At 73.6% G+C, this 54,255-nt stretch carries 60 protein-coding genes and 1 tRNA gene (1 of these 61 only partly in view); 27 read left to right on the top strand and 34 right to left on the bottom strand.

The window, feature by feature from the left end; genetic code table 11:
* Window positions 1-178, top strand: the final stretch of a protein-coding gene (locus amrb99_RS32140) for an SDR family NAD(P)-dependent oxidoreductase (RefSeq protein WP_190863172.1). It extends 578 nt beyond the left edge of the window; only the last 178 of its 756 coding nucleotides appear in the window; its start codon lies off the left edge, out of view; it ends in the stop codon at window positions 176-178.
* A gap of 164 nt (window positions 179-342) precedes the next feature.
* Here the strand turns inward: amrb99_RS32140 and amrb99_RS32135 are convergent, their stop codons facing one another.
* Complete coding sequence (locus amrb99_RS32135) at window positions 343-534, bottom strand: DUF1059 domain-containing protein (protein WP_190863170.1); 192 nt, start codon at window positions 532-534, stop codon at window positions 343-345.
* Window positions 535-672: 138 nt separating this feature from the next.
* Here amrb99_RS32135 and amrb99_RS32130 point away from each other — a divergent pair, with 138 nt between their 5' ends.
* On the top strand, window positions 673-1,443 hold the full coding sequence (locus amrb99_RS32130; protein ID WP_190863168.1) for a helix-turn-helix transcriptional regulator: 771 nt from the start codon (window positions 673-675) through the stop codon (window positions 1,441-1,443).
* 97 nt (window positions 1,444-1,540) lie between these two features.
* On the top strand, window positions 1,541-1,852 hold the full coding sequence (locus tag amrb99_RS32125) for a type II toxin-antitoxin system VapB family antitoxin (protein ID WP_151542554.1): 312 nt from the start codon (window positions 1,541-1,543) through the stop codon (window positions 1,850-1,852).
* 29 nt (window positions 1,853-1,881) lie between these two features.
* Here the strand turns inward: amrb99_RS32125 and amrb99_RS32120 are convergent, their stop codons facing one another.
* The 7 genes from amrb99_RS32120 to upp form a co-directional block, all read right to left on the bottom strand.
* The gene (locus amrb99_RS32120; protein WP_190863166.1) at window positions 1,882-3,171 is read right to left on the bottom strand and encodes an MFS transporter; all 1,290 of its coding nucleotides are present in this window, start codon (window positions 3,169-3,171) and stop codon (window positions 1,882-1,884) included.
* Window positions 3,172-3,301: 130 nt separating this feature from the next.
* Complete coding sequence (locus amrb99_RS32115; protein WP_190863164.1) at window positions 3,302-4,075, bottom strand: FCD domain-containing protein; 774 nt, start codon at window positions 4,073-4,075, stop codon at window positions 3,302-3,304.
* 141 nt (window positions 4,076-4,216) lie between these two features.
* Window positions 4,217-5,683: a helix-turn-helix transcriptional regulator gene (locus tag amrb99_RS32110; RefSeq protein ID WP_190863161.1), complete on the bottom strand. Its 1,467-nt coding sequence runs from the start codon at window positions 5,681-5,683 to the stop codon at window positions 4,217-4,219.
* A gap of 185 nt (window positions 5,684-5,868) precedes the next feature.
* The gene (locus amrb99_RS32105) at window positions 5,869-6,399 is read right to left on the bottom strand and encodes an HAD domain-containing protein (protein WP_190863159.1); all 531 of its coding nucleotides are present in this window, start codon (window positions 6,397-6,399) and stop codon (window positions 5,869-5,871) included.
* Between the two features lie 51 nt (window positions 6,400-6,450).
* The gene (locus tag amrb99_RS32100; protein WP_151540952.1) at window positions 6,451-6,981 is read right to left on the bottom strand and encodes a PH domain-containing protein; all 531 of its coding nucleotides are present in this window, start codon (window positions 6,979-6,981) and stop codon (window positions 6,451-6,453) included.
* A 148-nt stretch (window positions 6,982-7,129) separates the two neighbouring features.
* Window positions 7,130-7,390: a hypothetical protein gene (locus tag amrb99_RS32095; RefSeq protein ID WP_190863158.1), complete on the bottom strand. Its 261-nt coding sequence runs from the start codon at window positions 7,388-7,390 to the stop codon at window positions 7,130-7,132.
* A gap of 223 nt (window positions 7,391-7,613) precedes the next feature.
* Entirely contained in the window at window positions 7,614-8,252 is a 639-nt protein-coding gene (upp, locus tag amrb99_RS32090; RefSeq protein WP_190863156.1) for a uracil phosphoribosyltransferase, read from the bottom strand.
* A gap of 85 nt (window positions 8,253-8,337) precedes the next feature.
* On the opposite strand from upp, the gene amrb99_RS32085 reads away from it, so the two are divergent.
* Both amrb99_RS32085 and amrb99_RS32080 read left to right on the top strand, forming a co-directional pair.
* A complete protein-coding gene (locus tag amrb99_RS32085) occupies window positions 8,338-8,709 on the top strand; it encodes a hypothetical protein (protein WP_190863228.1) in 372 nt (123 codons plus the stop codon).
* Window positions 8,710-8,905: 196 nt separating this feature from the next.
* Window positions 8,906-9,391, top strand: coding sequence for a tRNA adenosine deaminase-associated protein (locus amrb99_RS32080; protein WP_190863154.1), 486 nt, complete (start codon window positions 8,906-8,908; stop codon window positions 9,389-9,391).
* A 4-nt stretch (window positions 9,392-9,395) separates the two neighbouring features.
* On the opposite strand, the gene amrb99_RS32075 is transcribed toward amrb99_RS32080, so the two are convergent.
* Window positions 9,396-10,694: an alkaline phosphatase family protein gene (locus amrb99_RS32075; protein WP_190863152.1), complete on the bottom strand. Its 1,299-nt coding sequence runs from the start codon at window positions 10,692-10,694 to the stop codon at window positions 9,396-9,398.
* A gap of 143 nt (window positions 10,695-10,837) precedes the next feature.
* Here amrb99_RS32075 and amrb99_RS32070 point away from each other — a divergent pair, with 143 nt between their 5' ends.
* The 3 genes from amrb99_RS32070 (at window position 10,838) to amrb99_RS32060 (ending at window position 11,878) form a co-directional block, all read left to right on the top strand.
* The gene (locus amrb99_RS32070) at window positions 10,838-11,293 is read left to right on the top strand and encodes a tRNA adenosine deaminase-associated protein (protein ID WP_347256945.1); all 456 of its coding nucleotides are present in this window, start codon (window positions 10,838-10,840) and stop codon (window positions 11,291-11,293) included.
* 49 nt (window positions 11,294-11,342) lie between these two features.
* Window positions 11,343-11,780 (top strand): tRNA adenosine(34) deaminase TadA, encoded by a 438-nt coding sequence (tadA, locus tag amrb99_RS32065; RefSeq protein ID WP_190863217.1) that lies wholly within the window; start codon window positions 11,343-11,345, stop codon window positions 11,778-11,780.
* Between the two features lie 10 nt (window positions 11,781-11,790).
* A tRNA-Ser gene (locus tag amrb99_RS32060) sits at window positions 11,791-11,878 on the top strand.
* Window positions 11,879-11,958: 80 nt separating this feature from the next.
* On the opposite strand, the gene amrb99_RS32055 is transcribed toward amrb99_RS32060, so the two are convergent.
* The 4 genes from amrb99_RS32055 to amrb99_RS32040 all read right to left on the bottom strand — a co-directional run bounded on the left by amrb99_RS32055 (window position 11,959) and on the right by amrb99_RS32040 (window position 15,935).
* The gene (locus amrb99_RS32055) at window positions 11,959-13,635 is read right to left on the bottom strand and encodes a serine/threonine-protein kinase (RefSeq protein ID WP_190863148.1); all 1,677 of its coding nucleotides are present in this window, start codon (window positions 13,633-13,635) and stop codon (window positions 11,959-11,961) included.
* 122 nt (window positions 13,636-13,757) lie between these two features.
* Complete coding sequence (locus amrb99_RS32050; protein WP_190863146.1) at window positions 13,758-14,639, bottom strand: DMT family transporter; 882 nt, start codon at window positions 14,637-14,639, stop codon at window positions 13,758-13,760.
* Window positions 14,639-15,304 (bottom strand): phenylalanine--tRNA ligase beta subunit-related protein, encoded by a 666-nt coding sequence (locus tag amrb99_RS32045; protein ID WP_190863143.1) that lies wholly within the window; start codon window positions 15,302-15,304, stop codon window positions 14,639-14,641. Before amrb99_RS32045 ends, amrb99_RS32050 begins: the two co-directional genes overlap by 1 nt.
* A gap of 166 nt (window positions 15,305-15,470) precedes the next feature.
* The gene (locus tag amrb99_RS32040) at window positions 15,471-15,935 is read right to left on the bottom strand and encodes a MarR family transcriptional regulator (protein WP_190863140.1); all 465 of its coding nucleotides are present in this window, start codon (window positions 15,933-15,935) and stop codon (window positions 15,471-15,473) included.
* An 86-nt stretch (window positions 15,936-16,021) separates the two neighbouring features.
* On the opposite strand from amrb99_RS32040, the gene amrb99_RS32035 reads away from it, so the two are divergent.
* A complete protein-coding gene (locus amrb99_RS32035) occupies window positions 16,022-17,224 on the top strand; it encodes an alpha/beta hydrolase (protein WP_190863137.1) in 1,203 nt (400 codons plus the stop codon).
* A gap of 152 nt (window positions 17,225-17,376) precedes the next feature.
* Window positions 17,377-17,829, top strand: a complete 453-nt coding sequence (locus amrb99_RS32030) for a DUF1801 domain-containing protein (protein WP_190863135.1) — start codon at window positions 17,377-17,379, stop codon at window positions 17,827-17,829.
* 114 nt (window positions 17,830-17,943) lie between these two features.
* Here amrb99_RS32030 and amrb99_RS32025 read toward each other — a convergent pair whose 3' ends face one another.
* Window positions 17,944-20,736 carry a LuxR C-terminal-related transcriptional regulator gene (locus amrb99_RS32025; RefSeq protein ID WP_347256944.1) on the bottom strand — a complete coding sequence of 931 codons (2,793 nt, stop codon included), beginning with the start codon at window positions 20,734-20,736 and terminating at the stop codon, window positions 17,944-17,946.
* Window positions 20,737-20,872: 136 nt separating this feature from the next.
* Here amrb99_RS32025 and amrb99_RS32020 point away from each other — a divergent pair, with 136 nt between their 5' ends.
* Entirely contained in the window at window positions 20,873-21,355 is a 483-nt protein-coding gene (locus amrb99_RS32020; protein ID WP_190863131.1) for a pyridoxamine 5'-phosphate oxidase family protein, read from the top strand.
* A gap of 109 nt (window positions 21,356-21,464) precedes the next feature.
* A complete protein-coding gene (locus amrb99_RS32015; protein WP_190863129.1) occupies window positions 21,465-22,049 on the top strand; it encodes an XRE family transcriptional regulator in 585 nt (194 codons plus the stop codon).
* A gap of 28 nt (window positions 22,050-22,077) precedes the next feature.
* Here the strand turns inward: amrb99_RS32015 and dnaN are convergent, their stop codons facing one another.
* From dnaN to amrb99_RS31995, 4 genes are all read right to left on the bottom strand, one after another.
* A complete protein-coding gene (gene dnaN, locus amrb99_RS32010) occupies window positions 22,078-23,229 on the bottom strand; it encodes a DNA polymerase III subunit beta (protein WP_190863215.1) in 1,152 nt (383 codons plus the stop codon).
* A gap of 128 nt (window positions 23,230-23,357) precedes the next feature.
* Entirely contained in the window at window positions 23,358-23,867 is a 510-nt protein-coding gene (locus amrb99_RS32005; RefSeq protein WP_190863128.1) for a methylated-DNA--[protein]-cysteine S-methyltransferase, read from the bottom strand.
* Window positions 23,868-23,882: 15 nt separating this feature from the next.
* Complete coding sequence (locus tag amrb99_RS32000) at window positions 23,883-25,355, bottom strand: DNA-3-methyladenine glycosylase 2 family protein (RefSeq protein ID WP_190863126.1); 1,473 nt, start codon at window positions 25,353-25,355, stop codon at window positions 23,883-23,885.
* A gap of 50 nt (window positions 25,356-25,405) precedes the next feature.
* Window positions 25,406-26,377 carry a multidrug resistance efflux transporter family protein gene (locus amrb99_RS31995; RefSeq protein WP_206700182.1) on the bottom strand — a complete coding sequence of 324 codons (972 nt, stop codon included), beginning with the start codon at window positions 26,375-26,377 and terminating at the stop codon, window positions 25,406-25,408.
* 220 nt (window positions 26,378-26,597) lie between these two features.
* Between amrb99_RS31995 and amrb99_RS31990 the strand changes: the two genes are divergently transcribed.
* A complete protein-coding gene (locus amrb99_RS31990; protein ID WP_190863124.1) occupies window positions 26,598-26,960 on the top strand; it encodes a nuclear transport factor 2 family protein in 363 nt (120 codons plus the stop codon).
* A gap of 60 nt (window positions 26,961-27,020) precedes the next feature.
* On the opposite strand, the gene amrb99_RS31985 is transcribed toward amrb99_RS31990, so the two are convergent.
* Together amrb99_RS31985 and amrb99_RS31980 are read right to left on the bottom strand one after the other, a co-directional pair.
* Window positions 27,021-27,782, bottom strand: a complete 762-nt coding sequence (locus tag amrb99_RS31985) for an SDR family oxidoreductase (protein WP_190863122.1) — start codon at window positions 27,780-27,782, stop codon at window positions 27,021-27,023.
* Window positions 27,783-27,821: 39 nt separating this feature from the next.
* A complete protein-coding gene (locus amrb99_RS31980; protein WP_190863120.1) occupies window positions 27,822-29,228 on the bottom strand; it encodes an MFS transporter in 1,407 nt (468 codons plus the stop codon).
* Between the two features lie 92 nt (window positions 29,229-29,320).
* Between amrb99_RS31980 and amrb99_RS31975 the strand changes: the two genes are divergently transcribed.
* Entirely contained in the window at window positions 29,321-30,211 is an 891-nt protein-coding gene (locus amrb99_RS31975; protein ID WP_190863118.1) for a helix-turn-helix transcriptional regulator, read from the top strand.
* 44 nt (window positions 30,212-30,255) lie between these two features.
* Here amrb99_RS31975 and amrb99_RS31970 read toward each other — a convergent pair whose 3' ends face one another.
* Window positions 30,256-30,627, bottom strand: a complete 372-nt coding sequence (locus amrb99_RS31970; protein ID WP_190863116.1) for a YrdB family protein — start codon at window positions 30,625-30,627, stop codon at window positions 30,256-30,258.
* A gap of 47 nt (window positions 30,628-30,674) precedes the next feature.
* On the opposite strand from amrb99_RS31970, the gene amrb99_RS31965 reads away from it, so the two are divergent.
* Window positions 30,675-31,814: a methyltransferase gene (locus tag amrb99_RS31965; RefSeq protein WP_190863113.1), complete on the top strand. Its 1,140-nt coding sequence runs from the start codon at window positions 30,675-30,677 to the stop codon at window positions 31,812-31,814.
* Between the two features lie 10 nt (window positions 31,815-31,824).
* Here amrb99_RS31965 and amrb99_RS31960 read toward each other — a convergent pair whose 3' ends face one another.
* On the bottom strand, window positions 31,825-32,679 hold the full coding sequence (locus tag amrb99_RS31960; protein ID WP_190863111.1) for a helix-turn-helix transcriptional regulator: 855 nt from the start codon (window positions 32,677-32,679) through the stop codon (window positions 31,825-31,827).
* A 164-nt stretch (window positions 32,680-32,843) separates the two neighbouring features.
* Here amrb99_RS31960 and amrb99_RS31955 point away from each other — a divergent pair, with 164 nt between their 5' ends.
* On the top strand, window positions 32,844-33,620 hold the full coding sequence (locus amrb99_RS31955) for an alpha/beta hydrolase (RefSeq protein WP_190863109.1): 777 nt from the start codon (window positions 32,844-32,846) through the stop codon (window positions 33,618-33,620).
* Window positions 33,621-33,712: 92 nt separating this feature from the next.
* Window positions 33,713-34,501: an SDR family NAD(P)-dependent oxidoreductase gene (locus tag amrb99_RS31950; protein WP_190863107.1), complete on the top strand. Its 789-nt coding sequence runs from the start codon at window positions 33,713-33,715 to the stop codon at window positions 34,499-34,501.
* Between the two features lie 5 nt (window positions 34,502-34,506).
* Here amrb99_RS31950 and amrb99_RS31945 read toward each other — a convergent pair whose 3' ends face one another.
* Window positions 34,507-34,896 (bottom strand): nuclear transport factor 2 family protein, encoded by a 390-nt coding sequence (locus tag amrb99_RS31945; protein WP_190863105.1) that lies wholly within the window; start codon window positions 34,894-34,896, stop codon window positions 34,507-34,509.
* An 89-nt stretch (window positions 34,897-34,985) separates the two neighbouring features.
* Between amrb99_RS31945 and amrb99_RS31940 the strand changes: the two genes are divergently transcribed.
* Together amrb99_RS31940 and amrb99_RS31935 are read left to right on the top strand one after the other, a co-directional pair.
* A complete protein-coding gene (locus amrb99_RS31940; protein WP_190863103.1) occupies window positions 34,986-35,444 on the top strand; it encodes a MarR family transcriptional regulator in 459 nt (152 codons plus the stop codon).
* Window positions 35,441-35,947, top strand: coding sequence for a GNAT family protein (locus tag amrb99_RS31935; protein WP_347256943.1), 507 nt, complete (start codon window positions 35,441-35,443; stop codon window positions 35,945-35,947). The genes amrb99_RS31940 and amrb99_RS31935 overlap by 4 nt, the downstream gene beginning before the upstream one ends.
* Window positions 35,948-35,953: 6 nt before the next feature.
* Here amrb99_RS31935 and amrb99_RS31930 read toward each other — a convergent pair whose 3' ends face one another.
* Window positions 35,954-37,450: an alpha/beta fold hydrolase gene (locus tag amrb99_RS31930; protein ID WP_190863100.1), complete on the bottom strand. Its 1,497-nt coding sequence runs from the start codon at window positions 37,448-37,450 to the stop codon at window positions 35,954-35,956.
* An 89-nt stretch (window positions 37,451-37,539) separates the two neighbouring features.
* Here amrb99_RS31930 and amrb99_RS31925 point away from each other — a divergent pair, with 89 nt between their 5' ends.
* Window positions 37,540-37,809 carry a hypothetical protein gene (locus amrb99_RS31925; RefSeq protein ID WP_190863098.1) on the top strand — a complete coding sequence of 90 codons (270 nt, stop codon included), beginning with the start codon at window positions 37,540-37,542 and terminating at the stop codon, window positions 37,807-37,809.
* A gap of 64 nt (window positions 37,810-37,873) precedes the next feature.
* Here the strand turns inward: amrb99_RS31925 and dnaB are convergent, their stop codons facing one another.
* Window positions 37,874-40,417, bottom strand: coding sequence for a replicative DNA helicase (gene dnaB / locus amrb99_RS31920; protein ID WP_190863096.1), 2,544 nt, complete (start codon window positions 40,415-40,417; stop codon window positions 37,874-37,876).
* A gap of 335 nt (window positions 40,418-40,752) precedes the next feature.
* On the opposite strand from dnaB, the gene amrb99_RS31915 reads away from it, so the two are divergent.
* Both amrb99_RS31915 and amrb99_RS31910 read left to right on the top strand, forming a co-directional pair.
* Window positions 40,753-42,072, top strand: a complete 1,320-nt coding sequence (locus amrb99_RS31915; protein ID WP_190863094.1) for an MATE family efflux transporter — start codon at window positions 40,753-40,755, stop codon at window positions 42,070-42,072.
* 74 nt (window positions 42,073-42,146) lie between these two features.
* Window positions 42,147-42,335 carry a hypothetical protein gene (locus amrb99_RS31910; protein WP_190863092.1) on the top strand — a complete coding sequence of 63 codons (189 nt, stop codon included), beginning with the start codon at window positions 42,147-42,149 and terminating at the stop codon, window positions 42,333-42,335.
* Between the two features lie 30 nt (window positions 42,336-42,365).
* Here the strand turns inward: amrb99_RS31910 and amrb99_RS31905 are convergent, their stop codons facing one another.
* The 6 genes from amrb99_RS31905 to amrb99_RS31880 all read right to left on the bottom strand — a co-directional run bounded on the left by amrb99_RS31905 (window position 42,366) and on the right by amrb99_RS31880 (window position 45,765).
* Window positions 42,366-43,355: a peptidoglycan recognition family protein gene (locus amrb99_RS31905; RefSeq protein ID WP_241756123.1), complete on the bottom strand. Its 990-nt coding sequence runs from the start codon at window positions 43,353-43,355 to the stop codon at window positions 42,366-42,368.
* Between the two features lie 339 nt (window positions 43,356-43,694).
* Window positions 43,695-44,141 carry a 50S ribosomal protein L9 gene (gene rplI / locus amrb99_RS31900; protein ID WP_173097679.1) on the bottom strand — a complete coding sequence of 149 codons (447 nt, stop codon included), beginning with the start codon at window positions 44,139-44,141 and terminating at the stop codon, window positions 43,695-43,697.
* 17 nt (window positions 44,142-44,158) lie between these two features.
* Window positions 44,159-44,395, bottom strand: coding sequence for a 30S ribosomal protein S18 (gene rpsR, locus amrb99_RS31895; protein WP_019631633.1), 237 nt, complete (start codon window positions 44,393-44,395; stop codon window positions 44,159-44,161).
* A gap of 88 nt (window positions 44,396-44,483) precedes the next feature.
* On the bottom strand, window positions 44,484-45,056 hold the full coding sequence (locus amrb99_RS31890) for a single-stranded DNA-binding protein (protein ID WP_190863089.1): 573 nt from the start codon (window positions 45,054-45,056) through the stop codon (window positions 44,484-44,486).
* Between the two features lie 37 nt (window positions 45,057-45,093).
* Complete coding sequence (gene rpsF, locus amrb99_RS31885) at window positions 45,094-45,384, bottom strand: 30S ribosomal protein S6 (protein ID WP_151540987.1); 291 nt, start codon at window positions 45,382-45,384, stop codon at window positions 45,094-45,096.
* Window positions 45,385-45,600: 216 nt separating this feature from the next.
* Window positions 45,601-45,765 carry a hypothetical protein gene (locus amrb99_RS31880; RefSeq protein ID WP_190863087.1) on the bottom strand — a complete coding sequence of 55 codons (165 nt, stop codon included), beginning with the start codon at window positions 45,763-45,765 and terminating at the stop codon, window positions 45,601-45,603.
* A 258-nt stretch (window positions 45,766-46,023) separates the two neighbouring features.
* Between amrb99_RS31880 and amrb99_RS31875 the strand changes: the two genes are divergently transcribed.
* The 3 genes from amrb99_RS31875 to amrb99_RS31865 all read left to right on the top strand — a co-directional run bounded on the left by amrb99_RS31875 (window position 46,024) and on the right by amrb99_RS31865 (window position 47,845).
* Window positions 46,024-46,332 carry a hypothetical protein gene (locus amrb99_RS31875; protein WP_190863085.1) on the top strand — a complete coding sequence of 103 codons (309 nt, stop codon included), beginning with the start codon at window positions 46,024-46,026 and terminating at the stop codon, window positions 46,330-46,332.
* A gap of 107 nt (window positions 46,333-46,439) precedes the next feature.
* A complete protein-coding gene (locus tag amrb99_RS31870) occupies window positions 46,440-47,207 on the top strand; it encodes a deoxyribonuclease IV (protein ID WP_190863083.1) in 768 nt (255 codons plus the stop codon).
* A 254-nt stretch (window positions 47,208-47,461) separates the two neighbouring features.
* Window positions 47,462-47,845, top strand: a complete 384-nt coding sequence (locus amrb99_RS31865; protein ID WP_190863081.1) for a DUF4190 domain-containing protein — start codon at window positions 47,462-47,464, stop codon at window positions 47,843-47,845.
* 27 nt (window positions 47,846-47,872) lie between these two features.
* Here amrb99_RS31865 and amrb99_RS51585 read toward each other — a convergent pair whose 3' ends face one another.
* The gene (locus amrb99_RS51585) at window positions 47,873-48,346 is read right to left on the bottom strand and encodes a barstar family protein (RefSeq protein ID WP_190863077.1); all 474 of its coding nucleotides are present in this window, start codon (window positions 48,344-48,346) and stop codon (window positions 47,873-47,875) included.
* Window positions 48,347-48,641: 295 nt separating this feature from the next.
* Between amrb99_RS51585 and amrb99_RS31855 the strand changes: the two genes are divergently transcribed.
* A complete protein-coding gene (locus amrb99_RS31855; RefSeq protein WP_190863074.1) occupies window positions 48,642-49,145 on the top strand; it encodes a hypothetical protein in 504 nt (167 codons plus the stop codon).
* Between the two features lie 94 nt (window positions 49,146-49,239).
* Entirely contained in the window at window positions 49,240-50,178 is a 939-nt protein-coding gene (locus amrb99_RS31850; protein ID WP_190863071.1) for a MerR family transcriptional regulator, read from the top strand.
* Between the two features lie 62 nt (window positions 50,179-50,240).
* Here the strand turns inward: amrb99_RS31850 and amrb99_RS31845 are convergent, their stop codons facing one another.
* Together amrb99_RS31845 and amrb99_RS31840 are read right to left on the bottom strand one after the other, a co-directional pair.
* On the bottom strand, window positions 50,241-51,683 hold the full coding sequence (locus tag amrb99_RS31845; protein WP_241756122.1) for a glycosyltransferase 87 family protein: 1,443 nt from the start codon (window positions 51,681-51,683) through the stop codon (window positions 50,241-50,243).
* 178 nt (window positions 51,684-51,861) lie between these two features.
* Window positions 51,862-54,255: transglycosylase domain-containing protein (locus tag amrb99_RS31840; protein WP_194737371.1), on the bottom strand; the 2,394-nt coding region annotated here is incomplete at its 5' end.

Raw genomic sequence — 54,255 nt, 5'->3', positions numbered from 1 at the left:
GTGGGCGGAGGCGCGGCCGGAGCAGTACGCGCAGTCGGCCGCCAAGGTGCCGCTGGGCCGGTTCGGGGACCCGGCGCTGGACGTCGCGCCGATCGTCGCGTTCCTCGCCGGTGACGACGCGCGGTACATGACCGGGCAGACGGTCATGGCCGACGGCGGCGCGATCAAGCTCCGCTGACGGCCATCCGCCGAGCCCCCCGCCGACGCCCCGGCCGCCCACGCCAAGCGGCCCACGCCAGGCCGTCCGCACCGCACCCGGTAGCGCCGCACCCAGAAGCGCCGCACCCGGACGCGGACGTGGCCGGGACGGGGTCCGTCCCGGCCACATCGGATGCCGTCTGATCAGGCGTGCTGCGGCACCTCGTCCTTCAGCCCCTGGCGGATCTCCTCGCGCAGTTCGGGGCTGTCCTCGTGCCCGTGAACGGACGCCGCGTGCTCGGCGGCCGCCCGTACCACCTCCTGCTCCTCGCCGGCGATGGTGAGCGTGCAGTTCATCTCGCTGGGGTAGTCCCTGCAGTCGGCTACCTTGCGCATGTCGGTTCCTCCCCTCACTGCCAGTCTCGGTCGGCGCGCGCCCGCCGGCGAATACGGGAAATCCCGTATGCGCGGTCTGGCGACAGGCCGCGAATGGCCGCCTTGTCCCCGTCTGACCAGGGAATTTACAGTGGAGGGATGACCGGCTCCGGGGAGGTCGGGCTGCGGCGGACGCTGGCGGTCGCCGACCTCCTGATCGACGCCGAGGACGAGCGGACGCTGCTCCCGGCGCTGCTGCCGCTGCTGCTCAGCGTGCTGCCGGGCGACAGCCTCGTGTGGTCGGTGCGCCCGGACGGCGCCGGGGGGCCGCTCACGGTCCCGGACGGGCTGCTGAGCCGCGACGCGCTGGCGGCGTTCGCGCGGCACAAGGCCGCCGATCCGCTGGTCGCGCACACGACGTCCGGGCCCGGCACGCCCCTCCTGCGCTCCGACCTGCAGTCGCGCGCCGAATACCACGCGCTCGCCGCCTACGCGGAGGTGTACCGGCCGCTCGGCGCCGAGCACCAGCTCGCGATGTCGTTCCCCGCCGGCTGGTCGGGGGACGAGCCGCGCAGCGTGTGCCTGGCGGTCAACCGGCGGCGCGGCGACTTCGGCGACGACGACCGGGCGGTCGCCGAGCTGCTGCGGCCCCGGCTCGCCCGGGCGATGCGGCGGCTCGCGCCGCCCGCGCGGGAGCGGGTGACCCGGCGGGAGGCCGCGGTCCTGGACCTGCTGGCCAGGGGCCTCACCGACCGGCAGATCGCGCGGCGGCTGGCGATCAGCCCGCGGACGGTCGAGAAGCACCTGGAGCACGCCTACCCGAAGCTGGGCGTGCACGGCCGGGTGGACGCGGCGACCACCTGGCTGTCCTCCGGCGGCGCCCGCCGGGGGCCGTCCGGGCCCCGTCCCGGGCCGCCGGACGCCCTGTGACGGCAGTTACTCACGGGGCCTCTGAGCTGCGGTGTAACTGGTTTACCAATCGGTGGAATGCGGTGACCGGGCCAGTCGGGGCACGTAGACTCGGGGCGTGATCTTCAAGGCGGTGGGCGAGGGAAGGCCCTATCCCGAGCACGGATTGTCGTCCCGGGACTGGGCCAAGATCCCCCCTCGCCAGGTCCGCCTGGACCAGCTCGTGAGCACCAAGCGGGAGCTGGACCTGCAGTCGCTGCTCGCGAAGGACTCCACGTTCTACGGCGACCTGTTCCCCCATGTCGTCCAGTGGAAGGGCGAACTCTACCTGGAGGACGGCCTGCACCGGGCGCTCCGGGCGGCGCTGCACCAGCGGCTCGTCCTGCACGCGCGCGTCCTGGACCTGGACGCCGTCGACATGACCGGCTGACCCGGTAACCGCCCCCGGGGCGGACCGCGTCAGCGGGTGCGGGCGGGTTCGGCGGCGGGCAGGCCCTTCGGCTCGACGAGACGGCCGTCCAGGACGTCCGAGCGCGGGGCCGGGCGGACGAAGCCGGGCCGGGCGGCGAGCATCCCGAAGACCAGTTCCGGCGCCACGAGGACGAGCAGCAGCGTCAGCGGGGCGTGCCAGCCGCCCGTCGCGCTGTGCAGGACGCCCATGGCGAGCGGGCCGAACCCGGCGAGCAGGTAGCCGCCGGTCTGCGCCATGCCGGACAGGCGCGCCGCGACGGACGGGCTCGGCGAGCGCAGGCTGAGCAGGGTGTAGGCGAGCGGGAACGCGCTGCCGGTGCCGATGCCGAGCACGACGGTCCACGCCCAGCCGGCGGCGGGCGCGAAGATCAGGCCGCCGATCCCGACGACCATGGTGAGCACGACGCCCGCGACGACGGCGCGCTGGTCGCGCAGCCGGGCGGCGAGCACGGGGACCACGAAGCCGAGCGGGATGCCGACGATCATCATCGTGGAGACCATCATCCCGGCGGTGGCGGGCGCGAACCCGGCGTCCTTCATGATCTCCGGCAGCCAGGACATCAGCACGTAGAACATCAGCGACGCCAGGCCCATGAACACCGCGACGAACCAGGCGGCGGGCGAGCGCAGCAGCGACCCCTCCCGCGCCGCAGGGCCGGCAGCGGGCGCAGAGGGCGCGGCGGGCCGGTCGGGGGAGCGGCGGCCGCGGAGCGCGAGCGGCCCCCAGGCGAGCGCCGCGACCAGCGACGGGACGGCCCAGACGGCGAGCGCGAGGCGCCAGCCGCCCGCGTCGTTCAGCGGGACGGCGAGCCCGGCGGCGACGGCGCCGCTGGCGGCCATCAGCATCATCGCGAGGCCGGTGAGGGACCCGACGCGGTTCGGGAACGCGCGCTTGATGACGGCGGGCATGAGGACGTTCCCCATCGCGATCCCCGCACCCGCTAGGACCGTTCCAACGAACAGCGGCAGCGGCGCCGCGACGACCCGCAGCAGGATCCCGGCCGTGATCAGCACGAGGGAGCCGGCGATGGCGGTCTCGGTGCCGAGCCGGCGCGCGGCGACGGGCGCCAGGGACGCGAAGACGCCGAGGCAGAGGACGGGCAGCGTGGTGAGGACGCCGACCTCGACCCCGGACAGGCCGAACGCGTCGCGCAGGTCGCCGAGCACCGGGGAGATCCCGGTGATGGCGGCCCGCAGGTTGATCGTCAGCAGCACCAGGCCGACGAGCGACCAGGCGGTCAGGGCACGGGGGACGGGGGTCGTTGCCGAGGTGTTCATGTCGCCTTCGTCATGCGCCGATGGGCGCGTCGAACCGGTCGGGGGACGGCGTGACGGGCGCGGGAGCCGGTCACGCCGGTGATCGTTGATGGGACGCGGCGAACCGCGTGATGCCGGACGCGCTCCGCCGCTAGGGCTCGCGCTCCTCCGGGGCCTCCGGGACCTTCGGCGCCTTGGGTGCCTTGGGCGCCTTGGGCGCCTTGGGCGCCTGCGCGGCCGGGGGCGCGGCTTTCCACGGGCCGGTGGAGGCGAGGATCTGGTCCAGGCAGGCATGGGTGGCCTGGGCGGCGGCGGCCGCGTCGCCCGCCTCCACCGCCGCGGCGATGGGGCCGTGCGGGACGTCCGCGTGCTCCAGGAGGGTGCCCGCCGCGCCGATGCTGGCCCTCAGGGCGGTGCTGAAGTCCCGGTAGAGGTCGGTGAGGACCTGGTTGTGGGTCGCCTCCACGACGGCGGTGTGGAACGCCAGGTCGGCCTCCACGAACGCGGCGTGCTCGCCCGCGGCCCACGCCGCGTCCCGGCGGCCGAGGGCGTCGGCGATGGCGGCGACGTCGGCGTCGGTGCGGCGCGCGGCGGCGAGCCGGGCGGCCTCGACCTCCAGGCCGCGCCGCACCTCCAGGATCTCGACGAGCTCGGCCGTCTCGAGGCGCCGCCGGACGGCGCTGGACAGCTCGCTCGTGGCCCGCACGTAGGTGCCGTCGCCCTGGCGGCTGTCGAGCAGTCCCGCGTGGGTGAGGGCCCGGACGGCCTCGCGGACGGTGTTGCGGCCGACGCCGAGGGTCTCCGACAGCACCGGCTCCGGCGGGATCTTCCCGCCGACCGGCCAGGAACCGCCGGTGATCTCGCCCCTGAGCTGCTCGATCACCTGGTCGACGAGCGACGACCGGCGGGCGGTGCGCAGCGTCACGGTCCCTCCTCGAGCCAGGGTGCGCCGACATCCGGTCAGCCAGTCATCCCATGTTTCCGTCACCATGGTACGACAGCCGCGCCGCCGCGTTTATTCCGGGGCGCCGCCCGGGTCCTCCGTGCCGGTCACACGCGCCGCAGGTCAGACCCGTCCGAGGTCGTGGTTCGCCTCCTGCGAGGGGGCGGCGTGCAGGCCCGCGGCCTCCAGCGCCTGCCGGTACGCCGCGGCGGCCGACTCGCTGTCCTGGACGAGCTCGAACAGCTCGCCCAGCTCCCGCAGCAGGTGCGCGGCGGGACGCCCGGCCGGCAGCGTCCTGAGCTGCTCGGACGCGGCGCGCAGCACGACCTGGGCCGCGGCGCGGTCGCCCTGCGCGACCCTCGCCCGCGCCAGGACGAGGCGGGCCAGGACGGTCTTCTGTGTGCGCGCGGCGAGGTCGTTGCCGGGATGCGGCGTGAGGGTGTTCGCCTTCTCGGGCGGCGCCAGAGCCATCCCCGTGTCCAGGAACTGCTCCAGCTCGGCGATGGCCTCGTCCAGTTCCCCCACGAGGACCAGCGCGCGCGCCTTGGCGATGGTGCTCTCGGTGGCCTCGGCCCCTTCGAGCGCGTCCGTTCCCCGCAGGAGCTCCAAAGCCTCCTGCGCGGCCTGGCGGGAGCCCTCGGCGCGCGGCTTCTCGATGCCCGGCACGCCCTCGCCCGGCGACACGACGTCCGCCCCAGCCGAGGGCGCCGGCTCTGAGAACGGCATGACGCCCCTCAGCAGCGCCTTCGCGGCGGCGAGGTCGAGACGCGCCTGCGCCTGCACGGGCGTCGCGTCGGTGCGGGCGGCCAGCGCCTGGTCGGCGAAGTACAGGGAATCGCCGATCGTCCCCTCCTCCAGCGCGCGCATGCTGGCGCGCTGGTAGTGGACGCTCGTGGACTCGTCGTCCTTGGAACCCTCCGGATACAGGAGCCGCCTACCGAGCTCGTGCGCGCGCGCCGGGTCGGAACGGTCGACATAGGCCAGCAGCAGGATCCTGCCCGCCTCGGTGTACTCCTGCCCCGCGGTGAGCCCGAGCTTGCCGAGCCGGTCCATCGCCCGCTCACCGAGCGCGATCGCCTGTCCGAGGTCGCCGACCGTGTGGTAGCAGCGCGCCAGCGCGATCACCGGCGGCAGCCAGCTCGCCCGCCCCGGGTCGCGTTCGGCCTGCTCGCGCAGCTCCTCGAACAGCGCGATCGCCTGGTCGGCGCGGCCCAGCTCCTCCAGGGCGCGGGCGCGGCCCCACCGGGCGCGGGATGTCAGGTCCGGATCGTCGCTGCGCGCGATCACCTCGTCGAAGCCCGACTCGGCGGTGCCCGGGTCGCCCCCCAGCAGCGCGAGGTGCGCATGGCGCTCCCGCACCTCCAGGTGCGCGCGCTGCTCCGGCTCGACGCCCTCGGCGAGGTACTCCGGCGTGCAGCCGAGCCGCTCGGCCAGCATGCGCAGGACCGTCGGCGTCGGAGTCCGCTTACCGGACTCGATCAATGAGATGTAGCTGTCGGAAAGGTCGTGACCGGCGAGCTGTGCCTGCGACAGGCGTCTGGTGAGCCGCAGGTTGCGGACACGTTCGCCGACATTGCCTGGACCCGGCATGTGGACTCACTTAGCGGAAGTAATCAGGCGGCTGGGGTGCCGACATGATTGCACATTGCGGGTTAACGCACATCGAGAGTAATGAAGCGGGACCCCCCGGACGGTCGCGGCACCTGTCGCCTCCGACGTTATCCGACGATCCCCGCAAGATCGCTGATTCCGCCGAGATTGCTCCACCACCCCCATTACGTCGGACCCTGGAGCGCCCGCAGCCACTCCTCCAGAAGGCGGTAATCGCCATCTCCCAACCCCGCGCGCGCGTCGACGCGATGCAGCAACGCCCGGCCCGGATGATGGACGGCCACCCAGGCACGGTCGGCATCGGAGATCTCGTCGTCGACCCAGGCGAACGCCCGTCCGGCCGCCCAGCCGACGAGGGTCCGCGTCTTCCAGTGCAGGCCGGCCCGCTCGTCCAACTCGTCCGCCTCGGACGGGTCCGGCCAGTCGACCACCGCCAGCTCCGGCAAACCCAGCCGGGGGGCTATGCATTCGTTGGCGTCGGACGTCCAGGTCGTCGCCCAGACCACCTCGCACGGCAGGGCCGCCAGGCGCGGGCCGTGCGCGAGATCGAGCCTTGACAGAAGCGGATGCGCGGCGGTTTCCCGCGTTTCTGGACGATCCGTCTCATACGTCGGGTACGGCCGCTGCGAACCGAACGGAATGAGCGGACCGTCGACGTCGAGGAACAGCAGCGGACGCCGCACCGAACCGGTCATGACCGGACCGTAGCGCCCGGAATCGGGCGGCGGCGGGAGGTGCGCCCGGGGTCAGTCGTCGGCGGTGGCGTTCTTGTTCGGGAAGATCATTTCGCAGACCTCGAGGTAGAGCTGCTCCGGATACGGCAGGTACGGGACGTTCGACAGCGCCTGCTCCTGGCCCGCGGACTCCAGGACGAACTCGCCGTAGCCGAGCATCCGGCCCGCGATCGTCCGCTTGAAGCTCATGTCAGTGACCTTCGCCAGCGGCATCATCGCGACCTTGCGGGTGATCAGGCCGGTGGTCAGCAGCATCCGCTGGTTCGTGATCACGAAGTAGTCGACCGACCATTCGGCGACCCGCCAGACGAACCAGGCGAGCAGGATCAGCCACGCCCACCAGATCCAGCTGATCACCGTGCCCGCCTGGCTGGCGACGGTGTTGCTCAGCACGCCCGCGACGATCAGCCCGCCGAGGACGAGCCCGACCGGGACCATCAGCACGGCCGGATGCCGGCGCACCGTGATCACCTGGTTCTCGTGCGGGAGGAGGTACTTGTTCACCGAGGCCGGGGCCGAGTCCCCCGGGGTCACCAGCCTCATCGCGGCCTCGGGCCGGAGCGGTGCCCATCGGGCGGGGCCGCCGCGGCCCTCGTCATGTGCTTGCTTGCGGGCACGGCTGCCTCCCGGAGCGTCGACCCACGGACCCCGGTTCAGTTTCGCACAGCCGCAACCCCCGGCAAAGCAAGGGCTATGGCGCGTTGTCGAGAGAAGATCGGCGCGCCCGGCGGCGCTTCTCGGCGGCGACCGTGGCGAGCACCTCCAGGTGCCGGCGCGCGATCCGCTCCACGAGGTCCGGGGAGGCTCCCCCGCACACCTCGTCCGCGCCGTGCCGCGCGGCGGACACGCACCGTTCCACGGTGTCGGACTGGTGGACTCCTTCGAACTCCTCGGTGAGCCGCTCGCCGATCGCGGCGTAGCGCGGCAGGTCGCCATCCCCTTGGTGAGTCATCGCGACTCCCTAGCCTCGCTCGCGCCGCCCGGTCCGTAACGGTCCCCTGTGCCGGGGCGGCGGAGGGGAACGCGCACTGACGTTCCGTAGCGCGTTCGTACCCCTTGCCACCAGGAACGAACATCCGGAACGCGGTGCACACTCGGATCGCTCTCCGCTGGCACCGCCGCTCCGCTAGGGGCGGCGGTCAGAACGCCGGTGGGGATCGCCTCCCGTGCTCCGGTCAGACGACGCCGTAGAGGCGGTCGCCGGCGTCGCCGAGGCCCGGCATGATGAAGCCCTGCTCGTTCAGGTGCGAGTCGATCGCGGCGGTGACGACGCGGATCGGCGCGGACGTCCCGGCGAACGCGTCCTCGAGGTACTTGAGGCCCTCGGGCGCGGCGAGCAGGCAGATCGCGGTGACGTCGTCGGCGCCGCGGTCGAACAGCAGCTTGATCGCGGCGGCGAGGGTGCCGCCGGTGGCGAGCATCGGGTCCAGGACGTAGCACTGCCGGCCGGACAGGTCGTCGGGCAGCCGGGTGGCGTACGTCTGGGCCTGCAGGGTGCCCTCGTCCCGGATCATGCCGAGGAAGCCGACCTCGGCCGTCGGCAGCAGCCGGGTCATGCCGTCCAGCATGCCGAGCCCGGCGCGCAGGATCGGCACCACGAGCGGCTTGGGGCTGGCCAGCTGGACGCCGTCGGTCTCCACCAGCGGGGTGGGCACGGTGACCGGGGCGACCCGGACGTCGCGGGTGGCCTCGTAGGCCAGCAGCGTGACGAGCTCGTCCGCCAGGCGGCGGAACGTGGGGGAGTCGGTGCGGACGTCCCGCAGCGTGGTGAGCTTGTGCGCGACGAGCGGATGGTCGACGGCGAGGGTCTGCATGCGCACACCGTAGCCCAAGGCCCGCGCGCGGCGGCCGGGCCGGCAATCTTGGATAGGACGCCATTGAGCTGGGCACCATGGCGTTATGAGCAGCGACAGCGAGCGGCGGCGGGAGCGCGCGGGCGAGCCCGCGCCCGATCCGCCCGGGCCGGGATCCGGCCCCGCGGAGAGCGCGCCGCCGGCTCCCGACTCCCTTGTCCCCCCGCCCGAACCCGTGCCGTTCCCCGTCGACGCCTCCGACGTCGACGAGGCGGTGAGGGATGTCACAGCGGGCCGCGAGCCCGGTGGCGAGGGCGACATCTCGCCCGAGCAGGTGCGCGAGCGGCTGCGCCGCCGGGCGATCTTCCTGCGGGAGCTGGCGGAGGCGCGGGAACTGCGCCGGCGCGTGACGCCGCACAGGTCACGGCGCGCCCGGATCCACGCGGCGCTGAGGCGCCGCACGTTCCGCATCAACTGAGCGGCGGGCCCGGAGGGGCCGCCCCCTTCGCGGGGGACCGGCAGGGATCGAGTAGGTTCGTCCCCTTGGGTACCGGAAAGCGGAGCCGACTCCCCGCTTCACCCGGCGGTGCGCCGCCGAGTTTGGCGGTGGGGCACGCGAGCACGCGCCGCATCTGCGACCATGCCCAGGCAGGAACGGCGCCGGTGGGGTGGAAATGACGGATGTGGACGCGACGGACTTCGCCGTCGTGGTGTACCGCGAGGACGACCGCTGGGAGGCCGAGATCCTCCCGGTGGCGCTGACCGAGGATCTCGCCGGGCTGATCCATGCCCTGCGGCAGCAGCCGAGCCTGGGCGGGACGATCGGGCTGGTGTCGGTGGGAGACGACTTCTTCGTGGCGATCCGCCTGCTCGGCGACGAGGTGATGGTGTTCCTGTCGGACGTCACGGCGTCGGTGGACTGGCCGCTCGCCGGCCAGGTCCTGGAGTACCTGGACATCCCGATCCCGGAGGACGAGGAGCTCGACCAGGTGCTGCCGGTCGGCGACATGTCGATCTTCGCGGACCTGGGGCTGGACGAGATGGAGCTCGGCGCGATCTCCGGCGACCTGGAGCTCTACCCGGACGAGATGCTGCTCAGCATCGCGGGCCGCGTCGGCTTCGCCCCCGCCTTCGAGCGCGCCCTCGACGCGGTGTCCTGACCCGTCACCTGAACCCGTGGGTGAGGGCGTAGGCGTTGAGCTGGGCCCAGTCGTCGCCGGCGTGGGTGTGCTGCGGGTCGATGCAGCCGAGGGTGAGCGGGCGCGGGACGTCGTAGTGCGGCGCCTTCAGCCGGGGCGCGCTCTCGAAGTCGAGCACCTCGGCGATGTTGCGGGCGGCGGCGTCCCGCACGGACAGCGGTTCGAGGCCCCAGCGCCACTCGATCGCCTTCAGCACGGACGTGTGGTCGTAGACCTCGTGGGCGATGGCGCCGCGCCGGGCGCGCGGTGAGATCAGCAGGCAGGGGACGCGGAAGCCGCGCAGGCCGGTGCCGAGGTCGGGACGCGGGTCCGGGCCGGCCGGCGGCGGGACGTGGTCGAAGAACCCGCCCCACTCGTCGTAGTTGATCACCAGCAGGGTGCGGGCCCAGTTCGGCGAGTCGATGATCGCCGTGTAGACCTTGTTGAGGAAGCTCTGGCCGAACCGGATGTCGGCGAGCGGGTGCTCGTCCTCCGACATTCCGGGCAGCGCCTCGCCGACGAAGCCCGGCTCGACGAAGCTGACGGCGGGGAGCCTGCCGTGCTTGGCGTCGTCGTAGAAGTAGTTGATGTGGCGGCTGATGTCGAGGTGCTTCAGGCCCCACAGCGCGGTGAACGGCACGTCGCTGAAGTAGTAGTGCGCGGGGATCTTCTTCTCCTTCAGCCGGTCCCAGACCGTGGTGAGCTCGGAGAAGGTGAAGGTGTTGGAGATCCGGTCGGTCTGCCCGGCGTGCTGGAAGATCCGGTTGGGGAACGTGGACGACATGATGGCGGCGAAGTAGCGGTCGCAGAGCGTCCAGTCGAGGGCGGCGCGGCCGTGGAAGCCGAGGTCGGGTCCCTTGAAGTAGCCGATGGAGAAGACGTCGTTCTCGCCGGCGCGGAGCCACCCGTCGCAGGCGCCGCCGTTGTACTCGGTGCGGCCGCCCTCGTAGGAGTGGTCGGGGTCGTTGAAGCCGCACCCGTAGGGGACCGTCAGGTGGTGGGTGTCGTGCGCGTCGCCCTGCGCGTCGGTGAACGTGAGCCCGGCCTGCTTGCCGTCGGCGCCGGGGACCCAGCCCATGTAGTGGTCGAAGGACCGGTTCTCCATCATGACGACGACGATGTGGTCGATGCCGGAGTCGCCGGGGTCGGGGAGCGGGGAGACGGGCGCCCGGACGGTCGCCGCCGCGTCGGCCGCCGTCCCGGCCGCACCGCTCGCCGCGATGAGCGCGGCGGCCCCGGCCGTTCCCGCCAGGAACCCGCGCCTCGTCAGTTCGTCCTTGCCCATGGTGCTCCTCCCGCCGCCCGGCCGGTGAGAAGTATCACGATCATTGGGGCACCAGGGGAAGAACCGGAGTGGACCACCATGGGACAAAACCCGAAATATCCTCATGACCGAAAGCGCGCGAGGGGTGTGACCGGAGCAACCCCGTGGGTCACAATGAGCAGGTGCCGTACTTCGCCGCCGTGTTCGCGCAGAGCCCGCAGGGCTGGGTCGGGACCGAGGCCGTGCTCGCCGAGGCCGAGCACGTCGACGACGTCGCCGACCTGATGCGGGAGGCCGCCGTCGAGTCCTACGGCGACCCGGTCGTCCTGCTGGTCGAGCAGGACGACGACTGGTTCGCGGTCGTCCGGCTGGACGGGGACGACGAGCCCCGCGCGTACGTGTCGACCGTCCGCGAGGACGGGCTCGCCGCCCTCTTCCACCAGCTCGTCGGGGAGGTCCCGGACGGCGACGCCGGCGGCGACCCGGCGCTGCTGGAGGACCTCGGGATCGCCCCGGAGCAGCTCAGCGACCTGGGCGAGCGGGCCCTGCCCGGGGACGCGCTGCTGGCCGTCGCCGAGCGCGCCGGGTTCGGCGAGGAGTTCGACCGCCTCCGTGACTGACCCCGTGACCGGCCCCGCCGCCGAACCGGACGAGGAGTTCGGCGCGGCGATGCGCCGGGCGCTGGACGAGGCGCGCGCCGCCGCCGCCGACGGCGAGATCCCGGTCGGCGCCGTGGTTCTGGACGGCTCCGGCACGGTGATCGGGACCGGCCGCAACGACCGGGAGCGGAGCGCCGACCCGACCGGGCACGCGGAGATCGTCGCGATGCGGGCCGCCGCGAGGGCGCGCGGCGAGTGGCGGCTGTCCGGCTGCACGCTCGTGGTGACGCTGGAGCCGTGCACGATGTGCGCCGGCGCGTCCGTCCAGGCGCGGGTGGACCGGGTCGTCTACGGGGCGGTCGACCCGAAGGCGGGCGCCGTCGGGTCGCTGTGGGACGTCGTCCGGGACCGCCGCCTCAACCACCGGCCCGAGGTGTTCGCGGGCGTGCTGGCCGCGGAGTGCGGCGCGCTGCTCTCCGAGTTCTTCGTACGCCGCAGAGTCCGGTAGGCTTCCCCGCGGTGGTGTCGCCTAGTGGACGAGGGCGCACGCCTCGAAAGCGTGTGAAGTGCAAGCTTCCGTGGGTTCGAATCCCACCACCACCGCCACCCGGCCATGACCTGGCCAGCACGAGGGGCGGGACCTGTGGTCCCGCCCCTCGTGCTTTGTCGTCCGCCGCCCGCCCCGATCAGCGCGCGGGCAGCTTGAGCAGTGCCGTTGCGAGCCGGCCGGCGTAAGCGGCCTCGTTCTTCGCGGCGACCTCCGACTGCTCGCCGTCACTGATGCTGATGTCGGCCGTGAGATTGTCGACGCGGAACATCAACTGCGGCGCATCGAAGGGGTTCGAGGCGTCGATGTAGTGCCCCTCGTCCCCTATTCCGGAGACGGGGTCGCCACTACCCGCGCTCATCACGGCCGCGTGCGCGTTGGCGGTTCCCGACTCCCCGTCCTTCTCGCCGTACCGCTTGAACTCGACGGTGATGCTCCCCCGGTCGGCGAAGTCCTTGGGCAGGACCGACCAGGTGCACTGCACCGAGTCCTTGGTGCCCGGCGGACTCTTCGTCGGAGAGACCTCCGCGCCCTGGACGCTGGGTGCCGGGAGACGGTCGCAGGCGGGGGGCGCGGAGAACCTCCCCTCGTTCACCCGGGTCCCCGTGGCGTTCTGCAGCAGGAACCAGCCGCCCGCGACCACGGCGAGGATCGCGGCCGTCGCCAGGAGCCAGGCCCTCAGGGACATCGGCGAACCCTGGTCCACGGCGACCGTCGGAGGCGCCGGGGCGGCCGGTGCCTCCGTGACCGGCCTCGTCCGGAGGCCAGGGGGCGGAGGTGAAGGCGGGGGCAGCACCGCCCCGGGCGCCGCCCCCGACCCCGGAGGCGGAACCTGGCCCGGAGGCGGGGCCTGGCCCGGGGGCGGGATCTGGCCCGGGGGCGGGATCTGCGCCGGAGGCGGGATCTGCGCCGGAGGCGGAACCTGGCCTGGAGACTGGGCCTGGCCCGGAGGCGGGGCCTGTGCCGGGATCGGCGGTCGCGCCTCCGGCCGGGACGCGGGAACGGCACGGAGCCGCTCGGCGACGGCCAAGGCGTCCGGGGGCCGGTCCTGCGGATCCTTGGCCAGCAGCGCGTGCACGAGATCGTCGAGCTCTCCGGGCACGTCCGGACGCACCTCGCGCGGCCTGGGCGGATCGCTGAGGACGATCTCGCGGATCAGCGCGTGCAGGCTGTCCCCGTTGAACGGCGTCCGGCCGGTGAGCAGCGCGAACAGCACCCCGCCCAGCGCGTACAGATCCGTCTGCGGCGTCGGCTCGTGCGCCTTCTCGAACTGCTCGGGCGCCATGTACGCGGGCGTCCCGAGGATCGCGCTGCCGGTCAGTTCCGTGACCTGGTCGGCGTACCGGGCGATGCCGAAGTCCATGACGGTCACCCGGTCACCGGGGTGGGCCATCACGTTGGCGGGCTTGACGTCGCGGTGCACCACCCCGCGCTGGTGAGCCGCGTGCAGCGCGTCGGCGATCCCCTCCGTCAGCCGCATCGCCCGGTCGACCGGCAGGCCCTGCGGGTGGCGCTTCAGCACCGCGGACAGGTCCTCACCGTCGAGGAGCTCCATCACCAGGAACAGCAGGTGCTCGTCCTCGCCCGCGTCATGGACGACGACGATCCCCGGGTGGCGGAGCCGGGCCATGATCTCCGCCTCCCGGCGGAACCGGTCGGCCAGCCGGGCGTCCGTCCCCGCCGGCGACGTGAGGATCTTGACCGCGACCGGCCGGCCGAGCCGCTCGTCCAGGCCGCGCCATACCTCGCCCATCCCGCCGCGTCCCAGGAGGGCGTCGAGCCGGTACCTGTCCGCCAGTCTCAGCCCGGTGCGCACTGCCCCTCCCCTGGCCGTCCCGCGAGCATCCGATCATGGATACACCGCCGGACGCCCCCTTTTCCAGAGATCGACCGGACCGCCGGGCCGACGGTGCGGCGGCTGCTCTCGCGCGGGCGGCGTCAGCCGACGGTGACGAGCGCCACCCCCGCCACCGCGATCGCCATCCCGACGCGCTGCACGGCGCGGAGCCGCTCGCTGTAGGCGATCCTCGCCAGCATCACCGTGATGGCCGGGTAGAGCGACGTCAGGACGGTGACGAGGCTCAGCAGACCGTCCTGGACGGCCAGGTAGTACAGGGCGTTGGCGCCGGAGTCGAGGATGCCGGACAGCAGCGCGAGGCCGATCAGCGCCCGGCCGCTCACCCACGGGCCCCGGTCGCCGCCGCGCGTCCGCAGGGCGATCAGCAGCGCCGTGGACACGACGGTCAGTGTGCCGACGCGGGCGGTGGCGATCGGCCAGAGCCCGGCGCCGTCCCCGGCCGCCTTCAGCACGATGAAGAAGACGCCGAAGCAGGACCCGGACACCAGCGCCATCAGCGGGCCGCTGTCCAGCGGCCGGCGGACGAGCGAGGCGGTCCCGGACGGCTCGGCCTCCCCGCCCTTCTCCATGCTGACCAGGGCGATCGCGAGCAGGCACAGCAGGACGCCGAGCAGGGCGGTCTCGTCCAACCGCTCGCCGCGCAGGACGCCGGCGCCGACCGGCAGGACCGCGGAGGCCAGCGCGGACACCGGGGCGACGACGTTCATCGGGCCGCGGGCGAGCGCGCGGTAGAAGGTGATGAGGCCGACGCCGCCGGTGAGCCCGCCGAGGAAGCCCCAGGCCATCGGGCCGGGCGCGGGCGCGCCGCCGGCCAGCAGCGCGGCCGCGACGGCGACGCACAGGCCCATCGGGGCGGACAGCGTCAGGGTCTTCAGCGCGGTGGACCGGCGCGAGACGGCGCCGCCGAGGAAGTCGGCGACGCCGAACGCGACGGCGGTGACGAGGGCGAGGGCGGTGACCATCACGCCCCGCCGACGAGCCGGCTCTCGATCCGGACGTCCGGGGAGATCTCGCGGAGCCGGGCGGCGAGGTCGTCGCCGGCGGCGTGCAGCCGCTCCAGCGGGTAGGGCGCGAGGCGCTCCAGCAGGAACAGGCCGTTCTTGGTGGTCTCGGTGAGCCGGGTCCGGACGCACTGCCGCCAGTTCCAGCGCCGGCAGGTGACGCCCGCGTCGTCGCGCCAGACGACCTCGCCGGCGTCCGGGTGCTCCACGGCGGGCTCACCGGCGGCGATCACGTCGAACGGCTCGTCGCCGGTGGCCCTGACCAGCCGGGCGGGGCCCTGGTAGGCGTCGAGGTCCTCGCCGCCGATCGGCAGGGCGTGGGCGACGCTGACGGCGTTGTAGGCGTCGACGACCTTGTTGATCGCGGGGAGCGCGTCGGCGCGGCGCAGCAGGGCGTCCACGGACGGGCGGGTCCGCTTCGGCTTCGCGCCGAACGCCCGGTACGCCTCGTGCCACGCCTCGACGTGCGGGTCCGCGGCGTCGGCGCGCTCGCCCGCCTCGCGCAGCCAGCCCTCGGAGACCGCGTCGCTCGGCCCGTTGTGCAGCCCCTCGGCGGTCATGACGAGCACGGCGAAGTCGGGACGGAGCTCCCGCACGGCCTCGTCCACGGTGATCCGCTCCAGCATCCCGGTGCTCCCCTTCTGACGGTCATTTAAGTGAACTCGGAAGTTCATCATACCGACCGAGGGGGCGTCCCGGGAAAGCCGTTATCTCCAACACGCGGAAGCGGCCGGTTGTTCTCGCCGGTTGTTCTCCCTGCGGGCCGGCATCCGCCCGGTCAGTCGGGGAGGGTCACTCGGGGCCGGGCGCGCCGGGCCGATCGTCCGGCTCGGGGAGCGCGCGGACCAGGTCGAGCAGGCGCCACAGGTCCGGCAGGACGCCGTCGAGGCCGGTCTCGGCGAGCGCGGCGGCCGCCCGCTCCAAGTAGGGCCGCCGGGCGGCGACGATGCGCTCGACGAGGTCCCGGCCGTCCGGGGTGAGGGTGAGGTCGGTCCGGCGGCCGTCGCGGGGCGAGGGGCGGCGGTCGATCCAGCCGGCCGCGGCGAGGCGGTCGGCGAGGCGGCTCGGATGGCCGGGGTCGGCGGCCATCCGGGCGCCGAGGTCGGCGATGGAGACCGGCTGCTCGTCGCCGATGATCAGCAGCGCCTCGGCCTGGACGGCGGTGACGCCGAGGGGCCGCAGCAGGTGGTTGAACCGCCGCTCGACCTCGCGTTGCGCGGTCTTCAGGGCCATGAGCAGTTCGAGTACGGGCTCCACGGGGGGAGTCTATTGCGTTATGTGTCATGACATGCATATGCTCGGCGCCGGGCAGATATGTGTCATGACATAGAAATGGGGCCGCGATGCGCAGGATCAGGTTCTCCCGGACGCCCGCGTTCGACTTCGAGGCGCTGCGCGGGCTGTGGGCCGCGGCCTACGACGGCGGCGAGTTCGGCGAGGTCGCCGCCGTCATGGCACGCGTCCGCCGGGGCGGGTTCGAGTCGTGGTATCGGGAGTGGTCCGCGATGGCGGAACGGGTGGCGGCACGAGGACGCGCGTACGGCGAGCCCGTGTCCCGGGGCACCTCGCTGCTCAGGGCCGCCAACTACATGCGGCAGGCCGAGTTCTTCCTGGACCCGGCGGACCCGCGCCGCACCGCGACCGCGGCGGCCTGCCGCGACCTGTTCGACGCCGGGCTCGACGCCCTCGGCACGGACATCACCCGCACCCGCATCCCCTACGAAGGCGCCGACCTGGAGGCGCTCTTCATGCGCCCTGCGGACTCGGACGCCCGCACGGTGCTGGTCGTGCAGGGCGGTTTCGACTCCACGCTGGAGGAGCTGTACTTCATGCTCGGCGCCGCGGCCGTGCGGCGCGGCCACTGCGTGCTGATGTTCACCGGCCCCGGCCAGGGGTCAGCGCTGCGCGAGCACGGCATGCCGTTCATCGCCGAGTGGGAGCGTCCCACCCGGGCGGTGCTCGACTGGCTGTCCGGCCTCGTCGAACCGCGGCTCCTGGTCGGCGCCGGCATCAGCTTCGGCGGCCACCTCCTCGCCAGGGCCGCCGCCTTCGAACCGCGCTACGACGGCATCGTCCTGTACGACTACTTCCCCGGCATGCTCACCGCGTTCCTGCACAGCGTGCCCCGCCCGGCGCGCGGCGCGTTCCAGCGCATGCCGTGGTGGATGCGGCGCGCCGTCCCCCTGTACGGCCGGTTCGACGCGCAGGCCCGCTGGGGGATCGGCAACGCGCTCTGGACGTTCGGCGCCGGAACCCTGCCCGGCCTGATCGACGCGATGCGCCCCTTCGACGACGGCGCCTGGGCCGGCGAGATCACCGCGGACGCCCTCGTCCTGCTGGCCGAGCGCGAGCACTTCTACGATCCCGCGCTCGGCCGCGACTTCGCCGCCCGCCTCACCGGCGCCCGCTCCGTGCGGGTCCACACCTTCGCCGAGGCGGACGGCGGGCACCTGCACTGCCAGAACGGCGCCCTCCAGCAGGCGCACGAAGTGATCTTCGACTGGGTCCACGGCCTGGCCGCCGCCGCGGCGCCGCACCCCGCATGACTGCACGGACCGGCACCGAGACCCGCTCCGTGGTGGACATTCAGTGGTGAGCACGGAGGCGGCCCGCACTCCGGGTGCGGAACGCTGTGACCACGGCGATCGACCGGGAACGACACCGGCGAACGCGAGGAATCACCACTGAGGGAGCAGCTATGGCGGCCACGAAGGACAGCGGTTACGAGGGTTTCACGGCCGAGGAGCGGGCCGCGATGAAGGAGCACGCCAAGGAGCAGAAGAAGGCGGCGCGCCGCGCCTCGGAGGCCGAGAAGGCGGCTGAGGCGGAGCGGGACGTGCTCGAAAAGATCGCCGCGATGGACGACCCGGACCGCGTGATGGCCGAGCGGGTCCACGCCGTCGTCACGGCCGCCGCCCCCCAGCTCGCGCCGAAGACCTGGTACGGGATGCCCGCCTACGCGCTGGACGGCAAGGTCGTCTGCTTCTTCCAGAGCGCGGAGAAGTTCAAGGCGCGGTACGCGACGCTCGGGTTCAGCGACCTGGCGAAGCTGGACGACGGCCCGATGTGGGCGACCGGTTTCGCGCTGACCGAGGTGACGGAGGAGGTCGAGGCCCGGATCGCCGAGCTGGTGAAGCGGGCGGTCGGCTGACCGCGCCGCACACCGCAGGCGGCACGCGGGCGCCTGGGCGGCGCGGCCTCGCAGGCGGCTGGACGGCCCAGGCTCGCGGACGGCTGGGCGGCGCGGACGGCTGGGCGGCGCGGGCTAGCTGACCGTCATGGGCGCGAGGCCGAGGTCGGCGAGCGCGGCCTGTCCGGCGGCGGCGGGCTCGCCCCCGGCGAGCACCAGCGTGCGGGCCGCCTGGTAGCGGCAGCCGGCCGCCTCGAACGCCGCCGCCGCGGCGAGCTGGCGCGGCACGTCGCCGTCGAGCAGCGCCTCCGCCCGGTCCACCTGGGCGGAGGCGACCGGGTTGCCGGCCACCATGGTCCGGGCGGCGGCGATCCGGTCCCGGGCGGCGGCGTGCCCGGCGAGCACCGCCGCCTCCGCCCGCAGCGCCGCGTACCAGTGCAGCCACACCCAGCAGACCCACTTCCACACCTCGTCGGGCGCCGGAGCGACGCGTTCCAGCGCCGCGGCGGGGTCGCCGTGGTGGAGCCGGACCATGGCGTCGAAGACCGCGCCGTATCCGAGGCGGTGGTCCGCCTCCGGACCGGCCTCGTCGACGATCGCGAGCCACGCCTTCCGGGCGTCGGCGTCGCCGCGCAGGCCGTGGATCATCGCGACGGACGCGGCGGCGGGGCCGAGCGAGCGCGTCCGCAGCCGCCCGCTCTGCTCCCACGCGTCGCGGAACCGCAGGCTGCCGGCGAGGACCTCGGCGGAGTTCCCGGCGAACGCGTCCGCGACCAGCAGCCAGGACGTGGCGTGGTGGCCCGCCTCGGCCAGCAGCGGATGCCCGGCGAGGCGCCCGCCGAACCGGCGCGCGTCCGGCAGCTCGCCCACGCCGACGGCGGTCCCGGCGGCCATCGCGAGCGCGTCCATCAGCTCGTGGGTCTCCGCCGGCCCGGACGGCTCGGCCGACAGCAGGCCGATCCGGCGCCGGGCCGCGGCCGCCGCGCCGAAGGAGTCGCCCGCCCAGCTCAGGGCGCCGGAGAGCGCGTCGAGGGCGGCGGACTCCGCCACCGGGTCGCCCGCGCGCCGGGCCAGCTCGACCGCCCGCTCGGCCTCCCCGACCGTCTCCTGCGCGGGGTTCTCCGGATCCCCCTGGACGGAGCCGAACGCGTCCGCGAGCACCGCCGCCTCGGCCAGCGCGACGGCCGCCCCGGCGCCCGCATCATCGCCGGACAGCGCGCGCGCCTCCGCGAGCATGGCGGTCACCTCGTCCACGGGCGGGACGTGCTCGAACGAGCTGGAGAAGCGGTACGCGACGGTCGCGGCGGTCGCCAGGTCGCGTCCGGCGGCGACGGTGTCCCCGGCCCGGCGGGCGGACTCCGCGGCGGCGCGGTACAGGCGGAACATGTCGCCGTCCACGCTGCGGCACCCGGCGACGGCGGCGGCCTGCCGCAGGGCGGCGGCGGCCTCGGCGCCGTCCGTGAGCCCGGCGGCCTGCTCGAACCGCTGCTGCGCCTCGCCGAGCAGCGTGCGCGCGAAGGCCAGCTCGCCCATCGACCGGGCGAGACGGCAGGCGTCCGCCCTGTGCTCCGGCTGGTCGGACGCCCAGGTGAGGGCGGCTCGCAGGTCCTCGGCGACGGCGTCGAACCGGACGCGCCAGTCCGCGCCGCCGGTGCCGGACAGGGCGCCGGCGGCGTCCAGGCACCACGCCAGATGGCGCGACCGGACGTCCGCCGCCTCGCCCGCGCCGGCGAGCCGCTCCGTCCCGTACTGGCGGATCGTCTCCAGCGCGTGGTAGCGGGTGCCGGTCTCCGACGGCGCCGCGGAGAGCAGGCTCTGCTCGGCGAGGCGGCCGAGCCCGTCGACGACCGCGGCCGGGTCCAGCGGGCCGAACCCGGCGACGTCCGCCGCGGCCTCCGCGGTGAACGGCGCGACGAACACCGACACCCGGCGCAGCAGCGCCCGGTCCTCCGGCTCCAGCAGGTCGTGGCTCCAGTCCAGTACCGCCCGCACCGACCGGTGCCTGTCGTCCGCGCGGGACCCGCCGGTGAGGATCCGCAGCTGGTCGGAGAGCCCGGCGGTCAGGCCGTCCAGGCCGAGCGTCGCCCACCGCGCCGCCGCCAGCTCGATCGCCAGCGCCATGCCGCCGAGCCGCTCGCAGACGGACACGACCCCCTCGCTCACCGCCGGGCCCGGCGGCCACCCGACCGCCGCCGCCCGGTCCATGAACAGGGCCACCGCGTCCGACTCGTCGCCGCCCTCCCGCGACAGCGGCGGGACCGGCACCACCCGCTCGAACGGCACCATCAGCCGGGCGCGGCTCGTCACGAGCACCCGCAGCCGCGGGCAGGCGGCCAGCAGCCGCTCCACGAACGGCGCGACCCCGTCGCGCACGTGCTCGCAGTTGTCCAGCACCAGCAGCGCCCGGCGGTCCGCCAGCGCGGCCGGCACCGCGTCGTCGATGCCGCGTCCCGGCTGCTCGCCGACGCCCACGGCCGCCGCGACCGCCGCCCCCACCCGGCCCGGCTCGGTGATCGGGACGAGGTCGGCGAACCACACGCCGTCGGGGAAGTCGCCCGCCACGTCCGCCGCCACCGCCAGCGCCAGCCGCGTCTTGCCCACCCCGCCCGGGCCGGCCACGGTCACCAGCCGGTGCGCCTTCACCGCGCCGGCCAGCTCGCCGCGCTCCCGGACCCGGCCGATGAACGCGGTCAGCGGCGCCGGCAGCGCGGGCGCCGCCTGCGACTCCTCGGCGCGCGCGACCTCGGCGGCGTGCCGGGCGAGCGCCCGCCGGTCCGGGAGTTGCAGCTTGCGCAGCATCGACGAGACGTGCGACTCGACGGTGCGCACGGAGATCACCAGCCGCGCGGCGATCTCCGCGTTGCTGAGGTGCTCCCCGAGCAGCGCGAGCACCTCGGCCTCCCGGGCCGACACCGCTGGACTGGACACCGGTTCATTATCCGTGGTCGATTCCGTGACCGGCACGGAGGCGGCCCGCGCCCCGGCGGGGAGAGGCTGGGACCACGCCGGCCGGCCCGGCGCGACGTCCCGGACCGGCCCCGAACCCACGACCACCGGAGCGACCATGACCAGCCCTTCCGCGCAGGAGACCCGGCCCGTTCCCGAGCCCCGGTCCCGCGACCGGCGCCGCCGCGACACCGAGCACCGCCTCGTCCACGACGTGGACGTCTGGGTGGCGACCGCCTCGCCCGACGGCGTCCCGTACCTGGTGCCGCTGTCCTTCGACTGGGACGGGGAGGCGCTGCTGATGGCCACCCCGGCGGACAGCCCCACCGGCCGGAACCTCGCCGCGGCCCGCACCGTCCGGCTCGGGCTCGGCCCCACCCGCGACGTCACCGTGATCGACGGCGACGTGGAGGCCATCGACCTGGACGCGCTGCCGCGCGAGCGGGCCGACCTGTTCGCCGAGCGCACCGGCTTCGACCCGCGCACGTCGGCGGGCGCTTACCGCTGGTTCCGCGTCACCCCCCGCCGCGTCCAGGCGTGGCGCGAGGTGAACGAGCTGGCCGGCCGTGACCTGATGCGCGACGGCCGCTGGCTGCCCTGACGCCGCTTTCCCGCACCGCGAACCGGAGGCCCGCCGTGACGCCGGGGATCGGTGATGGTGGGATCGTGGGGGGCGTCGGATCACGGGCCGGGCGGGCGGGAGGCCGGGGTTGAGCGGGCAGGAGAGCGGGTCGGGCGGGCAGGAGGCGATCGGCGAGGCCGTCGCGCGGACCGTCCGGGCGCTGCGGGCGGGGCACGGCTGGAGCCTGGACGAGCTGGCCGGGCGGTCCGGGGTCAGCAAGGGCGTGCTGGTCGGGCTGGAGCAGGGGCGCGGCAACCCCAACCTCGGCACGCTCATCCGGATCTCCGACGCGCTAGGCGTCCCGCTGACCCGGCTCGTGCAGGTGGAGGAGGAGCCGCCGGTGCGGGTGTTCCGCCCGGAACGGCACGTCGTGCTGTGGGAGGGCGCGAACGGCGGGACGGGCACGCTGCTCGCGGGCAGCGATCCGCGGCCGTCGCTGGAGCTGTGGCGGTGGGAGCTGCGGCCCGGCGAGGTCCGCGAGAGCGACGCCCACGTGCCCGGCACCAAGGAGATCGTCTACGTGGAGGCGGGCACGCTGACGCTCGGCGTGGACGGCCGCACCGACCTGCTGGAGGCGGGGACGGCCGCCGTGTTCGTCGGCGACCGCCCGCACTCCTACGGCAACTCCGGCGCCGACGACCTGCGCTTCGTCCTCGCCGTCCTCGACCTCTGACCGCCCGGCTTCGCCGCCGCGTTCGGGGTCAGGCGGAGAGGCGGACGGGCATGGCGAGGTAGCGGAAGCCGGTGTCGGACGGGGCGTCCGGGCCCGGCTCCTCGCCGTCCTCGCGGTCGGGGATGCCGGTGAGCAGGGCGGCCTTGGTGGGGCCGGCGCATTCGAGGCGGGCGTACTCGGTGTCGATGCCGGCCAGGCCGTCCAGCAGGTACTGCGGCGCGAACGCGATGTCGATGTCGTCGCCGGACAGCTCGACGCCGAGGCTCTCGTTGGCGCGGGCGGAGTCGCCGGCCGCGGCGCGGATGCGGACCTCGCCGGCGGTGAACCCGAGCCGGATCGGGGTGCCGCGCTCGGTGACCAGCGCGGCCCGCTTGATCGCCTCGACGAACGGCGCGGTGCGGATCTCCGCGACCGACGTCCAGTCGCCGGTGAGCCGGGACCGGTAGTTGATGTACTGGTCGTCGAGGAGGCGGCTGGTCATGCTGCGGCCGCCGCCGGAGACGCCGATCAGGGTGTCGGCGGCGCCGGTGAGGTCGAGGGCGACCTCGGCGCCGGGCCGGATCGCCTTGGCGGTGTCGGCGAGGGTGCGGGCGGGCACGACGACGCCGGCGGTGAACCCGGGCTCGGCGGGCGACCAGGTCAGCTCGCGGGCGGCGATGCGGTACCGGTCGGTGCAGGCGAGCCACATGGTGTCGCCGTCGAGGTCGATGCGGACCCCGGTGAGCATGGGGAGGGTGTCGTCGCGCCCGGCCGCCGGGACGACCTGGGCGACGGCGGCGGCGAACAGGTCGCCGGGAACGGTGCCGGCGCGGGTGGGCGGCTCGGGCAGCGTCGGGTAGTCCTCGACGGGCAGGGTGAGCAGGCCGAACTCGGCGGGGCCGCAGCGGACGACGACCTCGGCGCCCTTGGTGGTGAACTCCACGGGCTGCGCGGGCAGGCTCCGGACGATCTCGGCGAGGAGCCGGCCGGGGACGAGGGCGCGGCCGGGCTCGGCGACGTCGGCGTCCACCCGCGCGCGGGTGGACGCCTCGTAGTCGAATCCGGCGAACGCGAGCCCGCCGTCGGCGGTGGCCTCGACGAGCATCCCGGCGAGGACGGGCAGCGCGGGGCGTGCGGGCAGCGTCCGCGCCGCCCACGCCACGGCCTCGGCGAGCGTCTGACGGTCGACTCGGAACTCCACCTTGGTCTGCCTTTCCACGTTTCGCGTGCTCTCCGAGCACGGTAACTCCCGCCTCTGACAGAACGGTGGCCGCCCCGTCGAGGGGGAGTCCGTGCACGCGGCGGCGCGCGGTCGGCGGAGCGGGTGACTCAGAAGAGCGCGGCCTCGACGCTGCGGGTCCCGCGCTCGAAGTCGAGGAGGTAGCGCTTGCGGTCGAGGCCGCCGCCGTAGCCGGTGAGGCTTCCGGTGGAGCCCACGACGCGGTGGCACGGGACGATGAGGCCGACGGGGTTCTTGCCGTTGGCGAGGCCGACGGCCCGGGACGCGCTGGGCTTGCCGAGTTCGACGGCGAGTTCCCCGTACGTGGTGGTCTCGCCGTAGGGGATCTCCTGAAGGGCGGCCCAGACCCGTCCTTGGAAGGGGGTGCCGCGCAGGTTGAGCGGGAGGTCGAACTCGGTCAGCTCTCCGGCGAAGTACGCGGTGAGCTGCTCGGCGGTCGCGGCGAACGGTTCGTCCTCGGGGTCTCCGGGGGCGCCGAAGGACTCCTGTGGCGGACGGTGCCGCTGGTTCACCATGTACAGGCCGCATAGTGCGCCGTCTATGGCCACCAAGGTGAGCGGCCCGACGGGACTGTCCACGACGACGTGCGTCGGTTCCATGGGTACGTCTCCTGGTCAGTTGGCGGGGAGAAGGTTGATGGGGTGGTCGCTGGTGGCCCACAGGTACTGCACGGCGTAGGCGCGCCATGGACGCCACTGTGCGGCGTGCTTGGTGAGAGCCGCCGGTGTGGCGGGGAGGCCGAGTGCCTTGGCGGCGTTCTTGATGCCGAGGTCGCCCGGTATGAACGCGTCGGGGTCTCCCAGCGCGCGCATGGCGATCGTCTCGACGGTCCAGGGGCCGAAGCCGGGGAGGGCGTAGAGGCGCGTCCGGGCCTCGTCCCAGTCGCTTCCCACGCCGAGGTCGATCTCGCCGTTGGCGAGCGCGTCCACGAGGGTGGTGAGGGTGGTGCGGCGCGTCTTGGGGAAGGCGAGCGCCTCGGGGTCCAGTTCCGCGAGCGCGGCAGGGGTCGGGAAGAGGTGGGTGAGGCCGCCTCCCGGGTCGGTGATGGGGTCGCCGTGCGCGGTGACGAGGCGGGCCGCGTGTGTGCGCGCGGCGGCGACGGAGACCTGCTGCCCGAGCACGGCCCGGACGGCGAACTCCGGGGCGTCCATGGTGCGCGGGACACGGCGCCCGGGTGATTTGTCGACAAGCGGTGCCATGGCGGGGTCCGCCCGGAGCAGGTCGTCGACGGCCACGGGGTCGGCGTCGAGGTCGAGCATCCAGCGGCAGCGGCTGATCGCGATGGTGAGGTCGCGCAGGTCGCTCAGCGTCAGCGTGCAGGCGACGTGGTCGGGGCGCGGGCTCAGGGCGGCGATGCCGTGCCCGTGGGGGAGCCGCATGGTGCGGCGGAACGCGCCGTCCCGCCACTCCTCGACGCCGGGGACGGCGGTGGCGGTGAGGTGCCCGAACAGGTTGTCGGGGCACAGCGGCGCACGGAACGGCAGCCGCAGCGACAACGTCCCCGAGCCGGCGGGCGGGTGGCCCTTGGCGACGCGGTCGCGCAGCTGGGTCGGGGTGAGGGCGAACACCTCCCGGACGGTGTCGTTGAACGCGCGGATGCTGGCGAATCCGGCCGCGAACGCGATGTCGCCCATGGGCAGCGGCGTCGTCTCGATGAGCAGCCGCGCGGTCTGGGCCCGTTGCGCGCGCGCGAGCGCGAGCGGGCCCGCGCCGAGTTCGGCGTTGAGCTGCCGTTCGACCTGGCGGGTGCTGTAGCCGAGGCGTCCGGCGAGGCCGGGCACGCCCTCGCGATCGACGACGCCGTCCGCGATCAGCCGCATGGCGCGGGCGACGACGTCCGCGCGGTGGTTCCATTCGGGAGAGCCGGGGCTGGTGTCGGGCCGGCAGCGCTTGCAGGCGCGGAACCCGGCCTGCTGCGCGGCGGCGGCGCTGGGGTAGAACCGCATGTTCTCGGGCTTCGGCGGCACGACCGGGCAGCTCGGGCGGCAGTAGATCCCGGTGGTCACGACCCCGGTGAAGAACCATCCGTCGAAGCGCGCGTCCTTCGACTGGACGGCCCGCACGCACCTTTCCACGTCCTCGTGCATGCCTCCAGCATCACCGATGGTCAGGCATGTTCACTGGCGGAAAAGCGACATCATCCCTCGGGGGCGGGACGGCCCGCGAAGGCGTAGAGGACGACCCCGAGCGCGATCGCGGCGATGCCCGTCCATGCTACGGCTCCGGGCGGGTCAGTGGCGGTGAACAGCGGTTCCAGCAGGGCGACGAACACCACCTCGGCGGCCTGCGTGGCCTCCACGGCGGCGAGCCGCAGCGGGTGCCGGCGGACGCGGTGCGTCGCGGCGAAGAACAGCGACGTCGCGATCACGCCGGAGCTGACCGCGACGACCAGGCTCGCGACGAGCTGCCCCGAGGTCGGCGCCCCCGCCCGGGCGCCCCCGGCCGCGGCGACGGCGATCCAGAACGGCAGGCTGCCGATCGACATGGCCAGCAGCCGCTGGAAGGTGTCCAGGCGGGCCCCGGCCAGCTCCATCGTCCGGCGGTTCCCGACCGGGTAGGCGACGGCGGCGACCAGCACGACCGCGACGCCGCCCGCCGCGCCCGCGGACGTCCCGCCGTGCCCGCCGGCCTGGCTGAGGAACACCCCGGCGAGGATCAGCAGCGACAGCGCGGCGCCCCGGCCGGGGATCCGGCCGCGCTCGTCGGCGTAGAGCAGCGGCGCGAGGAGCATCCCGCAGACGATCGTGACCTGCCAGGTCGCGGCGACCGTCCAGCCGGGCGCGAGGTCGGCGGCCAGGCACAGCGGCGCGTAGAAGAGCCCGAATCCGACGGTGCTCCACAGCGTCCACGGGAGCGGGTCGGCGCGCAGCGCCCGCAGGACGGGCCGGACGCCGCCGCGCGCCCCGACGATCGCGAGGAAGATCGGCAGCGAGAAGAGGAAGCGGAGCGCGCCGGTCCACTCCCAGGCGCCGCCGCCGACCGCCATCATCCGGTTCGCGATGAACGAGGCGGAGAAGAACAGCGCGCCGAGCACGCCCAGGCCGATGGAGGCGGTCGCGCCCGCGCGGCCGGTCGCGTGCAGGGGGTGCGCGGGGGCCTCGGCGGTCACTGCTGGAACGTTCCTTCCCAGGGGCGGGTCCGTCCCCCGCGGGGTGGCCGTCGCGGTGTGGCCGCCGGGGGAGTTCGCAGCCAGACACTATCCGGGACCAAGGCGGGCGAACCCGGTCGGACCCCGCATGACGTCCCAGGTAATCGATCTCCGGCCGCCGGCACGGCACCGTAGAGATCACCGGGGCGGACGAACCCGGACGGATGACAGGAGAAGTGAGATGAGCGACGTTCAGCAGCGGGTCGAGCAGTACCTGGCCGCCTGGAACGAGACCGACCCCGCCGCCCGCCGCGCCGCGATCGACGCGCTGTGGACCGAGAACCCCGTCTACGTCGACCCGCTGGGCGTCGCCGAGGGCCGCGACGCGATCGACGCGTTCATCGGCGCCGCGCAGGGCCAGTTCCCCGGCCTGGTGTTCCGGGCGGCGGGCGCCGTCGACGCCCACCACAACGTGGCCCGGTTCACCTGGGAGCTCGGCCCCGAGGGCGGCGAGGCGATCGTGGTCGGCTTCGACGTGGCGACCTTCGACGACGACGGCCGCTTCGACCGCGTGACCGGCTTCCTCGACAAGGTCCCCGCCTGAAGGACGGGGATGGGCCGGGCACCCCGCGCCCGGCCCATCGCCTCGCGGCCCCCGCCGCGCTCAGAGCTGCCGGAGGGCTCCCCCGTCGACGGCCCATTCGGCGCCCGTCACCTGGGCGGACAGCGGCGACAGCAGGAACGCGATGACGCGCGCCACGTCCTGCGGCGCGCCGAGCCGCCCGGTCGGGAGCCGGCGCTCCTCCCGGACGAACCGGTCGATCGCCTCCTCCACCGGCAGCCCGTACTGCGCCGACAACTGCTCGGCGAACCCGCCCGGCTCGTCCCACAGCCGAGTGCGGGTGGGCCCCGGCGTGACGACGTTGGACCGGATGCGGCACCGGCCGAACTCCCCCGCCAGCGTCTTCGACACCGACAGCAGCGCCGTCTTGGACGCCGCGTAGTCGACCAGCGGGGTGTCGGGGAACCGCCCCGCCTCGCTGGACACGTGCACCAGGCTGCCCGCGCCCTGGTCGATCAGCGCGGGGAGCGCGGCGCGCGCCATCCGGACGGCGGCGTGGAAGTTCAGCTCGAACGTGGCGTGCCACTGGTCGTCCGTGACGTCCAGGAAGCCGATCCGCGCGTCGAGCGCCCCGGCGTTGTTGACGAGGCCGTCGAGGCGGCCGTGCCGGTCGAGCGCCGCGTCCACGATCCGCTGCGCGGCGGACGGGTCGGTGAGGTCGGCGGCGACGCCGTCCCCGTGCGGGGTGCGGGCGACGCCGACGACCTGCGCGCCCTCGTCGGCGAGGAGCCGCGCGGTCGCCGCGCCGATCCCGGCGGACGCGCCGGTCACGATGAACACCTTGCCCGCGAGTTCGAGATCCATCGGATTCGTCCCTTCCGGGGGTTCAGGAGCGTCCAGGGTTCAGGAGCGTCCGGGGGTTCGGGGGCGGCGCAGGAACAGCCCGACGAGGGCGCCGCCCGCGACCGCGATCAGCGCGTTGACCAGCGTCGCGGCGTGGACGCCGCCGAGGACGGAGGCGTGCGCGGTGGCGACGGCGCTCATCACCGGGATGCCGAGGGTGATCGCGACCTGCTGCGTCATGGTGGCGAGGCCGGTCGCGAGGCCCTGCTCGCCGTCCGGCAGCCCGGACGTCGCGGTCCCCATGAACGCGACGATCGCGACGAGGTTCCCGAACCCGCCGATCGCGGTCGCGGCGAGCAGCAGCGGCAGCGCCGAGCGGTCCGCGCCGAGGCCGAGCAGCGCGGCCGTCGCGGCGGCCTGCAGGACGAGCCCGCCGACGAGCGTCGCCCGGCCGCCGAACCGGCCCATGATCCGCGGCGCGGCGACGCCGCCCGCGAACGTCCCGGCGCCGAGGACGCCGAGCGCGAGGCCGGTGGTCAGCGGCGAGAAGCCGAGGACCTGCTGCAGGTAGAGGGTCATCAGGAACACCAGCGACGTCTCGGTGGCGAACGCCACGAACCCGCCCGCGTTGCCCCAGCTCACGCTGCGCCGGGTCAGCACGTTCAGCGGGGCGAGCGGGGCCGGGGAGCGCCGCTCGACCAGCACGAACGCGACCAGCAGGACGACGGCGGCGGCCAGCGCGACGAGGGCGACCGGGTCGGCCCAGCCGTGCTGCCCGGCGGTCGTGATCCCGTAGACGAGGGCGAGGAGGCCGCCGGTGACGGTGACCGCGCCGGGGACGTCCAGCCGCGCGCCGTCCCGCGCCCGGCTCTCGGCGACCAGCGCCGGCGTCACCGCCAGGATCAGCACCGCGACCGGCACGTTGACCAGGAACGCCCAGCGCCAGCTCAGCAGGTCGGTGAGCACGCCGCCGAGCACCGCGCCGACGGTGAACCCGGCGGACATCAGCGCGCCGCTCAGCCCGAGCGCCCGCGTCCGCAGCGGCCCCTCCGGGAACGAGGTGGTCAGCAGCGACAGCGCCGCGGGCGTCGCGATCGCGGTCGCGAGCCCTTGCAGAACGCGGCCCACCAGCAGCATCGCGGGGGACGCGGCGAGCCCGCCGACCAGCGAGCCGGCGGCCAGCAGCGCCATCCCGGCGAGCAGCATGCGGCGGCGTCCGGCCAGGTCGGCGACGCGTCCGAACAGCAGCGTGAACCCGGCGGCGGGCAGCGCGAACGCCGTCGCGATCCACTGCAGCTGCCCGAGGCCGAAGCCGAGGCCCTTGCCGACGACCGGAAGCGCGACGTTGAGGATGGAGAAGTCGATGGCGAGCATGAACTGCGCGCCGAGCAGCAGGGTCAGGATCAGCTTGTGCCGCGGGGACATCCGCTCGGGGGCGGTCACCGCGGCGCTCGTGAGAACGCTCATGGCAGCGACTCTCGCGCCGCGCCGCGCGCACACCCAGCCCCCGCCCGTTCGTACCACCGGCAGTAGCAGGATCACCGGATAGCCTCACCGGCATGGCGCGCAACACCGAACTCGGCGAGTTCCTGAAGTCGCGGCGGGCCCGGCTGCGCCCCGAGGACGCCGGGGTCGCCGCCTACGGGACCCGCCGCCGCGTCCCGGGCCTGCGGCGCGAGGAGCTGGCGCAGCTCGCGGGCGTGAGCGTCGCCTACTACATCCGGCTGGAGCAGGGCACCGCGGACGGCGTGTCCGCCGAGGTCCTCGACGCGATCTCGCGGGCGCTGCGGCTGGACGCCGTCGAGCACGCCCACCTGCACCGCCTCGCGCACCCGCCGCGCCGGCCCCGCCCGCACGCGCCCGCCCGGCTGCGCCCGCCGCTGCAGCACCTGCTCGACTCGATCACCCACGCGCCCGCGTACGTCGTCGGCCATTACACCAACGTCGTCGCGTGGAACCGGCTCACCGCCGCTATCTTCGTGGACCTCGCCAACGTGCCGCCGGACGAGCGGACCTGGTCGCACCAGATCCACCTCAACGCCGACTACCAGGCGCGGCTCGGCGACAACTGGCCCACGGTCGCCCGCCGCAACGTCGCCTACCTGCGCTTCCGTTCCGGGCAGGACCCCGACGACCCGCGCCTGCGCGCGCTCATCGACGACCTGCGCGCGCGCAGCCCGGAGTTCGTGCGGCTGTGGTCGGCGCACCACGTCACGGAGCTGACACACGGCGAGGCCCGCATCGACCATCCCGACGTCGGACGGCTCGTCCTGCCGTTCGAGACGCTGCACCTGCCCGGGGACCCCGAGCTCAGCCGGCTGATGCTGTACGCGGCCGAGCCCGGTTCGCCGTCGGAGGCGGCGCTCCGCAAGCTCGCCGAGACGTCCCGGCACCTGTCCAGCGCCGACCTCGCCGCCGCCACCGAGGAGTCCGCGGAAGCCGCCGACTGACCTCGGCCGGTTCCCGGCCCCGCTGGCGCGTGCCGGGGATCAGCTCATGGGGAGGCGGCGCGGAAGGCGGCGTCGCGGTCGAGGGTGGCGAGGGCGGTGTTGAGGAGCGCGACGACGGCGAACGCGACCGCGAGGGCCGGCCGGTCCACGCCGTAGAGCGCGAGCGCTCCGGCGCCGAAGACGACCGCCTTCACCAGCAGGACGAGCGGCAGCGCGACCTTGAAGCGGGCGCGGGGAGCGGCGAACATCCCCCACAGGACCATCGCCGCCACGGGCGTCCCGAGGCCGAGGACGACGTGCACGATCACGTTCCCGCCCGCGGTGAAGCCCCACCACGCCAGCGCGGCCAGCGCGGCGAGCTCCATGACGAAGGCCAGGCCCTCGTTCAGCACGTGCAACGGACCTGGTAGACGCATGGGGTGATCGTCCCATCGGCCCCGTCGCCGCCGCTACCCTGCTCGGTGTGGACGAGCGGACCGTGATCGGCTGGCGCGAGGACGGCCGGGACCGCTCGGCGCGGTGGCGGTCGGAGAGCGGCGCCGCCCCGCCCCGCCGTGTGGTGATCGCCGACGACGCGACGCGCGCGGACGAGGCGTACCGGCTGGCGTGCGAGGGGACGGCGCTGCTGTGGCGCGGCGACTTCCAGAACGCGCGGCAGTTGCTCACGGCGATGGCGCGGCGCGCCGACCGGACGCCGCGGAAACGCAAGCGGAAACCCGAACCGTCGCAGGTGCAGGCGTTCCACCTCTACCGGCAGGCGCGCGCGCAGCGCGCCCGTACGCTCGGCATGCTGCTCATCCCGTTCGAGCCTGGCCACACGATCCCCTTGCGGCGCGCACCGGACGTGGCGCAGGCGTGCACGGAGGCGTACGGGCCGGGCGACGAGCCTTACGTCATGTCCCTGCGGGAGCTTCTCGGCCTCATCGGCGCGCACGAATGGCGCGAGAAGGGCGTTCCGATCCCTGCGCTGGGAGGCGACCGCATCCACCCGCACTACGGGGTGTTCTCCCCTGTGCGGGGCGAGTACGTCGACCTGGTCGCGCAGGCGCCGCTGCCCGCGACCACGGTCGCGTTCGACATCGGTACGGGAACCGGTGTGCTCGCGGCGGTGCTGGCACGCCGTGGAGTGCAGCGCATCGTCGCGACCGACCAGGACCCGCGCGCGCTTGCGTGCGCGCAGGAGAACATCGAGCGGCTGGACGTCGCGAAACACGTCGAACTCGTCGAGGCCGACCTGTTCCCGGAGGGGCGCGCCCCGCTCGTCGTGTGCAACCCGCCCTGGGTTCCGGGGAAGCCGACCACGCCGCTGGAACGCGCCGTGTACGACCCGGAGAGCCGGATGCTCCGCGGTTTCCTCGCCGGCCTCGCGGACCGCCTGGAACCGGGCGGCGAGGGCTGGCTGATCCTGTCCGACCTGGCCGAACACCTCGGCCTGCGGACCCGCGACGATCTGCTGCGGCTGGTCGACGCGGCCGGGCTGGCCGTCGCCGGGCGCCTCGACACCCGGCCCGCGCACCCGCGCGCCGCCGACCAGGACGACCCGCTCCACGCCGCCCGGTCGTCCGAGACCACGTCGCTGTGGCGGCTCGTGGCCGCCCGGTAGGCGTCGCCGGTCACGCGTGGCTGCGGTGCGCGGTCTCGGGGCCGATGACGCGCAGGAGTTCGAGGGCCTCGATGCTGGCGGTGCCGGGCGGCGGGGTGAACACGAACACCCGCTGGTCCTCGGCCGGGGTGAGCAGGGCCTCGGTGTCGAACTCGATCGCGCCGACCTCGGGGTGCAGGACCTTCATGCGGCTGCTGCGGTGCACGGCGACCTCGTGCCGTTCCCAGAGCCGGGTGAACTCCTCGCTCGCGCCGTGCAGCCGTTCGACCAGCGCGGACGCGGCGGCGTCGTTGCCGCGGCGGGCCGCCGCGGCGCGCAGGTGCGCGACGTGCAGGCGGCTGTAGTGCTCGTGCTCCTCCTCGGGGTACGCCGACCGGACGAACGGGTCGGTGAACCACCGCCACACGATGTTCCGGTCCGGCTCCTCGACCGTGCACACGCAGCCGAAAAGGGCCTGCGCGAGGGCGTTCTGCGCGAGCAGGTCCCCGAGGTCGCCGATGATCTGCGCGGGCGTCTCGTGCAGCCGGTCCAGCAGGTAGAGCAGGCTCGGCCGGACGTGCTCGCCCGCGAACGGCCCGGCGGGCGGCCGGTGCCCGGCGAGGAGGTACAGGTGGTCGCGCTCGTCCGCGGTGAGGCGCAGCGCGCGGGCGAGCGCGCCGAGCAGCTGCACCGACGGCTGCGGGCTGCGGGCCTGCTCCAGCCGCATGTAGTAGTCCGCGGACATGCCCGCGAGCTGCGACACCTCCTCGCGACGCAGGCCCGGCGTCCGGCGGCGCGGCCCCGCGGGCAGGCCGACCTCCTGCGGGCGCAGCCGCTCGCGCGAGCGGCGGAGGAAGTCGGCGAGCTCCGTCCGGTCCATCTCCATGCCCCCATGATTCCGCCCCGGACGGCAGGTCAGAACGGGCGAGACTGGGATCGCTTGTCCTAGCCAAAGCGGTCCGCTCCTCATCGCGGACCGCCGGTGGCAGCGTCGAGAACGTCCGGACCCGATCCGGACAGGAACGACCCCCACCGAAAGGACGGCCGAAAATGGCGACGCTCACCGTCGGGAACGCCCGCGTGCCCTACCGCACCGAGGGCTCCGGGCCCGCGCTGGTCCTGGTGCACGGCGCCGGACCCGGCTCGGTCATGTGGGACGGGCTCCTCGACCGGTTCACCGGCCACCGCACCGTGATCCTGCCCGACCTGTCCGGCAGCGTCCCCGCCGAGGACGACGGCGCCCCGCTGACCATCGAGACGCTCGCCGAGCAGGTCAACGCGGTGATCGAGGACGCGGCGGCGGGCCCGGCCGACGTCGTCGGGTTCTCGCTCGGCGCGCCGACCGTCGCGGCCGCGGCGGCGCTGCGCCCCGACCTCGTACGGAGGCTGGTGCCCGTCGCGGGCCTGACCCACGCGGGCGACGAGTACGTCCGGCAGCACATGACCACCTGGCTGGCCCTCGCGGACGTCCCGGACGGGTTCGGCCGGTTCGCGACGCTGACCGCGTACAGCCGCCCGTTCCTCAACCAGATCGGGCACGACGCCGTCGAGGAGGCGAACGCGTTCATGCGGCCCACCGAGGGCCTGCTCCGGCAGCTCGACCTCGTCCGGCGGCTCGACATCCGCGGGCTGCTGCCGCGGATCACCGCGCCGACGCTGGTGGTCGGCGCGACCCGCGACCAGACGATCCCGGTCGAGAACCACCGGGAGCTGTTCGCGGCCATCGCGGGCAGCGAGTACGCCGAGCTGGACACCGGCCACGTCGTGATGGCGGAGCGCCCCGACGAGTTCGCCAAGCTCGTCCGGGACTTCCTCGACCGGCCGTGACCCGCCCGCCCGGGGCCGTCCAGCCTGGTGGTCCGGATACCAGGCTGGGCACGCCCTGGTTACGTCCGCCGCCGGCCGAGCACGATGGGATCATGCGTCCCATCGACCAGCAGACCATCCTGATCACCGGCGCGACCGACGGACTCGGCCGCGCCCTGGCCGGCGAGCTCGCCGCCGAGGGCGCGACGGTGCTGGTGCACGGCCGCGACGACCGGCGCGGCGCGGAGACCCTCAAGGAGATCGGCGGCAGGGCGTCCTGGTACCGGGCGGACCTGTCGTCGCTCGCCGAGACCCGCGCGCTCGCCGAGGCTGTCCGCGCCGACCACCCCCGGCTGGACGTCCTGGTCAACAACGCGGGCATCGGCACCGCGGGCCCGCGCCGCGAGAGCGCCGACGGCCACGAGCTGACCTTCCAGGTCAACTACCTGTCCGGGTACCTGCTGACCCGGCTGCTGCTGCCCACCCTGACCGCCTCGGCGCCGGCCCGGATCGTCAACGTCAGCAGTCTCGGCCAGACCGCCATCGACTTCGACGACCCGATGATCACCCGCGGCTACAGCGGGACGCGGGCGTACTGCCAGAGCAAGCTCGCGCAGATCCTGTTCACCATCGACCTGGCCGACGAGCTGGCCGGGACGGGCGTCACCGCGAACGCCCTGCACCCCGCCACCTACATGCCGACGAAGATGGTCGCCTCGCCGATCAGCACGCTGGAGGAGGGCGTCCGCGCGACGCACCGGCTCGTCACCGACCCGGCCCTCGACGAGGTGTCCGGCCGGTTCTTCGACGGGCTCCGCGAGTCCCGCGCGGACGGCCAGGCCTACGACCCGCGGGCGCGCGCCCGCCTCCGCGAGCTGTCCGAGCGGCTGACCGCGCCCTGAGCGGGTCAGGCGGCCCGCAGGTCCCAGATCAGGGTCGAGCGGACGCCGGCGACGCGCCAGCCGTCCGGTGTCCGCGCGGCCTGGAGGTCGTAGCGCTCGCCGAGGACGCGCGGGCCGTCCTCGTGCGCGAAGACGACCAGCAGGTTGGCGCCGATGGCGGCCCGGTCGCCGTCGATCTCGATGAGCGGGTTGGTGACGAAGTGCTGGGTCGGGACGGTGTGGTTGCGGCGGGCCTGCGCGGCGAGCGCGTCGGCCCCCTTGGACGTCCCGCCGGGGGTCGTGACCTCGGCGTCCTCGGTGAAGACGGCGCGCGGGTCGTCGAAGTGCTTGCCGTCCAGCCACAGCCCGAGCCGCCCGATCAGGTCGGTGAGCTCGTCGCGGTCGCGCTGTTCCATGACTCCTCCTAGTTCGTTGGCATCGCCAACGTTGATAGAGCCAACAGTACAGCTATTCATTGGTGATGCCAACAAGTAGACTGGCCCGCATGATCACCGACGACGCCCGGCAGCCCGAGCGGCTCCGGCACGCCGCCAGCTGGCTGATCAACCAGGCGTCCGCGCACAGCCACCGGCTCGTCGCCGACCGCTTCGCCGCCGCCGGCGCCCGCGGCTACCACTACCGGCTGCTCGCCACGCTCGAGGAGTACGGCCCCGCCAGCCAGGCCGACCTCGGCCGCCGCGCCGCCATCGACCGCAGCGACGTCGTCGCCGCGCTCAACCAGATGGCCGACAAGAAGCTCGTCGAGCGCGCACCCGACCCCGCCGACCGGCGCCGCAACATCATCACGCTCACCCCCGCCGGCCGCCGCCACCTGCGCGAACTCGACCGCGTCCTCGACGGCATCCAGGACGAGCTGCTCGCGCCGCTGTCCCCGCCGGAACGCGCCCAGCTCACCGAGATGCTCACCCGCGTCACCGACCACCACGCCAGGAGCCGCCCGTGACCCTCCGCTTTGTCGAACTGCCGCCCCCCGTGATGACCGCGCTGCTGGACGGCGACCTCGCGACCGCCTCCGCCCTCGCCGGAGCCCCCCTCACCGCGTACTTCCTCGGCGAGGACGCGCGATTGCTGTGGCGGTACCGGCTCGACCAGCTGGAACGGTCCCCCGAGGACGCCGCCTGGATCGTCCGCGCCGCCGTCGCCGAACCCGAGGGCGCCGTCGTCGGCCACGCCGGCTTCCACTCCGCGCCCGACGAGGACGGCACCGTCGAGATCGCCTACTCCGTCGACCCCGCCCACCGGCGCCGCGGCCACGCCACCGCGATGCTCGCCGCGCTCCTCGCCCGCGCCGCCGCCGAACCGTCCGTGCGGACCGTCCGGGCCACGATCAGCCCCGACAACGCCGCGTCCCTGGCGACGCTCGCCGGCAACGGATTCCGCCACGTCGGCGAGCAGTGGGACGAACAGGACGGCCGCGAGCTCATCTTCGAACGCCCCGCCCGCTGAGGCCGGTCAGCCGATCGGCATCGTCACGGCGATCGGCCAGGCCAGCAGGACGCCGCCGACCAGCGCCGGCACCCACACCGGCGCCCGGACGGCGCGCAGCGCCGCCGCCTGGACACCCTGCCAGACCAGCAACCCCGCGATCAGCGGCGCCACCAGGAGCACCAACCACGACACCAGCCCGAACACCGCGGCGACCCCCAGACCCGCCAGCGCGCCCGCCGCCGTCCACGCGTGGATCAGCACGGCGGCGCGCGCGCTGTAGCCGTCGCACAGCAGCTCGATCCCGGCGAAGAACACCATGGCGCACACGGCGACCGGTATCAGCGCCCACACCCTTGGCCCCACCGGAACGGCGTGCGCCCACCCCAGCTGAGCGGGCACGGCGAACGACACCACGGTCAGCACGACCAGCACGGCGGCGGACGCGACGATCCGCGGCCGTCCGCCGTCACGCCCCTTCCCCCGCATGACGGGCAATGCGGCGCACAGGAGACCGACGACGCCGAAGAACCCGGCCAGCGGCCCCGCGATCCCGACCGGGAGCACCCCACGCGGAATCGCCCCGACGACCCCGACTGCCGCAAGAACGGCCACCACCGGCACCCCCAGCACGAGCCTCAAAGGCAACTTCGCGCGCGCGCCGCGCTCACCAGTGGGCCGTCCCAGAAGCGCCGACGCGATCGCCGCGAAGCTCAGCACCGCCGCCAGATACAGCAGCATCGCCGAACCCGCCCGCTGGAAGGGCCGGATCCCGACGTGGGGCGCCCCACCGGCACGCCCGAAGGCCCGGTCGAACCAGGCCGCGACCTCGCGGTGCGTCCGCGGCTGGAAGAGGACGCCCACGTGCTCGGCTCCGCCCACGATGACGGCCCGCCGCGCCGTCCCCGCACGCGGATCCCCGTACGTGACCCCCGTCCGCCCCTGCGGATACGCCGCCCGCAACCCGCCGACGGCCCCGTCGCGGTAGCCGGCGAACTCGAACCCACCCGCGACCAAAAGCAGATCCCGCGGGCTCGTCGCCGCGAACGGCATCGTCCCCTGCGAGATCGCCACCGTCGCCCCCACGTCCGGATGGGCGCTCGCATAACGCACCGCAGCGGCCGCGCCCATCGAATGCCCGAGCAGACCGATCCGGCCTCCATCCACCCCCGGCGCGGCCCGCAGATACCGGACCGCGACGTCCAGGTCCCGGTCCAGCCGCGCCTCCGCCGCCGGCCCGTCCCCGAGGCCCGGCAACCGCTCCCTACTGGCGCCGCCGCCCGCCAGGTCCACCAGCTCGACCACGTACCCCCGCCGCGCCAGCGTGTCCGCGAACCCCCGCATGAGCTGCATGCTCGCCGACAGCCCGGGCGCGACCACCACTCCCGGAAGCCGTCCCGCCGCCCCGTCCGGCCGCACCACCTCGACCGGCACCCCGGACACCACCGCGGACCGCCGCTCGATCCCCCGGTCCGCCGTCCCCAGCCCGACGGCCCCCGCCACCGCCGCGACAACGGCCACCACGCACGCCCACCGACTCCCCCGCACCCTCAGATGGACGCGACCGAATCCACGCAAGTTCCCCCGAACACGCGCGTCACTAGAGTCGTGGCGTGGCGACCCGCAAGAACCGCTGGCCGAAGACGCAGGACGGCATCGAGGACGCCGCCCTGCTCATCCTGGAATGGCTCGCCGAACAGGGCGTCAACGCCCTCCTTCGGGTGGACGCCGAGCGCCTCGCCGAAGGACGCCCCGCCTGGACGTTCGCGGCGAGCGGCGGCCCCCTGCCTCACGGCCTGCGAGCCGACGGCTCCACCGCCGACCAGTGCCTCTCCAGAGCACTGGCCGAACTGCACACCGCCGGAATCACCGTCCCCATCTAACCCCCCGAAACCGCGCCGCCGACCGCCACGTCCCCGCTGGTTCCGGGGTCTCGGGGACGTGGGGCTACTGGGCCATGTCGACGAAGCGGCTGTAGTGGCCCTGGAAGGCGACCGTCACGGTGGCGGTGGGGCCGTTGCGGTGCTTCGCGACGATCAGGTCGGCCTCCCCTGCGCGCGGCGACTCCTTCTCGTAGGCGTCCTCGCGGTGCAGCAGGATCACCATGTCCGCGTCCTGTTCGATGGATCCCGATTCGCGTAGGTCGGACACCATGGGCTTTTTGTCGGTTCGCTGCTCGGGGCCGCGGTTGAGCTGCGACAGCGCGATGACGGGGACGCCGAGTTCCTTGGCGAGCAGCTTCAGCGAACGGGAGAACTCCGACACCTCGACCTGGCGGCTCTCGACCCGCTTGCCGGACGTCATCAGCTGCAGGTAGTCGATGATCACCAGGCGGAGGTCGTGCTGCTGCTTCAGCCGCCGGCACTTCGCCCGGATCTCCATCATCGACATGTTCGGCGAGTCGTCGATGAACAGCGGCGCCTCGGCGACCTCGCTCATCCGGCGGGCGAGGCGCGTCCAGTCCTCGTCCTGCATGGTGCCGGAGCGCATGGCGTGCAGGGCCACGCGCGCCTCCGCCGACAGCAGCCGCATCGTGATCTCGTTGCGGCCCATCTCCAGGCTGAAGAACGCCGAGGTCAGGCCGTGCTTGATGGACGCGGCGCGGGCGAAGTCGAGCGCCAGCGTCGAGTTGTGCGTCGGGACGCAGGACCGCCCGGCGAGGTACATGTGGTCGGCGTTGTCGACCTGGACGCACCGCACCGGCACGCTCGCGACCGGCCGCACGTCCACGATGTACCGCACCCGCGCCGGGCGGTGCCGGTCGGCCTCGCGGCGGGCCCGGAACACCGGCTCGTGCGGGGTGAAGGCGACGTGGTGCACCGGCTCGTCGCGCGGGTCGAGGGCGGCGAGGTGGCCGAGGCCGACGAGGAGTTCACGGATCCCCCCGGCGAGCCGCGCGGACGGGAGGGCGACGTCGACGCGCCCGGCCGGGGACGTCTTGCCGCACACGTCGAGCAGCCCGGCCAGCAGCGCGCGCCGCTGGGCGGAGGACGCCCGCAGGTAGGCGGCGGGGACGTGCCTGCCGTCCAGCAGGCCGAGGGCGGCGAGCCGGCCGTCGAGGCCGGGCAGGGCGTAGCAGCCCGGGAGGGGTTCCGGGACGACCGGCTGGCCGGTCAGCTCGATCTGGGCGATGACGGCCCCATCGAGGCAGGTGATGCGGCCGTCGCCGTCCTCGCCCGCGCCGAGCCACACGCCGAGGACGTACGGGTCGACGGGCAGGTCGGCGTCGGGCAGGTCGAACGCGGCGGCGACCTCGACGGCGTGGCGCGCGCCGCGGCGCAGGTCGGAGAAGATCTCCTCGGTCGTCCGGATCCGGGCCCGCCCTGACGGGGCGCCCGCGCGCGCGCCGGCGCGGCGGTCGCGGCAGGCGGTGCCGCTGTGGCGGGCCGCCTCCACGGTGACCTGGGCGGCCCGCGGAGTCACGGCGGCGCCGACCGGGACAGGGGTGCGGGCGGTGAGGTGCGCGGCGGCCCTCCGGCGCGGGGCCGCGCCGTGCCGGGCGTGCGGGCCCCAGCCGGTGGGCGGTGTGCCGTCCCGAGGTGCGGGGTGCTCGGCCGTTCCGGTGCCGTGCGCGCGCGCCGTGAAGAACGCGCCGTGCCCGTCGTCGGTGATGGTGCGCCACTGGTGCTCGGCGTCGGCGACGATGACCTCGCCGTCGGAGAACTCGACCTCGTAGCAGGGGCGGCCGTGCATCACCTCGGTCGCCGCGACGACGCGGGTGGGCCTGCCGTCGGCCCCGATGAGCCGGTCGCCGACCTTGACCTCGCCCATCGTCGTCCAGCCGGTGGGAGTCGGGAGCGGCGTGTCCAGCTCTAGCGCCTTGCCCATGGCAGGCCGTGCTGCGACGACGATCATCTGGCCGGGGTGCAGGCCGTTGGTGAGGGCGTCGAGGTCGGCGAAGCCGGTGGGGCAGCCGACCATCTGGCCGCCTCGGCTGCCGATCGCCTCGATCTCGTCGAGGGCGCCGGGCATGATCTCGCTGAGCGGCACGTAGTCCTCGCCGGCGCGCTTCTCGGCGATGGCGAAGACCTCGGCCTGGGCGCGGTCGAGGACCTCGTCGGCGTCGGCGCCGTCGGCCGCGTAGCCCATCTGGACGATGCGGGTGCCGGTCTCCACGAGGCGGCGCAGCACCGAGCGCTCGTGCACGATCTTGGCGTAGTAGCCGGCGTTCGCGGCGGTGGGCACCGACGAGATGAGCGTGTGCAGGTAGGGGGCGCCGCCGATGCGGCCGATCTCGCCGCGCTTGGTGAGCTCGCCGGCGACGGTGACGGCGTCGGCGGGGTCGCCGCGGCCGTACAGGTCGAGGACGATGTCGTAGATGATCTGGTGCGCGGGGCGGTAGAAGTCCTGGGTGCGGAGCACCTCGACGACCTCGGCGATGGCGTCCTGGGAGAGCAGCATGCCGCCGAGGACGCCCTGCTCGGCCGCGATGTCGTGCGGTGGGGTGCGTTCGAACTCCTGCTCGTGCGGTCCGAGCTCGGTCACGCTCACCTGGCGCACCCCCTTCCTCCCGGCCGCCGGGCGCCCCGTCCGCCCATCGCCGACCGTTCCTCATCACGTCTACCTCAGGCGTCCGACATTCTCCCGAGCCCACGCGGGCGGGGGCAAAGCAGCGTGTGGACGAACCTGTGGAATACCTGTGCAGACACGCGGGACACGTTGTGCACGACCTGTGGACAACTCTGGGGAAAGTTCGCCCGCTGCTTTTGGCGGCAGGTCGTGAGCTGCGGAAACGTCGTCCACCGGGTGTGGGGAAGAGAAAGTCGGGCGATCCGGGTGCTGTAAGGTGTGAACTTCTTTGAAGAGTTACAGAGGCCGGGGAGCGCATGGTGAGGTTCCGGGCGAGCCGGCACGACCGGGAGATCCTGCGGCTGGCGGTGCCGGCGTTCGGCGCCCTCGTCGCGGAACCGCTGTTCCTGCTATCGGACTCGGCCATCGTCGGCCATCTCGGGACGGCGCAGCTCGGCGGGCTCGGCGTCGCCGGGCAGGCCCTGAACACGCTGGTCTACCTGTGCGTCTTCCTCGCCTACGGCACGACGGCGGGCGTCGCGCGGCAGATCGGCGCGGGGGACCGGCGGGCGGCGGTGCGGCAGGGCATCGACGGGATGTGGCTGGCGGTCGCGATCGGCGCGGTGCTGATCGCGGTGGGCTGGCCGCTCATCCCGCCGATCGTGGACGCGTTCGGCGCGTCCGCGTCGGTGGCGCCGTTCGCGGAGACGTACCTGCGGATCAGCCTGTTCGGGATCCCGTCGATGCTGGTGGTCCTGGCGGGGACGGGCGTGCTGCGCGGCCTGCAGGACACCCGGACGCCGCTGGCCGTCTCGATCGGCGGGTTCACCCTGAACCTGCTGCTCAACGCGGTGTTCGTGCTGGTCCTCGGGTGGGGGATCGCCGGGTCGGCGTGGGGCACCGTGCTCGCGCAGACCGGCAGCGCGGCGGTGTACGTGGCGGTGGTGCTGCGCGCGGCGCGGCGGGAGGGCGCGCCGGTCCGCCCGGACTGGGCCGGGCTGCGGACGTCCGCGACGGCCGGCCTCGGGCTGCTGCTGCGGACGGCGGCGCTGCGGATCGTGCTGATCGTCGGGACGTCGATCGCCGCGCGGATGGGCGACGCGGAGATCGCCGCGTACCAGGTCGGGTTCCAGGTGTGGACGCTGCTGGCGTTCGCCCTGGACGCGATCGCGATCGCGGGCCAGGCGATCACCGGACGGTACCTGGGCGCGGCGGACGTGTCCGGGACCCGCGACGTCACCCGCCGGATGGTGGGCTGGGGCGTGGCGTGCGGGGTGGTGTTCGGGCTGGCCGTGCTCGCGGTGCGGCCGTGGCTGCCGGACCTGTTCACCTCCGACGGCGACGTCCGGCGCCTGCTGCTGGCGTCGCTGCTGCTGGTGGCGCTGCTGCAGCCGGTCGCGGGCGTGGTGTTCGTCCTCGACGGGATCCTGATCGGCGCGGGCGACGGCGCCTACCTGGCGGTGACGACGCTGGTCGCGACGGTCGTGTTCCTTCCGGCGGCGCTGCTGCTGTACCGGGCGGACGCGGGGATCGTCGGGCTGTGGGGGGCGATCGGGCTGTGGATGGCGACGCGGATGGTCACGCTGGGCCTGCGGGCCCGGGGCGACCGGTGGATGGTGACGGGCGCCGTCCGGTAGCGGTGCCGGGCGGGGCGGCGGAGGATTTCCGGAAGCCCACCCGCCTCCCCCGCCCCACTCGCTACTATTCGAACATGTGTTCCACCCACGGCGAGCGGATGGCCCGGCTCACGCAGGCGATCGACGACCTGGCGGCGGAGGGCCTGGCCGGGCTGCCGCCCGAGACGCTGGTGGAACGCGTCGCCGGCATCTGGTCACTGGTCGAGGGCATCGACCCGGAGATCGCCCGCCGCCGCACCCGCTACACCACGCCCGAGAACTGACCGGCCCGCCGTACACCGCCCCGCAGGCGATCACCAGTTCAGGTTCAGCAGCCCCGGCCAGTCGTCGTCGCCCTGGTAGTACTGGCTCGGGTTCCCGTAGTCGTCGCCGCCGTTCGGCTTGTGCTTCGGCTTGGGCTTCGGCTTCGGCGGCGCCTTGGGCTTGCCCTTCGGCTTGCTCTTCGGTTTCGGCGCCGCCGCCGAGCCCTCCAGCCGGTCCGCGACCGCCCTGCGCAGCGCCGGCAGCCGCGAGTACAGCACGTCGCCCGGACACGAGGTCTCGTTGTAGTCGCGGTGCCCGACGATGGCCTCGGCCGGGTCCAGGTCGTACTCCCGGCAGAGCCACACGCACACCTCCATCAGGGAGGTCCACAGGCGGTCGGGGGGCGCCGTCGTCATGTAGTTGCCCTCGTTCTCGATCCCGAGGGTGTGCTCGTTGTTGTGCAGCACCTGGGCGCCCACCGCCAGGTCGCCGGCCCGGATGGACGCCAGGCTGCGGTTGCGGCCCTCCATCACGGCGCCGCCCCGGCTGATCGTGAGGTGCTGGCCGCTGTCGTCCCAGCCGCGCTTGTCCATGTGAAAGTTCTGGATGTACCGGGACAGGCTGAACGCGTGCCCGACCGAGAGGTCGGTGGAGTTCCCCGTGTCGGTGTGGTGCACGACGATGTGGTCCGGCGCGCGGTCCAGGACCTTCGCCGCGCGCTTGGGCGGCCGGGCCGACCACTGGGCGCGCGTGTAGATCTCCGGTGCGTCCGCCGTGAACAGGGGCGCACGCCGGTCGAGCAGGCGGCCGGCCGCCGCGTCGGGCGGCACCGTGCCGGTCACGCCGTCCAGGTCCGGGCCCGCCGGGGCGTCCTGCGCCATCGCCCTTTCCCCGAGCGGCGACCCGAACGCCAGTGCCTCCAGCAGCCCGGCCCCCACCACGCCGCCGATCATCGACCGCCGCGTCACCGCCGCCCGCCGCGCCACCGCCGTCCCGTCGCGTTCCCGGTCGGCCGCGCCGTCCCCCGAATGCGCGATCAACACCGTCCCCCTTCGCCCCCCGATGATCTTTGATCACGGAACGTAATGGCCGCTCAGACGATCACCCAAACACCGGGCGGTTCAGGGACGTTTCACATGAAACCCAGAGAGATCCAGGACGGGGCAGCCCTGTTCTTGTGCAAGAGATTGCGGGGACAAGGGACGACCCGGACCGGGAGCGGACGCCCGGCCGGAACGCGAAACGACCCCCGCGTCCGGGTTGATCCCGGTACGCGAGGGTCGTTCTTCACACAGTGCGCCGGCGGCCGGCGCGGGCCTCGGCGACCTCGGCCCCCCGCCGTCAGGCGGGGGTCTTCGGCCTCGGCCCGTCAGGCGGCGTCAGGCCTCGACGACGTTGACGTCGATCGTGGCGTTGACGTCGCTGTGCAGCCGCACGCTGACGCGGTGAGTGCCGACCGTCTTGATCGGGTTGCCGATCTCGATCCGGCGGCGGTCCAGCTCGGGGCCGTCGGCCGCGCGCACCGCGTCGGCGATGTCCGCGGCGGTCACGGCGCCGAACAGGCGGCCGTTGCTGCCGGTGCGGGTGCGCAGCGTCACCCGCAGGGCCGCCAGCTGGCCGGCGACCTCCTTGGCGTGCTCGACGGTCGCGATCTCGCGGGCCGAGCGGGCCTTCTTGATCGAGTCGATCTGCTTCTCGGCGCCGCGGGTCCACTGGATCGCGAATCCGCGCGGGACGAGGTAGTTGCGGCCGTAGCCGTCGCGGACCTCGATGACGTCGCCGGGCTCGCCGAGCCCGGAGACCTGCTGGGTCAGGATGAGCTTCATGATCGTTACCCCCGGCCTCAGCGCGCGGTGCTGGTGTACGGCAGCAGCGCCATCTCGCGGGCGTTCTTGATCGCCGTGGCGACGTCCCGCTGGTGCTGGGTGCAGTTGCCGGTCACCCGCCGGGCACGGATCTTGCCGCGGTCGGAGATGAACTTCCGCAGCAGGCCCGTGTCCTTGTAGTCGACGTAGGAGATCTTCTCCTGGCAGAAAACGCAAACCTTCTTCTTCGGCTTGCGGGGAGGTGGCTTCGCCATCGTGGTGCTCCTTCGAGAGAGCCCCGCTCACGCGGGAATGGACGTGGATGTGTCGTTCGGTCTTGCCGGGCGCGGTCTTGCCGGGCGGCTAGAACGGCGGGTCGTCGGAGAAACCGCCGCCCCCACCGCCGCCGCCGCCGGTGGCCCAGGGGTCGTTGGCCGGAGCGCCCTGCTGGCCGCCGCCGAAGCCGCCGCCACCCTGGCCGCCGTCACCGAAACCGCCGCCCTGGCCACCGCCGCCGCCGAAGCCGCCGCCGCCCTGGCCGCCGCCTCCGAAGCCGCCGCCGCCACCCTGCCGCTGGGTCTTGTTGACCTTGGCGGTGGCGTTGCGCAGCGACGGGCCGACCTCGTCGACCTCGATCTCGAAGACGGTGCGCTTCTCACCCTCGCGGGTCTCGTACGAGCGCTGCTTGAGCCGCCCCTGCACGATCACCCGCATGCCGCGCTGCAGGGTCTCCGCGCAGTTCTCGGCGGCCTGCCGCCAGACGTTGCAGGTGAGGAAGAGCGCCTCGCCGTCCTTCCAGTCGTTCGACTGGCGGTCGAAGAACCGCGGCGTCGACGCGATGCGGAAGGACGCGACCGCCTGGCCGCTGGGGGTGAAGCGCAGGTTCGGGTCCTCGACGAGGTTCCCGACGATCGTGATTACGGTGTCGCCTGCCATGGGGCTCGCTCCGGCTGGTGTGAGGGCTGAGCCGGGCTCAGTGGACCTCGGGGCGGATGACCTTGGTACGGAGGATCGACTCGCTCAGGTTGAGCTGCCGGTCGAGCTCCTTGACCGTGGCAGGCTCAGCCGACAGGTCGACCACCGCGTAGATGCCTTCGGACTTCTTCTGGATGTCGTACGCCAGGCGCCGCCGGCCCCAGACGTCGACCTTCTCGACGCTGCCGCCGCCGTCCTTGACGACCTTCAGGAACGGGTCGAGCGCCGCGTTCGCGGTGCGCTCGTCGATGCCGGGGTCGAGGATCGCCATCAGTTCGTATCGACGCATGCTGTGTCCCTACCTCCTCTGGACTGGCGGTCACGGTCTCTCCGTGACAGGAGGGCTCTTGCGTCCCCCGCGGCCGCGCCGGACCCGGATTCGCCGGGCGCACCTGCCGCGGGACCGGTACAGGCTACCAACAGTCGGCAGCGTACGAGCCGGTTCCGGGTCGGCCGGGGGACCAGCGACGGCCGGCGCCGGGCTGCCGGGGGGACCGGACGGCGGCTAGCGGCGGGCGGCCGGATGGCCGGGCGCGCTGCGGCGCCGCCGCTCCAGCTCCGCCATGATGTCGGCCATCCGGGCCCGCATGCGGGCGGTCTGGGTCGTCAGCATGGACAGCTCCTCGACGAGCTCCGCGTCGCCGATGACCCCGAGTTCGCTGGAGTTCATCGCCTCGCCTCCGCTCCCCGGCCCGCGCGGGCCGGCACGCTCTCCCTCACGTCGTGCTCCTCCCGGACCCGGCGTCCCCCCGGATCCCGGCCGGTGTTCTCGAATCCATGTTCGACCGTACCGGGTGCCGCCGACATTTCCGAGCGCCCCTTCCGGTTGATCTTCCGCTCCGCTGGGCATTCCTTTACGCACATGGTCCGTCAGGTCCCGCGTCCACCATGCGCACCGCGCGGGGCACCACGAAGTGAGGAGGTCCGGATGCCAGAGCAGGTAGCCGGCAGTGGGCACGCGACCGCGGAGAGCCGGACCGAGGCCGAGAGCCACCGGCTCCAGGACGTCCTCGCCGTCCTGGCGTTCACCCTGGGGATCGCCGCGCTCGTCCTCGGCGGGGGCGTTCCCTCGGCCCACTTCGTCGGCCTGGTGGTCGGCATCATCGGCCTGCCGCTCGCGCTCGTCTCGCAGATGATCTCGGCGACGACCAACGAGCGCTGGCTGAACGTCATCGGCATGGTGGGGTCGTTCGTCGGCGCCGGCTTCGCGATCAGCCACGGCGGCTTCTCGCTCTGACCGCGCCGCCCCGGCGGAGCGCGTTGCCCCCGGCGGAGCGCGTTGGCCCCCGGCGGCGGAGCGCGTTGCGGAACGAAACGTCGGACGGCGCGGCTAACCTCGGTGCCATGCGCATCGGAGCCCACGTCGACCAGACCAACCCGCTCGACAACGCCCGCGCGGTCGGAGCCGACGTCGTCCAGTTCTTCCTGGGCGACCCGCAGGGCTGGAAGAAGCCCGTCCTGCCGCAGGGCGTCGAGGCGCTGGAGGGCTCCGGCGTGGACGTCTACGTGCACGCGCCCTACACGATCAACGTGGCGACGTCGAACAACCGGATCCGGATCCCGAGCCGGAAGAACCTCGCGCAGCAGCTCGACGCGGCCGCGTCGATCGGCGCGAAGGGCCTGATCGTGCACGGCGGCCACGTGCTGAAGGACGACGACCCGGAGACCGGCTTCGAGAACTGGCGCAAGGTGTTCGAGCGCACCGAGTGCCCGATCCCGGTGCTCATCGAGAACACCGCGGGCGGCGGCAACGCCATGGCCCGCAAGTTCGACCGGATCGCCCGGCTGTGGGAGGTCCTGTCCGGCGTCCCGGGGCTGGACGACAAGCTCGGGTTCTGCCTCGACACCTGCCACGCGCACGCCGCCGGCGAGGAACTGGTCGACGCGGTCGACCGGATCAAGTCCATCACCGGCCGCATCGATCTCGTGCACTGCAACGACAGCCGGGACGCGTTCGGCTCCGGCGCCGACCGGCACGCCAACCTCGGCAGCGGCAGCATCGACCCCGAGCTGATCCTGACCGTGGTGCGGGCGGCGGACGCGCCGGTCGTGGTGGAGACGCCCGCCGCCGGCCAGGCCGCCGACATCTCCTGGCTGCGCGACCAGCTCTGACCTCCCCCGGTCTCCGGCGCGGCCCGGCGGACACCCGCGGGGCTCGGCGGGCTCGGCGCCGCGCGGCGGCCGAACGCTCTTGGCAAGATCAGGCCAAGGGCGGAACCCGGAGGGCCCGCGGGGCATCAAACCCAGTGACGACCGGCATGGCGACAAACTCGCGATGGCACGTCACACTGGCATAATCCGGAACCTCAGCCCATCAGCGCACGCGTGTCCTCTCGGCGGCGGGCGCGAACCGATCGGGAGCCCCCATGGCCCAGCCCCCGTACGATCCCTACGGCTACGGGTCGAACGACCCCTACGCTCCCCAGCCGTACTCGCAGCCGCCCGTCCAGCACCACTACTACGGCGGTGCGGCGCCGGTCTCCCGCGGGACCAACGGCATGGCGACCGCGGCGATGGTCCTGGGCCTGGTCGGCATCGTCAGCTGCGGCACGACGTCCATCCTGGCGATCATCTTCGGGCACGTCGCGCAGAGCCAGATCAAGCGGACGCACGAGGAGGGGCAGGGCATGGCCACGGCCGGCCTGATCCTCGGCTACATCGTGACGGGCCTCTGGCTGATCGTCTGGATCTTCTATTTCTGGCTGTGGGCGATCATGTTCGGCGCCGCGACCACCAGCACGAACTACTAGGACCGGCGCGCCCCACCAGCGCCTTCTTCACTCGAACGCAAGCCGGGGGACGCCTGCGACCTCCACGCCCACGCTCGCCAGCAGCACCACCATGGGCGTGGGGGTGTCGCGCCACGCCTTGACCGCGCTTCCGAAGACGTCGAGGACGGTCCGGAACGCGCTCTGGTCGGCGTCGGCGAGCTCCGACCACGACTCGTAGAGGACGAGGTAGCCGCTCTTGGCGGGCGTCCAGGACAGGTCGGACAGGCAGTCCTCCAGGGCGTCCCAGTTGCCGCCGAACCAGTCGGGGAACTCGAAGGCCTCCGCGCACACCCGCAGGAACCCGTCCTTGTCGCGGGCGCGGCGGCCGTCCAGGTGGACGGCGTGCCAGCCCGCCTCCTCGGCCCGTTCCGTCCAGGTCGTGTCGCCGACCGCGCCGGGGACGGCGGGCGTCCGCCACTGGTAGACGCCCGGCCGCAGCCGTCCGGCGAGCAGCTCGTCCAGTGCTCGATTCGCGTTCACGTCGTCTCCCGGCAGTCGTCCTCCCCGCGCGCGGGGCACTCCGGACCACGCGCCCCGCCGGCCGCGATCATCCCCGGCATTCACCTACGAAATCCTCAAGGCGCCGCAATCGTCCCGGCGATCCCGTGGCGTCCCCGGCCGGCCTGCCGCGACGCGGGCGGGGCGGCCCGGATCCGACGGCACCGAGGGTTGACGGGCGCCGCCCCCTACCCTAATCTCTCTTACATAGAGAGACTCTTTCAAAGAGCGACTCTCAGAGCGAGGTAGTTGCCCGATTCCGCGAAGGAAGCCAGAGATGAACACCACGCCCACCACCGACAGCACCACCACCGACAGCACCACCACCGCCGCCGACCAGGCCACCGAGCGCGTCCACGCCTACTACGGCTCCGTCAAGAGGCTCGGCCACTGGACCGGCGCGCGCCGCTTCGAGGTGCGCGCCCGCCGCGCCTCGGCAGTCCTCGACCTGCGCTCCCCGCACATCCCCGACGGCGACATCGAGATCGAGGTCGGCATCGACCACTCGATGGTCAAGCTGCTCGTCCCGCAGGACGCCGAGATCGACCACTGGGACCTGCGCTACACCGGCCGGGGCCGCGTCAAGGACTGGACGGGGGAGAACGGCGGCGGGCGCCGGATCCGGATCACCGGAGAGATCAAGCACGGCGAGATCCGCGTCCACCGCGGCGGCGTCGCGACCCTGTCCGCGCTCTTCACCAAGGAGTTCGTCCAGGACGCCCGCCGCGCCCGCCGCGAGGGCACCACCCCGGTCGTCGCCGACCCGTCCCACGCCGGCTGACCGATCCTCCGGCAGAGAGCGCGCGCGGCACACCCGTGCGCGCTCTTTGGCTGTGCTTGAGTCTCCACCGACTGGAACCCGCAAGGTGGAGGACATGGACGGCGACACCCTGTACACGATCGGGGAACTGGCCCGGCGGACCGGTCTCCCGGTCCGGACCATCCGGTTCTACTCCGACTCCGGCGTGGTGCCGCCGACCGACCGGTCGCCGGCCGGCTACCGGCTCTACGACATCGCGGCCGCCACCCGCCTCGACCTCGTCCGCACGCTGCGCGACCTCGGCATCGACCTCGACACCGTGCGGCGGGTCCTGACCCGCGAGGTGACCGTCGGGGACGTCGCGGCGACGCACGCCGAGGCGCTCGACGCGCAGATCCGCACGCTCCGGCTGCGCCGGGCCGTGCTGCGCGCGGTGGCGAAGCGCGGTTCCGCCCCAGAGGAGGTCCAGCTGATGCACAAGCTCGCCAAACTGTCCGACGAGGAACGCAACCGGATCATCACCGGATTCGTCGACGAGACGTTCGCCGGGCTGGAGGTGCACCCGGAATTCGCCGCGAAGATGCGCGCGGCGCTGCCGGAACTGCCCGACGACCCGTCGCCCGAGCAGGTCGACGCGTGGGTGGAGCTGGCGGAACTGGTCGGCGACCCCGACTTCCGCGCCGCCGTCCGGCGGATGGCGGAGTTCCAGTCCGAGGAGTCCGCACGCGGCGCCGCCCGGGAGGGCGGGCAGGACAGCGGGCAGGAGCTCACCGCCGTCACGGTCGAAAAGGTGAGCGCGGCGATCGACGACGGCGTGGACCCGGCGTCGGACGCCGCCCGCCCCGTCGTGGACGCCCTCGCCGCCGCCTACGCCGGCGCGTTCGGCGAGCAGGACGGCCCGGACTTCCGCGCCCGGCTGCTGCACCGCCTGGAGGTCGGCAGCGACCGGCGCGCCGAACGGTACTGGCAGCTGCTCGCCGTGATCAACGGCTGGCCCGTCCCGCCCTCGCTGGTCCCGGTGTTCGAGTGGTTCATCGCCGCGCTGCGCCACTGACCCGCCGCTGACGCGGCACCGCGCCGCCGGCGCCGCGCCCCGGCACCGCCCCGGGCGCGGTGTCAGACCGCGTCGGCGGCGAGGTGCCGGGCGCCGCGCCACCGGCGGAGCGACACGACGTCGTCCGCTCCGTCGAGCACCCCGCCCGCCGGGTCGTCCTCGCCGCCCGTCCGCACGATGTCGCCGGACGGGCGCAGGACGTCCCACACCACCAGCACCGCCATCGCCAGCACGGTCACGAACCGGGCGAGCAGCGCGAGGCTGTACACGTCCTGGCTGATCCCGCCCGCCGGGGCGTCGAGACGCGCGACCGCCGACAGCGTCGCCGACAGGTCCGCTCCAGGCAGTTGCAGGGACACCGACATCAGGTACCACCAGATGCCGAAGAAATAGATGATCTCCCCGGCCTGCCAGACCACGAACGCCGGCACCTTCGGGCGGGCCAGCACCGCGAGCGGCAGCAGCCACAACACGTACTGCGGCGACCAGACCTTGTTCGGCAGCATGAACGCGACCAGCACCAGGAACATCAGCTGCGGCAGCCGCGGACGGCGCGGCGCGGCGAGCGCCAGCACCGCGATCCCGGCGGCGAGCACCAGGAACGTGCCCGTCCCCGCGAGGTTCAGCTGGTCGGTGTCGGACGCGAGACCGGACAGCCCGTGGTCCTGCAGCACGAAGAAGATCGAGCCCCAGTCGATGCCGCGCTTCTGGCTGAAGCTGTAGAACTCGACCCAGCCGTCCCACGCGAACACCATCACCGGCACGTTCACGGCCAGCCACGCCCCGGCGGTGCCCGCGAGCATCCGCCCCATCGCCCGCCACTGACCGGCGCGGACGCACAGCAGCACCAGCGGCCCGAGGAACAGCAGCGGATAGAACTTCGCCGCGATCGCCAGCCCGAGCATCGCGCCCGCCAGCGCCGGGCGCCGCGCCGACCACGCCGCCAGCCCCAGCGCCGCCAGCGCCACCGCCAGCAGGTCCCAGTTGATGTACGCGGTGAGGAGCAGCGACGGCGACAGCGCCACCATCAGCCCGGCGCGCAGCGACCGGCGCCCCGCCGCGTACGCCGTCGCGAGCACCGCGACGATCGCCAGCACCGCCAGCAGCAGCGCCGTGACGTTGTAGAACGCCATCCCGCGCTCGCCGACCCCGAACGGCTTGACCAGCCACGCGGCGAGCTGCATGAAGCCGCCGCTCAGCACCGGGTACTCGACGTGGTGGATGTCGGAGCCGGTGAACGAGTCGAAGTACGGGATCTTCCCGTCGTTCAGCCCGCGCACGTAGTACAGCGGATACACGTCCGTGTAGCAGGCGTTCTTCGTCGTCTGGATGAAGTCGAACTTCACCGAGGCGCACGGCTGCTTCTGCAGCCAGCCGAGCGCGCACACGACGGCCGCGGCGCCCGCCAGGACCGGCGCGAGCCGCGCCACCCGGCCGCGTTCCCGCGCGGGATCGTCCCCGGCGCCGGCGCCGGCCATCGCGACCCTCTCAAAAGACGACGACATGGACAGCAGACTATTGGTCGGCGCGCAAAGAACGCGCCCGCGCACCGCCCGCGCCTCCGGACGTCCGGGAAACCCTCGGGAAAGACCTCCGGCGAATCCCCAGGAAAGCGGAACGGCCCGGAGCCGCCGTGGGCTCCGGGCCGTTCCGCTCACTCATCGGCGCGGCACGCGGTCGCGCTCAGTTGGTCCCGTTCGGAGTGGTCGGGTCCTGCTCCTTGGTGCACGCCTGGTTGTTCGGGTGCGTCCTGCACCACCGCTTCAGGTCGTTCGGGTCGTTCGGCGGCAGGTTCGGGTCGCAGCCGAGCGGCATGCCCATGCTGTTGCAGGGCTGGCCCGTCCCGCCCGGATTCGTCGGGGTGATCGTCGGGTCCGGCGACTTGGTGTGGCAGGGCCGCCCCTGCTGCTGCTGCCCCTGACCGTTGTTGGTGCAGGTCGGCGAGTTCGTCGGCGAGGTGGACGTCGTCGGCGACGTCGTCGGCTCCGGCTTCGCGGCCGCCCAGGGGGCGATGCTGCCGCCGTAGACCGCCGGCGGGAACGGCGTGATGTCCTTGCCCTCCAGCGCCTTGGTCATGACCATCTTGAACAGCTCGGCCGGGACGGTACCACCGTAGACCTGGCTGTAGCCGCCGACGCCGACCAGGGACTTCTGGGTCTTGCCGTCCTTGCTCGACCGCCACATCCCGACGGACGTCACGAGCTCGGGCGTGTAGCCGACGAACCAGGCGGACTTGTTCTGCGACGACGTACCGGTCTTACCGGCGACGGGGCGGGCGCCGAGGCTCGCCTCCGTACCGGTGCCGTGCGTGACGACCCCGCGCATCGCCTCTGTGGCGTCCGCCGCGACACCGGAGTCGAAGACCTGCGTCTGCTGCTTCGCCCACGGCTCCTTCTTCACCGGCTTGCCCGCGTCGTTCAGGACGGGGTTGCCGTTCGCGTCCGTGATCGACTGGATCACGTGCGCCGGCCGGTGCACGCCGCCCGCGGCGAACGTCTGGTACACCGACGCCATCGTGACCGACGTCGCGGTGATGACACCGAGGGGCAGCGAGGTGTAGTCGGGGTTGAGGCCCGGCGTGTTCGCGGGAATGCCCATCTTCTTGGCCATGTCCACCACCTTGTCCAGCCCGACCTTCTGGCCGAGGTCGACGTAGGCGGTGTTGATGGACTTCGCCGTCATCTCCTTCAGGTCGAAGACGCCGTTCTCCGACGGGCTGTCGTTCGTGAACTTCGCCCCGTTGATGGTGCGGCGGTAGTGGCCGTCCATCGTCGTCTTCAGGCTGACGCCGTTGTCGAGCGCGGTCGCCAGCACGATCGGCTTGAACGACGAACCCGGCTGCACCGCGCCCTGGAAGGAGTCGTCGAACTGCTGCTTCTGGTAGCTCGGGCCGCCGTAGGCGGCGATCACGCCGCCGGTCTTCGGGTCCACCACGGTGAGGCCGAAGTGGATCGTGCTGTTGAAGTGCTTCTCCTGCTTCAACTGCTTGACGGCCGTGGCGGTGTAGTTCTGCAGGTCCTGGTTGAAGGTCGTCTTGATCCGCAGGCCGGCGGTCTCGACGCGCTGCTGGGAGATCCCGAGCGTCTTGAGCTCGGCGATGACGCGGTCGGTGAGGTACCCGGTCTGGCCCGTGTCCTTGATGTCGCTCCACTGCTTCTGCGTCTGCGGGAACTTCGCCTTGGCCCGCTCGTCCGCCGGGAGCCACTGCTTCTTCACCAGGCCGTCGAGAACGTAGTTCCAGCGGGAGATGAGCGCCTGCTTGGCCGGGTCGGAGTCGGGACCGTAGGACTTGAAGTAGCTCGGCCGCTGGATCATGGCGGCCAGCATCGCCGCCTCCGGGGCGGTGATGTCCTTGACGGGCTTGTGGAAGTAGGCGCGGGAAGCGGCCTGGACGCCGTACGCGCCGCGCCCGAAGGGCACGGTGTTGAGGTACTGCTCCAGGATCCAGTCCTTCTTCTTCTCGTTGCCCATCCGGACCGAGATCAGGATCTCCTTGAGCTTGCGGCTCACGGTCCGCTTCTGGCTCAGGCCCTGGTAGTAGTTGCGCGCCAGCTGCTGGGTGATGGTCGAGGCGCCGTTGACGTCGCCGCCCGTCGCCGCCCGGTACACCGCTCCGGCGATGCCGGTCGGCGAGATGCCGGGCTCGTTGTAGAACTCGCGGTCCTCCGCGGCGAGCACCGCGTGCTGCATGATGGGCGGGATGTCCTTGAGCGGGAGGATCTCGCGCTTCATGCCGACCCGCGCGAGCGCGGTCTTGCCGTCGGAGTAGGTGATGACCGACGCCTGCTTGGTCGCGTCCGCCTGCGTCGCCGTCGGGATCGGGGTGTTGGCATAGGCGACGGCGACGAGCGCCGCCGACCCGAGGATCGCCACCGTGACGACCGCGACGACGATCTTCCAGTTCGGGACGTACTTCCGCCAGCCGGTCTTCTCCGGCTTGTCCTTGCGCCGCCCGCGCCGGCCGCTGCGCCCGCCGCCCCCGCCGGGACCGCCCGGCCCTCCGGGGCCCCCGGGGCCGCCCGGACCACCGGGGCCGCCCGGGCCGCCGGGACCCCCACTATGTGAACCGGACCCCGG

The organism is Actinomadura sp. RB99, from assembly GCF_014706005.1.
GTDB lineage: Bacteria > Actinomycetota > Actinomycetes > Streptosporangiales > Streptosporangiaceae > Spirillospora.
Note: the sequence above shows the minus strand (reverse complement) of the source record. Positions and strands in the feature narration are given on the sequence as shown.

Coding starts and splice junctions, on each gene's coding strand:
- amrb99_RS32135 (WP_190863170.1), bottom strand. CDS start 534: ATGCGCAAGGTAGCCGACTGCAGGGACTACCCCAGCGAGATGAACTGC.
- amrb99_RS32130 (WP_190863168.1), top strand. CDS start 673: ATGACCGGCTCCGGGGAGGTCGGGCTGCGGCGGACGCTGGCGGTCGCC.
- amrb99_RS32120 (WP_190863166.1), bottom strand. CDS start 3,171: ATGAACACCTCGGCAACGACCCCCGTCCCCCGTGCCCTGACCGCCTGG.
- amrb99_RS32110 (WP_190863161.1), bottom strand. CDS start 5,683: ATGCCGGGTCCAGGCAATGTCGGCGAACGTGTCCGCAACCTGCGGCTC.
- amrb99_RS32105 (WP_190863159.1), bottom strand. CDS start 6,399: ATGACCGGTTCGGTGCGGCGTCCGCTGCTGTTCCTCGACGTCGACGGT.
- amrb99_RS32100 (WP_151540952.1), bottom strand. CDS start 6,981: ATGAGGCTGGTGACCCCGGGGGACTCGGCCCCGGCCTCGGTGAACAAG.
- amrb99_RS32095 (WP_190863158.1), bottom strand. CDS start 7,390: ATGACTCACCAAGGGGATGGCGACCTGCCGCGCTACGCCGCGATCGGC.
- upp (WP_190863156.1), bottom strand. CDS start 8,252: ATGCAGACCCTCGCCGTCGACCATCCGCTCGTCGCGCACAAGCTCACC.
- amrb99_RS32085 (WP_190863228.1), top strand. CDS start 8,338: ATGAGCAGCGACAGCGAGCGGCGGCGGGAGCGCGCGGGCGAGCCCGCG.
- amrb99_RS32080 (WP_190863154.1), top strand. CDS start 8,906: ATGACGGATGTGGACGCGACGGACTTCGCCGTCGTGGTGTACCGCGAG.
- amrb99_RS32075 (WP_190863152.1), bottom strand. CDS start 10,694: ATGGGCAAGGACGAACTGACGAGGCGCGGGTTCCTGGCGGGAACGGCC.
- tadA (WP_190863217.1), top strand. CDS start 11,343: ATGCGCCGGGCGCTGGACGAGGCGCGCGCCGCCGCCGCCGACGGCGAG.
- amrb99_RS32050 (WP_190863146.1), bottom strand. CDS start 14,639: ATGGTCACCGCCCTCGCCCTCGTCACCGCCGTCGCGTTCGGCGTCGCC.
- amrb99_RS32045 (WP_190863143.1), bottom strand. CDS start 15,304: ATGCTGGAGCGGATCACCGTGGACGAGGCCGTGCGGGAGCTCCGTCCC.
- amrb99_RS32035 (WP_190863137.1), top strand. CDS start 16,022: ATGCGCAGGATCAGGTTCTCCCGGACGCCCGCGTTCGACTTCGAGGCG.
- amrb99_RS32030 (WP_190863135.1), top strand. CDS start 17,377: ATGGCGGCCACGAAGGACAGCGGTTACGAGGGTTTCACGGCCGAGGAG.
- amrb99_RS32020 (WP_190863131.1), top strand. CDS start 20,873: ATGACCAGCCCTTCCGCGCAGGAGACCCGGCCCGTTCCCGAGCCCCGG.
- amrb99_RS32005 (WP_190863128.1), bottom strand. CDS start 23,867: ATGGAACCGACGCACGTCGTCGTGGACAGTCCCGTCGGGCCGCTCACC.
- amrb99_RS32000 (WP_190863126.1), bottom strand. CDS start 25,355: ATGCACGAGGACGTGGAAAGGTGCGTGCGGGCCGTCCAGTCGAAGGAC.
- amrb99_RS31990 (WP_190863124.1), top strand. CDS start 26,598: ATGAGCGACGTTCAGCAGCGGGTCGAGCAGTACCTGGCCGCCTGGAAC.
- amrb99_RS31985 (WP_190863122.1), bottom strand. CDS start 27,782: ATGGATCTCGAACTCGCGGGCAAGGTGTTCATCGTGACCGGCGCGTCC.
- amrb99_RS31980 (WP_190863120.1), bottom strand. CDS start 29,228: ATGAGCGTTCTCACGAGCGCCGCGGTGACCGCCCCCGAGCGGATGTCC.
- amrb99_RS31975 (WP_190863118.1), top strand. CDS start 29,321: ATGGCGCGCAACACCGAACTCGGCGAGTTCCTGAAGTCGCGGCGGGCC.
- amrb99_RS31970 (WP_190863116.1), bottom strand. CDS start 30,627: ATGCGTCTACCAGGTCCGTTGCACGTGCTGAACGAGGGCCTGGCCTTC.
- amrb99_RS31960 (WP_190863111.1), bottom strand. CDS start 32,679: ATGGAGATGGACCGGACGGAGCTCGCCGACTTCCTCCGCCGCTCGCGC.
- amrb99_RS31955 (WP_190863109.1), top strand. CDS start 32,844: ATGGCGACGCTCACCGTCGGGAACGCCCGCGTGCCCTACCGCACCGAG.
- amrb99_RS31950 (WP_190863107.1), top strand. CDS start 33,713: ATGCGTCCCATCGACCAGCAGACCATCCTGATCACCGGCGCGACCGAC.
- amrb99_RS31945 (WP_190863105.1), bottom strand. CDS start 34,896: ATGGAACAGCGCGACCGCGACGAGCTCACCGACCTGATCGGGCGGCTC.
- amrb99_RS31940 (WP_190863103.1), top strand. CDS start 34,986: ATGATCACCGACGACGCCCGGCAGCCCGAGCGGCTCCGGCACGCCGCC.
- amrb99_RS31915 (WP_190863094.1), top strand. CDS start 40,753: ATGGTGAGGTTCCGGGCGAGCCGGCACGACCGGGAGATCCTGCGGCTG.
- amrb99_RS31910 (WP_190863092.1), top strand. CDS start 42,147: ATGTGTTCCACCCACGGCGAGCGGATGGCCCGGCTCACGCAGGCGATC.
- rplI (WP_173097679.1), bottom strand. CDS start 44,141: ATGAAGCTCATCCTGACCCAGCAGGTCTCCGGGCTCGGCGAGCCCGGC.
- rpsR (WP_019631633.1), bottom strand. CDS start 44,395: ATGGCGAAGCCACCTCCCCGCAAGCCGAAGAAGAAGGTTTGCGTTTTC.
- amrb99_RS31890 (WP_190863089.1), bottom strand. CDS start 45,056: ATGGCAGGCGACACCGTAATCACGATCGTCGGGAACCTCGTCGAGGAC.
- rpsF (WP_151540987.1), bottom strand. CDS start 45,384: ATGCGTCGATACGAACTGATGGCGATCCTCGACCCCGGCATCGACGAG.
- amrb99_RS31880 (WP_190863087.1), bottom strand. CDS start 45,765: ATGAACTCCAGCGAACTCGGGGTCATCGGCGACGCGGAGCTCGTCGAG.
- amrb99_RS31875 (WP_190863085.1), top strand. CDS start 46,024: ATGCCAGAGCAGGTAGCCGGCAGTGGGCACGCGACCGCGGAGAGCCGG.
- amrb99_RS31870 (WP_190863083.1), top strand. CDS start 46,440: ATGCGCATCGGAGCCCACGTCGACCAGACCAACCCGCTCGACAACGCC.
- amrb99_RS31865 (WP_190863081.1), top strand. CDS start 47,462: ATGGCCCAGCCCCCGTACGATCCCTACGGCTACGGGTCGAACGACCCC.
- amrb99_RS31855 (WP_190863074.1), top strand. CDS start 48,642: ATGAACACCACGCCCACCACCGACAGCACCACCACCGACAGCACCACC.
- amrb99_RS31850 (WP_190863071.1), top strand. CDS start 49,240: ATGGACGGCGACACCCTGTACACGATCGGGGAACTGGCCCGGCGGACC.
- amrb99_RS31845 (WP_241756122.1), bottom strand. CDS start 51,683: ATGTCGTCGTCTTTTGAGAGGGTCGCGATGGCCGGCGCCGGCGCCGGG.